Below are 54963 nucleotides of genomic sequence, written 5' to 3'. Positions count from 1 at the left end.
TCTTCGCGCTCAGCGAGGTCAAGGTCGGCCTGGTCGCCGGTGCGGGCGGGCTGGTGCGGCTGCCTCGGGCACTGCCCCAGAAGCTGGCCGGCGAAATGATCCTCACCGGCCGCCGCCTCACCGCGGCGCAAGCCCTGGAGCACGGTCTGGTGAACCGGGTGACCGAGCCGGGGCGAGCGCTGGAGGGTGCCCGCGAGCTCGCACGGGAGATCCTGGAGGGATCGCCCACCTCGATCCGGGCCTCCCTTCAGATCATGGACGAGACGCAGGCGATCCTCGATGTGATCGATGCCGTCACCCATCCGTCGCAGGCGCTCGACGAGCTGATGGTCAGCGAGGACGCCATCGAGGGCATCACCGCCTTCGCCCAGAAGCGCCGCCCTCAGTGGCGCAACCGCTGAGACGGAGAGCAGCGGCGGGTGTCAGTTTCCCGGGCCGGACATGCACTTCAGCACGTGAGATCGCCATCGGGTAACACCCGTACGTCGAACCCATCGAGGACGCTGTCCACAGCGTTCCGGAATTCCACCTCCGCGCGATAGCGCCCGAGCAGAATTCCGTAGGCGGAGGCTGCGCCGGGCCGCACCTTCGGGCGCAGGGCGCAGCTGATGAGCACACCCACGCCGGCAAGATCACGCTGGCTGAGAGTCATGAGACCGCCCTTGCACGGCTACCGCATGCGTTGCGTCCCAATGAGCGAGTGCTTCTTCTTCCCGTTGCCTGGTGTGCGTGTTTCGCAGCACACCTTCGAGCCCGACGTCCTGGTCGCGCTCAAGGGACGTGCTGGCGTCATCGAAATCGACGGGCCGCAGCACAGCAAGCGCTACGCGTTTGACAAGTCCAAGGACCATCTCTTGGAGAACGCGGGCATCGCTCTTGTCAGCCGTATCGTGCCTGAAGAGATCGGTAATCCGAAGGACCTTGACGCGTCGGGCCTCCCCTGCCAAAGCGTGCCCTCGCGCGGCCATCTGGGTGGCCATGCCGCGCACTCCGGGAGTCACCCGTCCGTCGTGCCAGCGCGCGGCTTCAGCCACCTGCTTCTCGAATCGCGCCAGGAACGCCGTGGTTGCCGGCGCAGTCCGGCCAGTCGGCGCGCATGGTCGATCACTTCTGGTAGGTCGGCAGAATCTTTCCGTTATGTACATAGGTGAGCGCCGCAGACACTTCGTAGGCGTGCACGGCTGAGACGAACGCGGGAAGCACGGGCGACAACTTCGTGACAGCATCGCTGGCGAAGCTTGCCCGAAGCGCGTCTGCATCAGTGAAGCCCAGCATCATTGAGGCGTGGAAGCGCTGGTCGGTGGGGTTGTCGTGGGCCACGTTCGGCGTGTCCCAGAGCCTTTGGCTCCAGGGCATGAACACCTGCGTACGCAGTTCCTTCAGCATGCCGGCGTTCGCGAGGCCGGCGACCATCACCTCGGTGACGAACCGGCGGAAAGCACCGGTGCCGACCCCCTGCCTTCTCCTGAGGTAGATCAGGGCCCGGGCTTCCGCCCGCTCACCGGGATCCGCGACGTCGTACCAACGAGCGGAGTTCGGCGGCCCCGCATAGAGCAGGGTGCGCCGGAACACATTCACCTCATCTTTGTAGGCGAGCTTCGTCTGCTTCCGGCCCCAGAGCGGAGAGAGGGCCGACTGGAAGGTGACCTCGGCGAGGCCGTCGATCCTGCGATCGGCGGGGATGGCCGTCTCCACTCCGCTGATGGCCGGCCACAGCCCGGGATTGGTCTCGGCCAGGTGAATCTGCCGGTACTCCTCGAATCCCGGTGTCACACTGATGATCTTGGAGTGTGGGCCCTGCCAGTGGTCCATCCCTTGCTGACGGGGCTGATCGGTGCGCATCCACAGCAGAATCGACGAAGCGAAGGGTTTCTTGACATAGGTCGGTGTCTGAGTCATTGCCCGTCTCCCTGGATTTCGTGGCGTGCCGGTCATCGCGCGAGGAACTTCACGGCGATGGGGGCGAACTTGTCGTGGAACTGGAAGATCCCGCCGTGGCCGGAGTCGGCACGGCGACACCCGCCCTTCGACCATGGCCTTGAGGCGGGCGGGTACGCGGAGATCAGGTCCCACGGCGTCGCGTCGACGATGGCCGAGGGCAGGTGCCGGTGGTAGAGAAGCGACGAGTCGCTGGAGAAGCCCTCCTCGCCCATCAGTTCCTCGTAGTAGAGGCCACCATCGGGGCGACGGTGCTGGGTGTGGCGCTTCGGTGGGACGTCACCGATCAGCCGGTAGTGCGCCATGGTCACGCTCCTCGGTCGTGGTGGGGGCGGCGGTCGCACGCCGCAGCGCCGTGCCGACAGCGGCCGGGCCCGGATCAGTGAGTACCGCGGCGACATGTGCGTCCGGCCGGATGATCCACAGCTCGTCGGGATGGGCCGCCAGGACGGTGGCGAGCGCACTGTCGTGGTCGATGTCGGTGATGCGCTCGACCCGCACCGGTGCCGAGGTTGCGCGCTGCGCGGCGGCGTGGACGGCGTCGGCGTCCACCCGCTCGCCGGCCAGCAGCAGGAATCCGTCGCGGGCGATCTGCCGTATCCGGGTGGGACGCCCGCCGATCGCGATCGGCGCGTCGGGCACGAGGATGCCAGGGCCGGCCGGCGGCACGGCGCCGCGCGGTGGGCGTCCGGTGAACGGATGGTTCGGGTTCGGCGTGGTCAGCGGCGAGTCGACGTACCAGAAGGGTTCCGCGAGCCGGCCGGAGTCGACGGCAGCGCGGGCGCCCGCGTCGGTGCCGGCCGCCTCCAGGACGGCCAGGCGGTGCTGGTGCTCGGCCTCGGTGCCGGGTACGAGGAAGCGCATGGTGGCGTCGGTGACGTCCAGGTTCTCGCGGGCGGCGGCGTGCCGTTCGGCGTGGTAGCTGTCGAGCAGCGACTCGTCGGCCCAGCCGTTGAGGACGAACGCCAGCTTCCAGGCGGCGTTCTCCGCGTCCTGTACGCCGGAGTTGAGTCCGCGGGCGCCGAACGGGGAGACCAGGTGGGCCAGATCGCCGGCGAGCAGCACCCGCCCGACCCGCATCCGGTCCACGACCCTGGAGTGGAAGCGGTACACCGAGCTCCACACCAGCTCGTAGGGCCGATCACCGATGATGGCTCGGATCCGCGCGTCCCGGCCGCCTGGGTCCACGCCGACGGCACCGTCCTCGCCGGCCGGGACCTGCCAGTCGATGCGGAACGTACTGTCCGGACAGGGGTGGATGAGGACCTGCCGTCCGGGGTTCCACGGCGGGTCGAAATAGAACCGGCGCTCGTTGGCCCAGCCGGGCAGGTCGGTGCGGATGTCGCAGATCAGGAACCGGTCGTCGAAGGAGCGCCCGTCGAACCTGACGCCGAGCATGCGCCGTATGTCGTCGCCGCGGGCTCCGGCGCATGCGACGACGTAAGACGCCTGCACCGCACGGTTCCCACAGTGCAGCGTGACGCCCTGCTCGTCTTGGGCGATGCCGGTCACGTGGTGGTCCCAGCACACGTCGATGAGCGGTTCGGCCGCGATCCGCTGGTCAAGGACTTCCTCGGTACGCGTCTGTGAGATGTTCACAAACGGCGGAAACACAGATCGGCCCGGGTCAGCGAAGGTGTAGTTGAACAGTTCCTGGTCGCGGTAGAAGGTGCGCGCCACGGTCCAGGTGAGCCCCTCGTCGGCGATGCGGCGGCCGGCGCCAACGGCCTCCCACACGTCGAGGACGTCGCGCTGCTGCACGATCGCCTTGGAACCGACCGGGTCGCGGTGCGGCCGCTGATCGAGCAGGATAACCGGGACAGCCCACCGCGCCAGCAGCAGCGCGGCAGTCTGGCCCACCGGGCCGTTGCCGAGTACCACCACCGGCGACGGGCCGCGTCCGTCGCGGGCGTCAGGCGTGTGGCCGTTCATCAGTCCTGCAATTCCTGCCACACGGCGCGGTCGCGTTCCCCGGTCCAGATGCGCGGCCGTTCGATGCCGGACATCTCGTCCCAGAGCCGGGACACGTCGAACGGCAGGCAGTGTTCGAAGATGGGCCAGCCGCCGTACTGATCGACGAGGGCGGCGTGGGTCGCCTCGAACGCCTCCTTCACCGTGCCACCTCGCTGCCGCACGGCGCCGACTTCACGCAGCATCACCTGCAGGAAGTGCCGGGTCTGCCCGATCGCCGCGTCCACCGCGTCTCGCCCGGACGCCACCGCGCCGCGCCCGCCGACGAGTGTCTCGGCGCCGAAGGCGGCGACCGCGTCCAGCGTCCCGGTCGACCAGTCCCGGTGGAACGCGTCGCCGGTGTACAACGCCGCGTGGGCCTCCACCAGGTCACCGGCGAAGAGGATCCGCTGTCGGGGCAGCCACGCCACGATGTCGCCCTCGGTGTGCCCGCGCCCGCAGTACTGCAGCACCAGATCACCCCGAGCGCCGCCGAGATCGATGGTGAACCGATCCGCGAACGTGGCAGTGGGCCAAGTCAATCCCGGAATCGAGGCGGGCTCCTTGAACAGTCGGGGCATCCGGCCGTATTCCGACTCCCAGTCCTGCTTGCCGCGTTCGGCGATCAACTCGCGTGTCCGCTCGTGCGCCACGATCACCTCGGCGTCGAAGGCGCTGGCACCGAGCACCCGCACCGCATGGTAGTGCGACAACACGAGAAACTTGACCGGTTTGTCAGTGTGCTGGCGGAGCAAGGCGAGCCATTCCCGGGCGGCCACCGGAGTGGCGAGCGCCTCGAAGCAGACCAGAAAATCCTCGCCTTCGATCGCCCCGACGTTCGGATCGCCCTCCGCCGTCAGCGCATAGACCCCGTCGGCCAACACCTCGAGGGTCTGCTGTTTGTCGGCGAGATCGGCGGACGAGGCGAAAGGCTTCTGCGCCATGACACAGCTCCCAGTCTAGTCAAAGGTTTTACTATTTCCTGGACGCTACGCCAAACCGCGTTCGCAGGGAAGCCCTGGAGAACACAGGCCATAGTCTTGGCCACATGAATGGCGCCGCCCTGCCGGAAGAACTGGACTACCTGGGGTTCATCGACTTCGCGATCGACCACACCAGGCGGGAACTGCCCGAGATCGACCCAGATGCGATGCGTCTCGTGCTCACCCTGCACAGGGTGACCAACGCCCTCGTCTACGACCTGGAGTCGTCGGTACACCGGCCGCGCGGGTTCAGCTGGGCCGGCTTCCGGGTGCTGTTCGTGCTCTGGCTCGCCGGGCCGATGGAGGCCAAGCGCGTCGCCGAATTGTCCGGCATGAGCCGCGCTGCCGTCTCGGCGCTGGTCAACACCCTCGAACGAGCCGGTCTGGCATCCCGCCGGCGGGCCGATCACGACGGGCGCGCCATCACGCTGACCCTGACCCCGGCCGGACGTGACGCCATCACCGATGCCTTCCGGGCACACAACCAGCGGGAGCAGGCCTGGGCCGCCACCCTCACCGAGGCTGAACACGTCACGTTGGTGGGCCTGCTGGAAAAGCTCATGGCTGGAGCGACCACGGCGACCACGAAACGCAGGCACTGACCGCAACGTGATGGTCGCAATCAAACGCAGAGATAGCCCCCATCCACGGGCAAGACCGCCCCGCAGATGTACGACGCGGCAGGCGAGCACAGAAACGCGATCACCTGAGCGACATCCCGGGGCTTTCCGTACCGTCCCAGCGGGATGCGCAGCAGCAGTTCCGCGGCGGCCTGCGGATCGTCGAGCAAGCCGCGGGCCAGCTGTGTCTCCACGAACCCCGGCGCAACGGCATTCACCCGGATGCCTTCCGGGGCGTACTCCGCGGCGAGCGACCGGGTCAGTTGCGAGACGCCCCCCTTGCTCGCGCTGTACGCCGGCCGATCCCTGCTGCCGAAGAAGGCGAACATCGAGGACACGTTGACGACGCAGCCGCCGGCCCTCGCGAGACCCGGGCGCGCCGCTTCGCTGGCGACCATGGTGGCGGTGAGGTTGACGTCCAGCACCACGCGCCAGGGGTCCAGGTCGTACTCCCTGCGGTCGTGGCTGACGCCCGCGCAGTTGACCAGGACACCGATCTGCGGTTCGGCCGAGATCAGCCGCGCCAGGCCGTCGTGGTCGCGGACGTCGTGCTCGATCACCCGTACCCGCGGATGCACCGGTCGCTCGCCGGCGACCCGGGGGGCGAGGCCGAGAGCCGTGACGTCGGCGCCGAGTTCGGCGAACAGCATCGCCGTCGCGGCGCCGATCCCCGACGTGCCGCCGGTGACGAACACCGGGTGCCCGGCGAACTGGTCGCTGTTGAACCCTGCCCTATCCGCCGTGGTCATGTGCTTGCCTTCCTCCACTTGGTCGAACAAGGATCTTGATCTGGTCGCTGCCGCGCAGCAGGGCTTCGAACCCGTCGTGCACGACGTCCTCCAAGGCGATGGTGGCGGTGACGATCGCGGTGAGGTCCATCCCCTTCTCCACCAACCGGATCAGATCGGGGTAGACGTCGCGATAACCCACGCTGGTGATGATCGACTGCTCCTTGTTGACCATCGCGAACGCATCGATGCTGACCGTCCCGGCCAGGCCGACCAGCATGACCCGGCCGCCGCTCCGCGTCGCGTGCATGCAGGTGCGCAGCGTCTCCTCGGAGCCGACGACTTCGAAAGCCACGTCCACGCCTTCACCGTCGGCGGCCTGCCTGATCAGGTCAACCACGGCAGCCCGATCTTCGGCGGGCACGAGGTCCGTTGCACCCAGGGCGTGGGCGACCTCGAGCCGGGCCGGGGAGAGGTCGGCCGCGATGATGCGGCCCGCGCCGTGCCGCACGGCCAGCATCACGATGAGAAGCCCGATCGGGCCGAGGCCGATCACGGCGAGTGTCTCGCCCGGGCGGAAGCCCGCCCGCCGCCAGGCGTGCAGGGCCACGGCAGCCGGCTCGAACACTGCCGCCTGCTCCAGTGAGACCGTGTCGGGTAGGCGGTGCAGCATGTAGGCGGGAACGACGGCCCGTTCGGCCATCCCGCCGTCGCCCATGAGACCGGCGAAGCCGAAGTGCCGGCAGATGTTGTACTCACCGTTCCGGCATCGGGGACACGCGCCGCAGCGGTAATGTGGCTCCACCGCGACCCGGTCGCCCGGCGCGAACCCGGACACGCCGGACCCGACTTCGACCACCGTGCCGCAAAATTCGTGGCCGACGATGATCGGCGCGGTCGTCCGCGACTCGGGATGCGGTTCGTGCACCGGGATGGCATGCGGTCCGTCAGCGTACTCATGCAGGTCGCTACCGCAGATGCCGCAGTATGCCACCGCGATCGCGACCTCCCCGGGGCCGGTGGCCCGGGACTCCACATCGACGACGCGGACATCGCGCGCTCCGTACCAGACGGCGGCCCTCGTCACGCGGCCTTTCCCATCAGCGGAAGAGCGAGTTGACGTAGTCGGCGCCGATGCCCACCTTGTCGTAGTGCTCCCGGCACATCGCGATGTAGTCGTGGACGTCGAAGATCCCGGTGACGTCGCCGTTCTCGTCCAGCCAGGCGAGCGGACCCTTGACGATGAAGAAGGTTTTCATCGGCTCGCCGCTGTCGTAGGCAACCAGCGTGTGACCCTCGCCCGGGGCTTCGTAGACGAAGTCGCCGGCGCTCGCCGTCCAGGGCCGCTCCAGGTAGCCCCACTTGCCGGAGATGGTGTAGGCGAACACCTCATGCGGGTGGTAATGCCGGTTGACCAGCCCAGCCTCCTTCGCGCGCAGGATGTCAGCCCAGCTGTTGTCCTTGACGTTGATCCACAGCGGCCGTGACCCGACGGTCTCGGTGAAAGGCACGTAGTAGCGGTCGTCATCGGTGGCGACCTTGGAGAGGTAGACCTCCGGCAGCGCATCCGGCTTCTGCGAATTCTCGATCGGCTTGAGGGTTCTCCAAAACTCCGAATTGGGCGTTTCAGGCATGCTGCCAGCTCCTTTGCTAGCTCGCGACGTTGACGCGGAGCCCTCGACCACACATGAGGGCCGGAAGCCGCATGGTCACAGGCTAGGGCCGACATGCATGACATGCAAGGGAGCATTGCATGAAGCTTCAGTACCTGCTCGGACGCAATCTAACGTGATGGTGGCGCCACAATGAGCATGAACTCCGCGACTGTCGCCCGGGGGTTGTGCAGACGATGCGGGCGACTCCGGTCGAAACGGATCGTGTCGCCCGCCGCCAACAGGAACTCCTCGTCGTCGACCACGACGGCGACGTGCCCGGTGAACGCGACGACGACCTCCTCGCCGGGGTGCGAGGAGGGACGGGTGGCCCCGCCGCCCGGTGGTATCGACCCCCAGATCACCTCGACCGCGCCGTCCAGGTCGGGAATCATGAGTTCGTACTGGATACGCGAGTCGGGCACCTTGAGCCGGCGCCGGTCGGCGTGCCGCACGACGAGCCGCCGCCCGGCCGCGTCATGTTCGTTCGCGGTTGACCGGTCCTCGCCCTCGAACAGCTCCGCGATCGGCACACCGAGGGCACGGGCGATGGTGCGCAGCGTGGGCAGCGACGGCTGCGCGACACCGCGCTCAACCCGGGAGAGCAGGCTGGCCGAGATCTGCGCGGCGTCGGCGACGCTGTCCAGGGTCAGTCCCGCCCTCTTGCGCAATTCCCGGATCCGACCGCCAAGGGCGGCGGCGTCGGCGGCGTCCGGATCTGCCGACGTGGCGGCGCTGGTCATCCAGCCCACTCCTTTCCCGGCAGCGCGTCGCCGCCGAACACTAGGACCCTACCTGCCACTTCGGCCTCGATACGGCGACGAAGAGCTACCACGCCCTGCCATGGTCACGTTGTCGGGATGTCTCGTTCGGCGGTGTCGCCGACCGGAGTCAGGCGCCTGGGTTTCTACCGGCCGCTGTATCGATGTTCGCGCGGGCTGAGGCCGAACCGCATCCTGAACACGTAGGCGAAATGAGATGGACGCCGGAATCCGAGCTGTGTGGCGATGTCAGCGACCGACAGGTGTGCCAGGCGGGGGTCGGCGAGGTCGTGGTGAGCGCGGTCGAGACGCCGCTTCATCACGTATCGGGCAACGGATGTCTGCTGCTCGTGAAAGAGGGCTTGCAGGTGGCGCGGCGAGACGAAGACGGCGCGGGCGACAGCCGCCGGTGACAAATCGGGATCCCACAGATTCTGTTCGATGTACTGTTGTGCCCGCGCGAGGGTAGCCGTGCGCAGCGGAGCGCCGGTGGGCAGCGAGGCGATCTCCGCGAGCGACGCCGCGATGAGCTCAACAGCGGCGGTCGCGTAATGCCGCTGGACCACTGGTGAGGCGGTGTCCGCCGTGGCCGAGAGGTTCTTGAGCAGCGGATGGATCAGGGCGGCGCTGCCATCCCGTCCGTTGATCGCGGTGGCGGTGGCGGCAGAAGCCCCGGGCAGTACTGCCAACATCGTCATGTGCGGAATGTGCAGGGTGAGCATCTCGAGGTCGCCCTCGACCTGCAGAACGCACGGGCGGGTGCTGTCGTACATCGCGAAGTCGCCGGCGCGCACGACAGCCGTTCGGTCGTCCTGAACGAGCGTGCCGGTGCCGGCAAGGGTCACACCGATCAAGAAATAGGGTGCGTCATCGCGGGCGATGGTGGCGCGGGCACGAGCGCCCACATGCGGCGTGGGCCGGGCCCTGACCCTGGTGAGCTGCACCGCTCCGGCGGTCATCGTGGTCACGCGGCCGGAGAAGTGATCGACAGTGGCCAGCGGGCGTACCTCCATTCCCAGATACAGCCGGCAGACGACCTCGCGCCAGAAGTCGAAGCGGTCCCGCCCATCGACCGAGTCCGTGGTGAGCAGCACACTCCCGGGCGATTGAGCGGCGCCTGCACCCGCCGGGATGTTCAGCGTCATGACGTCCGCCCTCCTGGGTAGTGCCCGGTAGCGGGATCACTCACAGGCAAATTGTGCGCTGACAGGAAACTCTCCGTGCACGAAGACGAAACTTCGGCCGCCGGCCAGCCGATAGCCTCGCGCTGCGAGGAAACGCCTGGTGACATCAACGGTTCCGCCCCATTGCCCGGACGGCCCTCCCCATGGCGAACCAGCGCCCCCCGACAAGACGCGGTCCCACACGTCGTCCGTCCCGCCTCCGGAAGGTCGCACCATGAACCTGACCAGCCATCTCATCCAACGCATGTTGCGTTTGGCCACACCGTCCACCCGACAGTTGATCGTCGACCGCGACCTTCGAGTGCCGATGCCCGACGGTGTCGATCTCCTCGCCGACCGCTGGGCACCTCGAGCCGGAGGCGACGCCCTGCCGACGGTCGTCATCCGCACCCCGTACGGCCGGCGCGGCACCTTGGGCGCGGTCCTGACCCGGCCGCTGGCCGAGCGGGGCTTCCAGGTCCTGATCCAGAGTACCCGCGGCACGTTCGGCTCCGGTGGCACCCTCGACCCGCTGCGCTGCGAGCGTGAGGACGGATTGGCCACGCTGGAATGGGTGGGGAACCAGCCGTGGTTCGCCGACACGATGGTGCTGTTCGGGCTGAGCTACCTCGGCTACGCGCAATGGGCGATGACGGACCGGCTGCCACCCTCGGTCAAGGCGATGATTCCGCAGGTGAGTGAGTCCGCCCTGACCATGGAATTCTTGCGCGCCGACGGGATCTCCCTCGAGACGCCTTTCGACTGGGGCGTCCTGGTCGCCACTCAGGAGCGGCGCTGGGCGATGTTGCGTCACCGCCTGGGTGCCAGGCGACTGCAGCGGGCGTTGCGCACCATTCCGCTCACCGGCTCGGACATCGCCGCTCTCGGTCACCGATCCGAGTACATCCAGGACATTCTCGCCCACGACCGAGACGCCGACCGGTGGGCCGGCATCGACCACAGTCACCGGGTGCCCGAGACGACCGTACCGGTCAGCTCGATCGCCGGCTGGTTCGACATCTTCCTGCCCGGCCAGCTCCGCGACTACCAGGCGTTGCGAGCGGCGGGGCGCGACGCACGCCTGACCGTCGGTCCCTGGACCCACACCGCTCCAGACGTGATCGGGACAGCGGTTCGCGAGGCCACCGACTTCGGGCTTGCCCACGCCAAGGGGGAGCAACCGGCCCAGCGCGCCCCGGTCCGCCTTTACGTGATGGGCGAGGACAGCTGGCACGACTTCGACTCCTGGCCCCCGGCGGGGTATGCGCCACACCGCTACCACCTCCAGCCCGGCGCCACTTTGTCGACCGAACCACCCGGCGTGTCCGGGCCCGACCGGTACCAGTACGACCCGGTCGACCCCACCCCCGCTGTCGGCGGGGTCCGGATGACCGGCACGACGGGCCGCGTCGACAACACCGCCCTGGAGTCCCGCCCGGACGTGCTCACCTACACCACCTCCGCCCTGGAGCACGACCTCGAGGTGATCGGCGAGGTCAGCGCCGAGATCTACTTCCGCTCGAGCCAGCCCTACGCGGACGTCTTCGTCCGCCTCTGCGACGTGGACCCGCGCGGCCGCTCGTACAACATCTGCGACGGCCTGCTGAGCCTGACGAGCGCCGACCAGATCCGCGCCGCACAGGTGCGGCTGTGGCCGACCGCGTACCTGTTCAAGCGGGGTCATCGCATTCGGATACAGGTCTCCAGCGGCGCCTTTCCCCGGTTCGCCCGCAACCCCGGCACCGGACGGCCACGGGCGACCGCGGACACGCTGCTCACCGCCCACCAGGAGGTCTACCACGACCCGGAGCACCCGTCGGCAGTGATCCTGCCCGTGCGACTGTCGACAGGCCGGAAGGGGCTCGCCGCCGACGGGTGACCGTGGTAAGCCGCGAAGCAGTCGGGACCGCCGGACTGCGATCCCGACTGCTTACTATCGGGCACTCACGGGTGCGCGCGAGCCCTGTCCTCGGCGACTACTTCGCGACGTCGGACAGCGCGGCGTCGCGAACGGCAGCCAACGCGTCGGTCCTCAACACATAGCCTTCTGCGACCAGCGGATACATGACCCTTTGCACCTTCGCGACGTAGCGGTCGTGAGTGCCGTACATCGCCTTGAGCTCGTCCTTGGTGTAGTAGCGGTGCCAGCCTGACACGTTGCAGGGGAAGGCGGTCCCGTTGAGCGCACCCTGCTCCGCGGTCGGCACAACGAACTGCGGGAGACGGATCCCGCCCTCCACCTTGCCGTCTGCATCACGAACAGGAAGACCCGGCGCGGATGGGGATATCACGAAGCTTCGCGAAGGGGCGGCGGGCGTCCCTCTCTTGAACCAGTTGCGGACAGAATCGATTGCCTTGTTGTAGACCAGGCCGACGTCCACCGTGGTGAAGGGCGGAAGCTTGACACAGACGTGGTTGAAGTCGATCCACTCAAAGAACGTTTTCGGCTGTCCGTCGGGCAGCAAAATCGATTGATCGCGCTGCGCGATCGCCTCGATGTACTGGGCGCCGTACAGCGAAGCGTGCGTCGCGCCTGCGACGTCCCACTTGCGGGTGTACGTCGACGTCGTCCATCCAGCGCCCCCGAACGAGCCCCCCAGCCCTTCGGAGTCGACACTGATCGCCGGAACGGTCAGGTCATCTCGGAGCTGGCCCGACCGGTCCCAGAACGCGAAGCCGTCGAAGACGTTGTGGAGCGGCTGGATCGTGTTGTAGTAGATGGCCAGCCGAGCGGCCGACTGGGACTGGCCGATGGCGATCGCGTCCTGCACGTGCAGGCCTGGCATCGGCGCGGTCGCGCCCCCGGCGTTGTTCATGAGTGCCCGGGTGATCTGCGCGAAGATGTCGTAGGAGATCGGGTCCCCGGTGCAGAGGGACGTGCCGTCGGGGAGGCATTTGTTCACGTCCACCGAGAGCCCGGGGTATCGCTGCGGGCTCCATGTCTTGAGCCGCTCGACACCGACACGCTGTGCCGAAACGATGGCGACCGCATAGCCCTCACGCAGGAGGTATTCCGAGGCCTCGGCCGTGGCGAACTCGAAGTCGACCCCGGTTGTGACGTTGGTCCACTCGACGGCCAGCGTCCCGTTGAACTTGTGCGGCTTGGGGTATCGCACCATCACCCGCGTGCGATACGGATTGCCGCCGTCGAGAACGGTGGCGGTCGTGAAAGTGTTGGCGTTCGCTCCGGTGTACCGGTTGGCGAGGCCTTCCGCGTAGAACTCCTTGGCGGTGTAGCCGGCAGCCTTCAGGTCGACGGCGGTGGCCGACATCGGTGATGTGCCGGGAACGTTGACCTTCGTCAGTGTCGCGGCAGGCACCGCGACGACAGCGGCCGCGTTCGCGGTCAGCGGAGATGCCGAGACCAGTGCCCCGGCGAGAGCCGCCGGGAGCAGCAGCAGGACGGCCCTGCGGGCCTTCTGCCCGGACCGCGTCTTGCGCGATGTAAACATCTGATCTTCCTCCTGTTTGTGGGAGACGCCTGGGCCGGCGTGAAACTCGGCCCAGGCGAGAAAGCGAACGCGAGGGCTGTTGTCAGCGCGACGGTGGCGTGACGACCAGGACAAACTCCGCGACCGTCGGGCGGGGGTTGAAGAGGCGGTGCGGGCGGCTGCGGTCGAAGCGGATGGTGTCCCCTCCTGCCAGTAGGAACTCCTGGTCGTCGACCACGACCGCGACGTGCCCGGCGAGCGCGACGATGACCTCCTCGCCCGGGTGGGAGGAGGGATGTGTCGTCCCACCACCCCGTGGTATCGCTCCCCAGATCACCTCGACCGCGCCGTCCAGGTCGGGGATCATGAGTTCGTACTGGATGCGGGAATCCGGCACCTTGAGCCGGCGCCGGTCGGCGTGCCGCACGACGAGTCGCCGCCCAGCCGCGTCATGCTCGCTCGCGGTTGATCGGTCCTCGCCCTCGAACAGCGCCGCGATGGGAATGCCGAGCGCCTGGGAGATGGTGCGCAGCGTCGGTAGTGACGGCTGTGCGGCGCCCCGCTCGATCCGGGAGAGCAGGCTGGCCGAGATCTGCGCGGCGTCGGCGACGCGGTCCAGTGTCAGCCCGGCGTTCTTGCGCAGTTGCCGGATCCGGCGGCCCAGGATGGCGGCGTCGTCGAGCTCGGCACCGGCCGGCGGGGCAGCGGTGGGCAGCGCCTGTATTCCTTCGCCGGGCCTCGTCCGTGCGGTGGTCATCGCGCGCCGATCGTCAGGAGATCCGGCGTCACGAATGTTGCCCGGGGCCAGTCGGTGTGCTGGTCGGCGCTGGTTCCGGTGAGCACGAGCAGACTGTCCCAGCCTGCGGCGGCGGCCAACTCGACGTCGGCTGCGACGGTGTCACCGATCATCAGCACCCTGCCCGCCACGTGCGGCCGGAGCGCGGTCAAGAACGGCAACGACGGTTTACCACAGATGATCGGATCGACGGCGACCCGGGCGGCGAGTGCGGCCAGCGCCATGCCGGTGCCGCCGGACAACCCTTCCCGCGTCGGATATGCCACCTCGGTGGTGGTGACCAGCAAGGGCAGGCCACGCTCCAGCAGCATGGCAACGCGTCCGAGCGTCCTGATGTCGGTGTCCGGGGCCAGACCCATGGCGACGGCGCGGCCCGACGGTGTGGATGACCACGACCGCCAGACCTCGTCGCCCGGCACGGCGCGCACCCCGTGCCGGGCCAACGCGTCGAACAGGCCTGCCTCACCGATCGCCGCCACCTCGTGAATGCCTAGTTCGCGGGCCTGCGCCCCGAGCGCGTCCGCGGCCGTGACCAGCACGTCACCCGGAGCTGCCAGGCCGGCCCGGGTGAGTCCGGCGCGGAGTTGCGCCGACGTGGCGACGCTGGCGTTGGTGGCCAGGCAGATCCTGGCTCCCCGGCGACGAAACGAGTCCAGCAGGCCGACGGCGCCGGGCAGGGGGGTGTCGTCTATCCACAGCGTCCCATCGAGGTCGCTCACCACCGTGTCGTAGGACGCCAGATCGGGGTGCACTCACGCCTCCGGGTGAAGGTGGACGACCTGACCGCGGGTGAAGAACTCATAGGTGCGCGGCCCTTGCTCCAAAGGGCCGGAGCCGGAGTCCTTCACCCCGCCGAACGGGACGTACGGCGGAAAGCCGGTGACCGCGTTGAGATGAACCATCCCGGCGTCGAGGCTCTGCACCAAGCGCAGCGCCAGCGCCAGGTCGCGGGTGAAGACGCCGGCGTTCAGCCCGTACGGGGTGTCGTTGGCGACCTCCATCGCGCGCCCGGCGTCCGGAACCGATATGACGGCGGCAAACGGTCCGAAGACCTCGTGCCGGGCCGTGGCGGTGCCCGGTTGCACTCCGGCGAGCACCGTGGCCGGAAGGAAGTTGCCGTACGCGAGTCGTTCCTCGGCCGGCGGGTCACCGCCGTGCAGCATCGTGCCGCCGGCTGACACCCCTTCCCGCGTCGCGCGGATCACCGCGTCGCGGGCCGCCGGTGTCATGAGCGGGCCGAGCTTCGTGGCCGGCTCGAGTCCGCTGCCCATCGTCCAGTCGGCCGCCGCGGCGGCCAACCGCTCGGCAAGTTCGTCAGCCACCGGCGCCTCGGCGACGATCCGGCCGATCGCGGTGCACTTCTGCCCGCTGCCGGAGAACGCCCCGGCGGCGAGGTGTGCGGTGACCGCGTCGAGGTCGGCATCGGCGAGGACGACGGCGACGTTGCTCCCGCCCATCTCCAACTGCACGGCGACGTCGCGCCCGGTGACAGCTCGTTGCACCGCCCGGCCCGCTGCGGTGGACCCGGTGAAGGTGACCGCTCTGGTGCGGGAATCCGCCAGTAGCGGACCGGCCAGCGTTGCGGCGGTGCCGCACAGCAGGTTCAGCACGCCGTCCGGCAGACCCGCCTCGGCGAGCGCCCGGGTGAAGTGGACGGCGGACAGCGGCACCAGTTCACTGCACTTCCACACCACGGTGTTGCCGTGCGCGAGCGCCGGCCCGATCTTCCAGGCCGGCAGCAGCATCGGGTAGTTGAACGGGGTAATGACGGTCACCACACCCAGCGGCACGCGGCGGCTCAGAATGAACGATCCGGCGGGCGCCGGCAGTACGTCGCCAGCCGGCTGCAGCGCCGCCATGGCGAAATATCGCAGCGTGTCCGCCGAGCGGGCCACCTCGCCGCTGGCGTCCTTCCAGATCTTTCCCTCCTCACGGACGAGGTCGCGCGCCATCGCCTCCCGGTCCCGGTCGAGGACCGCGGCGGCGGCCAGAAGTACGTCGTGCCGGCGTTGGGGGGCAGTGCGCGCCCAGGCCCGCGCGGCCCGGTCGGCGGCCGCGTAGGCCGCGTCCACATCCGCAGCGGAGGACACCGAGACCTCGGCGACCACTTCGCGGTTGTCGGCGGGGTCGGGCACGATCCGGCGTTCGGGACGTTCCCACCAGCGGCCGTCGACGTACGTCGTGGCGGTCATTGCGGTATTCCCTTGAACGCGTATTTGAGCGCCATGGCGGCGGCGTTCCAGGTCGGCGCGGGCTGCGCCACGGCGGTGGTGACGGGCCGGACCTGCACGAGTGTCACCGGGTCACCTGGCCGGTAGGCGCGGGGGATGACCCACTCCACGTCGGCCGGTGCGCCGAGCATCTCCTCGGCGGCGAGCACGGCATCGACGAGGGCGCCGATCTCGTCTTCGGCGAGCACGCGGAGGGTTCGCATCGGCTCCGGCATGGCGACCTCGACGACCTGGCCGGCCCGATGGTCCATCGCGGACACGGTCTGCTTGTCACCCACCGCGTAGCTGAGTATCCGCCGGTCGGCGCGGCCAACCTCCAGGTGATCCGGGGTGACCACGCCTTGCACCAGCGCCTCGCCGAAGCCGAACGTCGCCTCCACGACAACACGGTCCCGCCGTCCGGTGACCGGGTTGAGGGAGAACGCCACACCGCTCGCCCGAGCGTGCACCAACTCCACGATGCCGACGGCCATCGTCGATTCCCCATGGGATAGACCGTTGCGGATCCGGTAGCTGAGCGCTCGGGCTCCGAACAGGCTGCCCCAGCACCGCAGTATGCCGTCGAGGACGGCTGGCGCGCCGGTCAGACCGAGGTAGGTGTCGTACTGTCCGGCGCTGCTCGACGCGACGGCGTCCTCGGTCGTCGCCGAACTGCGCACCGCAACCGGCAGTAGCGCCTCCCGCGACGCCGCGCACAGTTGCTCGTAGGCGCCGGCAACGGTTTCGGTGAGATCCGGCGGCAGCGGTGCGCCGGCCAGGCGTTCCCGTAGTCGCTGCTCGGCACGGGCCAGTCCGGCCGAGTCGTCGGCACCAAGACCGGCCAGTTCCCGATCGAGCGCGGAGGGCAGATCGCACGCCGCCGCCACCGCTTGAAACGCGTCGGTGGTGACGACGAACGCGTGCGGCACGGTGAGACCGGCCCGGGCCAGATCAGCCAGCCGGGTCATCTTGCCTCCGGCCGCCGGATCATCGGTCGCGATGTCCGGGAGGTGGCGGATGTAGGTCATCGCTCGGCCCGCTTCAGGATGCGCACGGTACCTCGGGTGCCGTCCACCTCGATCTCGTCGCCGGTGCGGATCGTCGACGTCGCGATGCCCACCCCGCACACGCAGGGGATGCGGTACTCGCGGCTGACGATCGACGCGTGCGTCAGCGTGCCACCGCTGTCGCAGACGCAAGCGGCGATCTTCGCGAAGGCCGGCGTCCAGTTGGGTGAGGTCGCCTCGCACACCAGGATCTCGCCGGGTTCGATCCGGTGCAGTTCCTCGGCACCGTGCAGCACCCGCGCGACGCCGCGGGCCACGCCCGACGACGCCGCGACGCCGGACAGCGAGGTGACCTGCGACGTGTCACCGCCGAGCTGTTTCATGGCCGCGAAGAACCCGGCATTGGTCCCGAAGATCTCCCGCATCACCGGGTCACTCATGTCCTCGGGTACGGTGCCGAGCACCTTCGGCATTCTCGGCCGGCGGGCGAGCCAATGCTCGTAGTAGGCCCGCCGTTCGTCGACCAACGTGCGCATGCTGCCCCAGTCGCGGTGCCCTTCGGCGAGTCGACGCAGCTCGGGACGGAACACGAACAGTCCGTCATCGGGCCGCTCGGCGCCCAGCGCGCGGGCGATCGCCAGGCCGGCCCGCCGCATCGGGATGTGTGCGCGCAGGTCGATGTAGTAGTTATGGTCCTCGTTCCACCACGCGAAGTTAGCCGACGTGCACGCGGCCAGCCCGGCGTCGAAGACGTGCCGCTCCTCGACCGTGAGCCGGCCGCGGGCGGCGTCGATCGCCTGTTCCCGTTCGGCCACGGCGGCGGCCCGCGCGCCGGCGAAGTCGTGATCGGAGCCCTTCGACAGGTACGTCCGGACCGTGCCCAGCGGGCTGACCGGGTCGTCGATCCAGGGCGTCAGCACGACGTCCGCGATGCCCTCGGTGCGGTGCCCGTACGTCTGCAGGAACGCGTCGAAGTCGGCGACCCAGCCTTTCGCCGCCGGGTCGGCCCGGAGCGTCGTATTGAGGTCTGTCGCGTCGGTGACGGCGAAAACGTGGGCGAGCCCGGCCGCGCGTGCCTTGCGGGTGAGCTCCCACAAGCCGCGATCCGTCTCCATGATCTTGGAGTCGTAGCCTTGCAGGAACTTCGAGATCTCGGCCGCGTCGATGCCCAGTTCCAGGCACGTGCCGTGGAAGCCCACATAGGTGGCCAGCAGCGGGTACATGATCTCAAAGTGGATCGTCCAGGCGCGGCGGTGGAAGACGACCGCCTCCTCGTAGAGGCGGGCCAGGTCGGCGAGGTCCCGACCGTCGAAGGACTGCCCTTCGAAGTAGGCCAGTCCGCGGTTCAGCTCCGTCACTCGGTCGGCCCACGTCGCCTGGAACCGCTCGAGGGTCGCCGGGAGGGCGCGCTGGATGCGCTCGACCCGCTCGCCGACAGCCCACCGCGAGGTGACCGGCACCTCGCTGGTGTAGATGTGCGGTCCGGCCATCCGGACACCGAGCCCGCCGCTCGTGGGCAGCGGCAGACCCTCGGCCGCCTGCTGGGTGCAGAAGCAGATGCCATCCTCGGGAAAGACGTACCCGAGCGGCACCATGCCGCGCGGATAGTGGAAGTCCAGCAACCAGAAGCGGCCCTCGTCCTCCTTCCGGAAGGTGGACAGGGCCTCGGTGTAGACCCCGGCGTCGGTGCGCCCGGGCCTGAAGCCCGGATACCACTCGTCGGAGATGAACTCGTCAACCGGAACCACGGTGCTCATCGGGGATCTCTCTCTCGTCTGGAGGGGGTTCAGCCGCCGGCGTACTCGGACGCGAATCCGCCGTCGGGATGCAACAGCGAACCGGTGAAGTACGAACCCTCGTCGCTGGTGAGGAAAAGTGCGGTGCGGGCGATCTCCGCCGGCAGCCCGAGCCGCTGCAACGGCACCTGCTTCTCGCGCGTTTCCCGCCATATCCTCTGGGCATCGAGGTCGTCGCCGCCCGATCGCCGGGCCATGCCGTCGAGCAGGCCTGTCTCCACGTAACCCGGCCCGATCGCGTTGACCCGGATATGGCGTGGCGCCAATTCGTGCGCGAGGCAGCGGGTAAGCATCCACGCGCCGGCCTTGGACACCGAGTACGCGCCTGCGGACGGCCGCTTGGCGGCAATGCTGGCCAGCACCACGATCGAGCCGCCCGACTCCGGCATCGCGGACGCCGCGGCGCTGGCGGTGAGGAAGACACCGGTCACGTTGACGTCGAGCACGAAACGGAAATGTGCCGGATCGAGGTCGAGCAACGAGTTGAACGATCCGGTGCGGTCCGGATGGGCGCTCACGCCCGCCGAGGCGACCACTGCATCGATGCCGCCGAACCGGTCGACGCACAGCGCCACCGCGGCGTCGACCGCGGCCGGGTCAGTGACGTCGGTGGGCGCGAAGACCGCACGGCCGCCGTCCTTCTCGATACGCGCGACTACGGCGTCGGCCGCGGCGCGGTGCGAGGGCAGGTCGGCGATGACCACCGCGGCGCCCTCGGCGGCGAACAGTTCCGCGGTCGCGGCGCCGATGCCGGAGGCGCCGCCGGTCAGGAGAGCCCGGCGGCCCTGTAGTCGTGTTGTCACATCGGCTCCTTCGGGTGGATGGGCAACTCGTCCGCGGACGGTTGCCGCTCGTTCGCGCCGAGATAGGCACGGTGCAGCCGGTCGCTGTGCCGGCTGAGTTCAGCGGCGCTGTCACGCAGGACGATCCGGCCGCGGAACAGCACCATCGCCTCGGAACCCACGGACAGCGCGAGGGCCGCGTACTGCTCGACCAGCAGAACCGCCATGCCTTCCTCGGCGAGCGCGCGTACCGCAGGGAGCAGCCGGCGGACGATCACCGGCGCCAGGCCGAGGCTCATCTCGTCGATGAGCAGCACGCGGGGCCGGGCGAGCATCGCGCGGGCGAGCACGAGCATCTGCTGTTCACCGCCGCTGAGCGCGCGGGCCGGCACATCGGTGCGCCGCCGCAGCTCGGGAAACATCTCGAACGCCGGCCCGATCTCGTCATTCCCTACCGCGACGAGGAGGTTTTCCGTGACGGTCAGGTCACCGAAGACCGTGCGGCCCTGCTCGACATGGGCCAGGCCGCTTCTGGCGCGGGCCCGGCGGGACAGCGGCAGTACATCCACGCCGTCGAGCAGCGCGGCTCCTGCGGTCGCCGGGATCCGGCCGCTCAGTGCTTCCAGCAACGTCGTCTTACCGGCGCCGTTGGGTCCCAGGAGCACCGTTATCCGGCCCGGCGCGACGGTCAGGTCGACCCCCGTGACGATCGGGAAGCCCGCCCTTTGGACCTCGAGACCCCGCACGTCGAGACCACTCATGCCGGAACCTCCTCGCCGACGTACGCGGCGAGCACGACGGGGTCGCGCAGCACCTGCGCCGCCGGCCCGGACGCGATCACCCGGCCGAAGTCGAGCACGGTCACCCGGTCGCTGATGGTGGCGACCATCTCCACGTCGTGCTCGATGAGAAGCACACCGAAGCCGTACGCGGCGGGAAGCCCCGCGAGCAGCCGGCCCAGTCGCTGCGACTCCGCGGCGTCCAGGCCCGCTGCCGGCTCGTCGAGCAGCAGGATGCTCGGCCGCGACAGCACGGCGCCGGCCACCTCGACGAGCCGTCGTCGGCCGACGTCGACCGTGGACAGCAGCACGTCACCGGCCGGGCAGCCGAACTGATCGAGCAGGGTGTCAGCCTCGGCGGGTGTCGCGGTGGGCGCGACGAGCCGGAGGTAGCCGGCGACGGTGAGGTCGCCGATCGTCCGCTCGTGCTGGAAGGTGCGGCGCAGCCCGGCTCGGGCCCGGACGTGCACCGGCGCGGAGGTGTGGTCCTGGCCGTCGATGGACACGCGGCCAGCCACCGTCACGGTGCCGGCGGCCGACCGCACGAATCCCGAGACGACGTCGACGAAGGTGGACTTGCCGGCCCCGTTGGGTCCGATCAAAGCGTGCAGTTCGCCGTGGCGAACCTCGATGGACACGTCGTCCAGCGCGGTGACCGCGCCGTAACCCACGCGGAGATTCCGCGCGTCCAGCGCTGCGGGTATGTCGCTTCCGGCCGGCTTCGGTCCAGGCGTCACCGTCCCGAGGGCCGGGCCGGGTGCCTTCGCCTGGGTTGCTCCGGCCGGCCGGGCCCGCTGGCCGAGGAGCCGCCGGCCGGCCGCCCGCAGGTCCGCGGCCGCCCCGCCGGCTCCAGTGCGCAACCCGATCACTGCGCCGACCGCAAAGACGACGGCGGCCAGATCCTGCGGGAGACCGACCTGGCGCAGGACCTCGGGCAGAAACGCGGCGAGCATGCCACCCAGCGCCGCTCCCTCCGGATGGCGCGCGCCGACCATGACGGCGAGCGTGAAGATCGTCAACGACTGCAGGGACCCGAATCCGGTGGCGTTGAGTTGGCCCAGCTGACCGGCCAGCAACGAACCGGCGACACCGGCGAGAAAGGCGCTCACGGCGAACGCGGTCAGCTTCACTCGTGGGACCGCGAGGCCGGTCGCTGCGGTGGCGCGTTCGCTCGACCGCACGGCAAGCCAGGCCGCGCCGCCGCGCCGGGTGCCGTACCACGACAACGCCGCCGACGCGCCGACGAACACGACCCAGCACAACAGGAAGTAGTCGGCGTCCTCGGTGGCCCAGTCCGGGCGCGGGACGACGTCGAGCGTCTGCGCTCCGGGGAACCCGACGCTGTTGGTCACCACGTCGACCGCGACGGCGAAGCCGAGCGTCACGATCGCCAGGTTCAGCCCGCGCAGGCGCAGCGCCGGCAGGCCGATGGCGATGCCGACAGGCAGGGCGACCAGCCCGGAGACGACAAGCAGCACCGGGAACGGCAGGGCGATTCCCCAATGGTTCGCCAGGGCCGTCGTGAGCGCCCCGATGGCGGCGAAGGCCATGGGACACAGTGCGGCCATGCCGGCCCGGCCGAACACCACACCGACCGACAGGCAGAGCATCGCGGTCACCGTCGCGCTGGTGGTCAGGTAGATCCAATAGCTCGACATGCCCGTCGTGACGACCAGTGGGACCAGAACGGCGGCCGCGATGCCCAGCAGCGAGGCGGGCCTGCGCATCAGATCAACGCGTCGCATCCCATACCTCCCGCCGCTGCAACCACACCAGCGCCACAACCACCACCAGGAACGGAAGCACCTGCCGATACTCCGAGAGCTGCCGTACCGACGTACCGGCCCCCTCGATGACGCCGATCAGCACGCCACCCAGGGCAGCGCCGGCCAGGTTGCGCAGGCCACCCAACAAGGCGGCGGCCATCGCCGGCATCACGAGCAGGCTGAGGCTCAGGAAGTTGCTCGGCCGCGTGGGCGCGACGGCGGTGACCGCCACCGCGGTCACCGCCCCCATGACCGCCCACACGCCGACCGCCAGAGCCGTGACGGGCACGCCGAGCATCTCGGCGGTCACCGGTCGTTCGCTGATTGCCCGCAACCGCACGCCGAGCCGCGAGCGGTTGAGCAGCAGGCCGGCACCCACCGCGATGGCCGCCGCCAGCACGAGGGCGATCAACGCGTTCCCCGAAACCACGACGTCGGCGAGCCGGAACCCAGCACCGGGCACCAGTGAGGGAACGGTGCGCGGATCGTTGCCGAACAGCCGGAAGCCGATGGCGAGCAGGCCCACGAGTACCGCCACGGTGACAATCGTGCGCACCTGCGCCGAGCTGTCGGCGTAGAAACGCGCGATCGCCCAGCCGAGCAGGGCCGCAAGCGCTGCCGCAGTGAGCACGCCCGCCGGCAACGCGACGCCGAACCCCCACCCGCGCTCCAGCAACTGGAGCATGACCATGGTGCCGAACGCCCCGATGGCCGCCTGCGCCACGTTGAGCACACCGGTCATCTGGAACAGCAGGACGACACAGACGCCCACCATCGCGTAGGCGCCCCCGGCGAGCAGGCCCGCGACCGATGCCTGCAACATGTCAGGACCCGGCAGGCAGGGTAATCCACTCCGGCGTGACCGTGACCCACGTGCCGCCCTTGAGCTGGACGAACTTGCTGGCCCGGTTCGAGTTGTGTTTCTCGGCCGGGGCGAACGAGTACGGCGTGCCGACCAAGGGGTTGGACACCGAGGTCAGCCCCTGCAGCGCCGCGGTCACCGACTCGCGGTTGATCTCACCTTGAATGCTTTTCAGTGCCTGGACGAAGTAGGTCGCGGAGAGGTACCCGCCCTGAGCGAACGAGTTCAGCGGTATCTTGGCCGCCGTCATGGTCTGCTTCCAGTCGGCCAGTGCGGGCGCGGATCCGCCGTAGGGCTCGAACTCCGAGTTCGCGTACAGTCCCTCGCCGACGGGGCCGAGCGTCTTTGCCACCTTGTCGGTGTAGTTCGAGGTGAGAAAGACCCAATCGATGCCGGTCACCTTCTGCGCCTGGACCGCCTGCATCCAGGCCACGCCCGCGACATCCACCCCGTCGAACACGACGGCCTGGCAACCAGCCTGGCGGACCTTCAACACGAACGGCGTGGGATCCTCCGGGCCGGGCTTGTACGTGGCATCAAGCAGCGCCAACTTCTTGCCGGTCGACTTCTCCCACTGCCCGATCGCGGCGGCGTAGGCATCACCCCAGCCGGCGTAGTCGACCAGTACGGCGCAGACTTTGTCCCGCTTCAGTGTCTCGGACGCGAACTGCAGCGACACCGTGATGCCCTGAAATGGACCGGTGTTGACCGGTGAGATGTTGCTGGAGCTGAAGCAGGCCGGGTCCACCCCGGTGCCCTGCACCGAGAGGATCTTCTTCTGCTTGTACAGCGCTCCGTTGACGCTGCACTCCAGTGCGCTGGACGAGCCGACCATCGCCACAACTTGCTCGGAGTCGACGAGCTTGCGGGCCGCCTGCTGGGCCTGCTGCGGGTCGACCTTGTCGTCCTCGACCAGGTACTCGAGCTTGCGGCCGCCGATGCCGCCCTCCGCGTTGACCTTGTCGAAGACGGCTTTGACCGCCTGCGACGCCTCCGGGAAGACGACGGGACCGGAGATGGAGCTGATGGCCCCGACCTTGATCGGCGCGGTGCTGGAGCTTTCCGTCTTATCGCTGCAGCCGGGGATCGCGATCAGCAGGAGGCCGGAAACCACTGCTGCCGCCGCGGGCCTAGGACTGATCATGGGTTTCCCTTCCTTCAAGGCCGGCTGTGGCCTGAGTCACAAGGTAGGGCGCAACCTTCACGACATGCAAGAGAAACTTTCATGATACTTCATAATGGCCGAACAGTTGAGGTCCAGGTCGAAGTGGTTGAAGAAGTAGTCGGGTGTACTGCTGATGAAGATGGCGACCTGGACCTCCGGATCCTCGCCCATCTCCACCACGAGGTCACGCGACCTGGCGACGGTCTCCGGCAGCATCAGACGTCGTTGCCGGTGCATGACCTCGTTGACTTACGATCATACTGCAATGTGCGCCCGCTGAGCACAAGGGTTTGCCGGTGCACGACACGGGCGTGCTGATGGAAGGACGGCGTCGCTTTCCCCGTAGATCAGGTGGTCGCGACGGGCGACCACCCGATCGGTTCTCCGCTGACAGGGGCGGGGCGCCGCCAACGCGATTCGCGGCGGCCCTGGCCGGTGTCAGAACATCGTGTTGTCGTTGGCGGCGGTCTCGGGTACGTCCTGTTCGGCGTTCCAGTGCTCGACGATCTTTCCGTCGCGTACCCGGAAGAGGTCGATGACCGCCCGGCCGCGGTCGCCGGGTGTGTCGATGTAGTGGCTGTGCACGGCGACCAGGTCACCCTGCGCGATGACCCGTTTCGGTGTCACGCTCAGCTGCGGGAACTGCTCGAAGTACGCGCCCAGCCCGGCCTTCAGACCGGCCGCGCCGTCGGGGATGTTCGGGTTGTGCTCGTGGTACTCGGTGTCAACATAGGTGTCGATGGCGGCCAGGTCCTTGCGGACCAGCAACTCGTCGACGAACGCGGTGACCAGCTTCTTGTGGTACGCGGTGAACCACCGCTGCCCCGGCGCCTCGCTCCGCGGCTCGCTGAGCGTGGCGAACATGTCATTGCCGCTGGCGGTGGTGGCGGGCAATTCCTGCAGGACGTCCCAGTGCTCGGCGATCCTCCCGTCCTGGAAGCGGAAGAGGTCGAACACGGCCATACCCGGAGTGCCCGGCACGAGGACGTTGCGGGAGTGCAGCAGCACCAGGTCGCCGTCGGAGATGACCCGTCGAGGCTCGAAGGCGACCTGCGGGAACCGCTGGCGCGTGGTGGCGACGAAGTATTTGAGGGCGTCGGGGCCGTCGGGCGCCAGGGGGTTGTGCTGGATGTAGTCGGGCCGCAGGAGCCGGTCGACAATGGCCGTGTCGCCGCGAGTGAACAGGTCCTGCAGGAGTTGCTGGGCAAGTTGCGCCTGGCCGCCGTCTCGTACGGTCAGCACGATCTTGCCGGTGGTGCGGCCGGTCTCGCCGAGCGCGTGCGCCTTCGCCGCCTCAGCGAGCGGGAACGTGGCCTCGATGTGCGCACGCAGCGCCCCGGTCTCGACGAGGGCGGCGATGGCCCGCATACCTCCGTGGTCGGCCTCGACCAGCAGCGACTCGTAGCGGATACCCCGCTCGGCGATCGCCGCTAGTTCGGCGGGGTCGATGGGTACCGGAAGGATCGAGACGAGGGTGCCACCCGGGCGCAGCACGGCCACGGAGCGGGCCCGAGCGGCGGAGTCGAGCGAGATCGGGTCGAGGACCACGTCGATGTCGCTGAGCACCTCGGCGAAATCGACGCTGTGGTAGTCGATCACCTCGTCGGCGCCCACCGACCGCAGGAAGTCGTGCTTGGCGGCGCTGGCGGTGCCGATCACGTACGCGCCGCGGGACTTGGCGATCTGCACAGCGAGGTGACCCACGCCGCCGGCCGCCGCATGAATCAGGACCCGCTGCCCGGCCCGGACGCCGGCGGTGTCGACCAGCGCCTGGTAGGCGGTGAGCGCGGCCAGCGGCAGCGCACCGGCCTGGACGTGGTCGATACCGGCGGGCTTGTGCGTGAAGACGCGGGCCGGTGCGGTCACGTACTCGGCGTGCGCACCCACCCCGCCCGGATAGGGCAGCATCCCGAAGACTTCGTCGCCGGGCTTGAACAGGGTGACGCCCATGCCGACGGCCTCGACGACGCCGGAGACGTCCCAGCCGAGTACCAGCGGCATCTGGGCGACGGTCATGGACTGGGCCCGGTTCCACCAGTCGGTCGGGTTGACCCCGGCCGCGTGGACGGCCACAAGGATTTCACTCACCCCTGGCGCCGGTTTGGGTAGCAGGGTCTCCTGCAGCACGTCGGGGGTTCCGTAGGTGTCCTGGCTGATGGCTCGCATGGTCTCGGTGTTCGTCATGGGTCCAGCCTGTCCGCCGTCACGGCCCGCTACAATGGCATGGTCGCCAACTTCCGACGGGATCCTGCCATGGCACAGGTGCACCGCGTCGTCGTTCTCGCCCCGAACGGCGTGTACCCCTTCGATCTGGGCATCCCCAGGCGGGTCTTCGGCACCGCCGACGGCCGCTACGAAGTCCTGACGTGCACCGCCGACGGCCGCCCGGTCCGCACCAACGCGGACTTCTCGATCACCGTCGACCACGGCCCGGAGGTTTTGCGTACCGCCGACACCGTCATCATCCCGCCCTTCGGCACCACCGACTTCAGCCGTCAAACGCCGGTCGACGTGGCGCAAGCCCTCGCGTTCGTGTCCCCCGGCACCCGGATCGTGTCGATCTGCACCGGTGCCTTTGTGCTAGCCGCGGCGGGGCTGCTCGACGGACGGCGGGCCACCACGCACTGGGCCGCCGCGGAGGTCTTCCGTGAGTGGTATCCGCAGGTGGAACTGGACCCGAACGTGCTGTTCGTCGACGAGGGCGACGTGCTGACCTCGGCCGGCGCCGCCTCCGGCATCGACGTCTGCCTGCACCTCGTCCGCAAGGACCACGGCAGCGAGATCGCCAACCATGTGGCCCGCATGTGCGTCGTCCCCCCATGGCGCGACGGGGGCCAAGCGCAGTACATCGAGCGCCCGGTCCCCGACACCGTGGCGAACGACACGTCCGCCACCCGCCAATGGGCGCTGCAGAACCTGCACAAGCCGCTGACCCTGAGCGACCTTGCCGAGCAGTCAAACATGAGCCTGCGCACCTTCGCCCGCCGCTTCAACGAGGAAGTCGGCATGAGCCCAGGACGCTGGCTCATCCAGCAACGCGTCGACCGGGCCCGGCACCTGCTGGAATCCACCGACCTCGCGGTCGACGAGATCGCCGGCCAGGTCGGCTTCGCCGGCGGCACCTCGCTGCGCGAACACCTGCACGCCGCCATCGGCGTCTCGCCACTCGCCTACCGACGCACCTTCCGAGGCGTGCCGGCCCAAAACCACTGACCGAACGTCACCCCATGAAATTATGTACGTCATACCATCGGGTATGCCAGGTGCGGCATCGAGCGACCTCGTCGCCAACGTCATCGCCGACCAGTTGGGTGCCCAGGCGCAGAGTTCGCCTGGCTCCCGCGGATCCGCAGTCCGCGTACGGGAAGGCACTCGCGCTGTACACGATGGCGATCGGGACGCTGCAGTTGTCCCGCGCCGTGTCCGACCCGAAGTTCGCCGATGAGGTCCTCGAACACGGCATCCAGAACGCCCTCGTGTTCCTTCGCTGAGCAGCAGCCGAGGCCGTCCACGAGACTGCCCCCTCGACCGCGAGGGGGCAGTGCCCCTTGCGGTATTACCGCTGGAGGAATGCGAGGGACTGCTCGACGAACTGGCCGTGAAACTGGAAGATGCCGCCGTGCCCGGCGTCGGGGTAGATCACCAGGTCGCTGTCCGGCAGGCGACGGGCCAGGTCGCGCGAGTTCTGTGTCGGCACCATCCGGTCGCTCTCGCCGTTGGCGACGAGCACGGGCTGGCGGATGACAGAGAGGTCATGTGGCCGCTCCAGTCCCCAGCTGTGGATGGCGGACAACTGCGCGAAGTAGGACTTGAGCGAGATCGCCTTGTCCCGGTTCTCGGTACGCTCCTTCAGGCGCGCCAGAAACTGCTTACCCGCCTGACGGCCGTTCGGGGTCCGGGTGAAGAACAGGAACTGCTTCGGATCCTGCAGCGTGAGCAGCGCCCGGACGGTGTCGAGATGCGAGAGCTTGGTGACGTTCTTGATGCCCTCACCGCCGGCCGGCCCGGTGCCCGCGAGGATCAGCTTGCGCACGAGCTGAGGTTCGTCCTGAACGATCACCTGGGCGATCATGCCGCCCATGGAGAAGCCCAGCAGGTCGACCTGGTTCAGGCCCAGCGCCCGAATGAACGTCACGGCGTCCTTCGCCATCGCCCGAATGGTCTTCGGCGTCGCGCCGGTGGAGGCGCCCACGCCCCGGTTGTCGAACGCGATGACCCGATGTTTCGCGGCGAGGCCGTCGACCACCCGGGGATCCCAGTTGTCGAGGACCGCGGCCAGATGGGTCACCAGGACCAGCGGGACGCCGGCCTTCGGGCCCAGCTCCCGGTAGGCGAAATCCACGCCACCGGCGGATATGGTGCGGGTGGGCGCGTACTTGTACGACGTGATCGCGTTGTTTTGTGCTTCTTGGCGGTGGCTCATGACTGTTCTTCCCTTTGGGTGAGGCTCCGGCAGCTCCGTGGCGATCAAAGTATGACCATAATTTAAAGCTTCCACAAGCTCACCGGCAAACCCGAATCTTCAGGACAAGTGATGGGGCGGGCCCGTCTTGGCCGGGAGACGACCACTGGAGGAACGGGCCAGGGCGGCGGTGGTCGCGGTGCTTCCTCGCTCAGCCAGGATCGGTGCGACCTGATGCCACCTCATGCGCGTCTGGGGATAGCCGTTCAGCAGCAGGATGGGCAGCCCGAAGCCCGCACTGCGACCGGCGATGCGAGCGCCGTCGACGTCGGCCTCGAATGGTTTGAACCCTGCGAGCAGCCGGTCATACATGACGCGTTTGCCTTCCGCGCGGGGTACGCCGGGTGCGCATGGCGTACCCCGCATTCGGTTCAGTGCCGCGCGCGCCGCAGAGCCGGCCTTCTTGCCTCTCGCCGCCGCGCAGACAAGGCGATCAGAGGCTCTGGTTGATCTGGCCGAGATATTCGCCCAGCTGGTATTCGACATCCAGGCCCTTGTCGGCGGCCAGGGCGCCGAGCGCCATCGCCCGGGGCAGGAGTCCCGGGCCGGTCAGCGAGTCCACGAACGCGCCGTAGGAGGCGATCAGGTCGGCATCCGGCGGCAGGGTGGCCCGGCCGACCATCGCCTTGGCGGTCGCCAACGCCTGCCGGTCGAAGGAGGAGAGGCGAGCGACCGTCGCGTCGACGAAAGCGTCGAGTTCCGCGTCCGGCAGGGCTCGCGTGACCCATCCCCAGCGCTCGGCCAGGTCGGCGTCGTAGTCGGCGCTGCCGAGAATCGCCTCGAGCGCCCGGTCGCGGCCGATGGAGCGCGGGAGCCGCTCAGCACCGCCGCCGCCGGGGACGATGCCGATCCCGACCTCGGGCTGGCCGAAGATCGCCTTCTCCCGGCTGGCGTACCGCAAGTCACAGGCGAGGGCCAGCTCGTTGCCGGCGCCGCGGGTACGGCCCCGGATGGCCGCGATGCTGACGTACGCGGCCTTGCTCAACCGCAGGACCAGGTCGGTCCAGACCGGCGCGTCGTCCTCGTGCTCGGGCACGGGCAGGTTGCCGGCCTCAGCGCCGTCGAAGTGGTTGAAGAAGAAGTCGGGGACCTCGCTGGCGAACACGACGACCTGGATGTCGGGGTCTTCGTCGAGTCCCCGGACGATCTCGTGCAACGTCACCACGGTCTCCGGAACGACCAGGTTCATCGGCGGATTCGCGAACGTGATCCTGGCGGTCTGCGGGGTCGTGCGCTCAAGGCGGATCGTGCTGGACTGGCTCATCGGATGGCTCATTTCGTGGTCGTCGTTTCGACGGAGATCGGCGGGTAGGTGGCCTGCTCGCCGGTCCCGTCGAAGCAGCATAAGATTACGGTCATACGACCATAATTTGAGAATGAGTCCGGAGGCAAGACCCCTCGGTCATGAAATTATTCTCGTAATTTCAAGGGCGGCTCACGTCGGCGGCGAGGCCCGCCCTATCGCCCGGCCTTCAGCGTCGAGCAGCGTGAGGGCGCTCTGGATGCCCTGCTCGAGGACGACGTCGGCAAGCTGCTGGTCGACCAGTGCGCGGGAGAGTTGCAGCGTCCCGACCATCAGGGCGTAGATGGTGAGCGATCGCACGCGCGCCGACTGCGGGTCGTCGGGTGCCACCCGGGCGGCGACGTCGTCGATGACGGCCAGCACGCCGTCGGTGTACGCGCGCCTGGCGGCATCCGCGCTGCGGGCGATCTCGTCGAGCAGGGCGGCGGACGGGCAGCCGTCCTCGGGGCTGTCGCGATGCCGGATCGAGAGGTACTCCCGCAGGAACTGCTCGGCTCCGGCCGGTCCGGGTGCCGCCGCGCTCAGGCCCTCGCGCTGTTCGCGGAGTTGGTCGGCGACCGCGGCGACGACCAGGTCGTCCTTGGAGTCGAAGTGGGCGTAGAACGCACCGTTCGTCAATCCCGCGTCGGCCATCAGTGCGGCGATCCCCGAGCCGTCGATGCCGTCGGTCTTGAAGCGGCGCCCGGCCGCCTCGATGATCCGCCGCCGCGTCACCTGCTTGTGTTCTCTCCCGTACCGCACCACACGCCCCTTCACCCGCAGGCAGGCCGCTTCGTCCGCCGCCCAGATAAGATTGAGAGTACGACCATAATTTAATTTCACCTAGCGGCTTGCCCCCGACCGCTCTCCCACCCTATGGTCGTATGACTGTAATCAGATTGCTTGTTCCTCCGCGCCGTCGGCCGCGTACCCGAGGTCGCTCCAAGCGATCCAGCAGATGGGCCCCCGCGTGTCTGCGAAACAACCCCGTACGGCGGCGTATTCGTCACTCAGCGCCCGACCGAGCGCACTGACTCCTGGAGAATGACATGACTCAGCTCGCCGACCAGACCGTTCTCGTCACCGGTGCCAACCGCGGCATGGGCCGGGAGTTCGTCCGTCAGCTCCTCGACCGCGGCGTCGCGAAGGTCTATGCCGCCGCCCGCGACCCGCAGACGATCGTCACCGACGACCCCCGCATAGTCCCGCTGCAGCTCGACGTCACCGACGCCGGCTCGGTGGCCCGCGCCGCCGAGACCGCACAGGACGTGAGCGTCGTGGTGAACAACGCCGGCATCGCCCGCGGCGTTTCGGTCCTCGACGCCGACACCTCCACCCTGCGCAGCGAACTGGAGACGAACCTGTTCGGCACGCTCGCGGTGACTTCGGCCTTCGCCGACCGACTGGCGCAGCGTTCCGGCATCGTGATCAACATGGCCTCGGTGGCCTCCTGGCTCCCCACGGGCGGCACCTACGGGGTATCCAAGGCGGCCGTGTGGAGCGCGACCGACTCCATGCGCCTGGAGTTCGGGCCCCGAGGCGTGCAGGTCGTCGGAGTCCACGTCGGGTACGTCGACACCGACATGGCCGCCAGCATCGACGCCGCCAAGTCGAAGCCCGCGGACGTGGTCCGGCAGGTCCTCGACGGTGTCGAGAAGGGCGATGTGGAGATCCTGGCCGACGACTTCACCCGCGCGGTCCGTGCCGGCCTGCACCAGCCGATCGAAACCCGGCTCACCTCGATCCTGGGCTAGCAGTCAGGGCAGCCGGAGCAGGTCCGATCGGCGGCGAACCCGCGCCATCTGTTCGGCCGGTGCTAGCGGCCTGCGCTGGTCGCGGCACCGGCTGGCCGCTGCGGGCGAACCCCGTAAGCACCGAGCACGTCACCGGTCCGCTTCTCGGAAGCCCGGGCGAGTGTTCAGCCTGAGACGAGACTTGCGACTACGCCGCGCTGACCGAGCGATCTTTGTACTGCTGTGAGCAGCGCACACCAGAGACGGAGACAACGATGAAGGCATTTGTGGTCGAGCGCTACGGCGACGCCGACACCGTGCGCGCCAGCGATGTGCCGGATCCGAAGGCGGGCGCTCATGACGTCCTCGTCCGGATTCATGCGGCGAGCGTCAATCCGGTCGACCTCAAGATCCGCGACGGCGACCTCAAGGCGATCCTGCCGTTGCGGGCGCCGTTCGTCCTCGGCAACGACCTCGCCGGCACGGTCGTCGCCGTCGGTGCCCGCGTCACACGGTTCGCCGTCGGCGACGAGGTCTACGCACACCCGGACCAGAACCGGATGGGCACGTTCGCGGAGCTCATCGCGATCCACGAGGACGACGTGGCGACCAAACCGGCCACGCTCACCATGGCGGAGGCCGCCTCCATCCCCCTGGTTGGATTGACCGCCTGGCAGGCGCTGGTCGAGCGGGCCGACCTGCGACCCGGCCAGAAGGTCCTCATCCACGCCGGTGCCGGCGGCGTCGGCACCATCGCCATCCAGCTGGCGAAACATCTGGGAGCGAGCGTGGCCACGACCGCGAGCGCGTCGAAGACCGACGTGGTGAAGAGCCTCGGCGCGGACGTCGTCATCGACTACCAGAAACAGGCATTCGAGGCGATCCTGCACGACTACGACGTGGTTCTCGACACCGTCGGCGGCGAGACACTCGACAAGTCTCTGCGGGTGCTCAAGCCGGGCGGGAAAGTCGTCAGCGTCGCCGGGCCACCCGACCCCGCCTTCGCCCGGGAGATCGGCGCCAATCCCGTCATCCGGCTGGCGATAGCGGCGTTGAGTTTCCGCATCCGCCGGCGTGTCAGGCGACGCCAGGTGACGTACTCGTACCTGTTCATGAAGGCCAGCGGCGACCAGCTCCGCGAACTCGCCGCCCTCATCGACGCCGGGATCATCCGGCCGGTCGTGGACTCCGTCTTCGACTTCGACCAGACCCGCGAAGCCCTGGCCCACCTCGAGCAAGGACGCACCAAGGCCGGCAAGGTCGTCGTCCGCATGAAATGACCGCACCCGCCGCCCCGGGCCGCCGGGCCGGCACGCCCCCGCGTACAGAATGCGTCGCCGTTTCACGCGGGAGCGTGACCCGCGCGAGCGCCCGAAATCGTCGACCACAGCCGACTCACCGGAGGATCACATGGACACGTCACGAAGTAGCTCGCAGCCCGCAGGACACATTGCCGTCGAGGGCCACGCCGGGGTGCTCGTCGCTCGTATCGACGGAGGCCCGCATGCGTTGTTCGATCCCGAGATCGCCAAGCAGCTGAAAGAGTTGGTCGATCGTGCAGACCGCGATCCGGACATCCGCGCGGTCGTCTTCACCGGTACGCATCCTGACCGCTTCTTGAGTCATTCTGATGTGCGCTGGCTACAAGAGGGTGGCACTGGATTCCCGCCGATCAACACGCGTATCGCCAAGCTCGTAGCGCGCACGGCGAGACTCATCAACAGAGTGCCGGTTGTCAGAACGTTCGCGGGGATGACCCGGCTCAAGACACTTCTGCAGCTCGACAGCTTCCATGCCACCTTCCTGAAGATGAATGCAAGCGGCACCATCTTCGTTGCAGCACTCAACGGTTCGGCACTTGCCGTCGGCGCGGAACTGGCATTTGCCTGTGATCTGCGCATCATGGCAGACGGGGAGCATGTCATCGGCCTGACAGAAGTCCTGCTCGCACTGACACCGGGTGGCGGCGGCTCTCAGCGACTGCCTCGTCTGATCGGTACTCAGCAGACGTTGGTCGCCGTTCTCGAAGGCAGGCCGTTCACGCCTGCAGAGGCTCTCTCGCTCGGTGCGGTCGACGAAGTGGTGCCACAGGACAAGGTCCTCGCACGGTCGATCGAGCGCGCAGAGTATCTGAGCCTACGCTCGAAGAAATCTCTCGGAGCCATCAAGCGATCCATCTACTTCGGCAGCTCTCTGTCGCTCGAACAGGGCTTGCAGTTCGAGCACGCCGAGTTCCTGGTCAGGGATCAATCAAAGGAAGCTCAGCGGCGGATGCTTGAATACATCGCCACCACGGACGCCACTGGCGAGCTCCCTCTGCTGGATCGGGAGACGTACGCGCGAGCACTCAACGCCGGTCGTATCGGAGGTAGTTCAAGCGAGTAGATTTCTCTGAACTTCAAGATCACTGAGAACCAGGCTTTGCCGACGAACAGCGCGCCGATGTCACGGTAGGTCGGCGAAGAAACGTGCGACGTCATAGTTGGCGATCAATCGGGCGAGGCCGAGCGGGGTCTGACCGCTATTGTTCGCCTTGAGCGGGTCGGCTCCCCACCGGCGCAGTAATTCGATCATTCGGCCATCTCCGCGTGAGTTGAACACGGCAGTACTCAGCGCCGTATTGCCGTAGTGGTCAGCCTGGTCAACCGACGCGTGCCGCTGCAGGAGCAGCTGGGCGACCGCGACCGAGCCTTCCTGGGCTGCGAAGTGCAATGGCGTCAGTCCCCTTTGATCTGACGCGCTCGGATCTGCTCCGGTGTCCAAGAGCGCCTCGGCTGTACTGACGTCGTTGGACGCCGCTGCGTAGTGCAGCGGCGACCTGCCAGCGCGATCAAGACTCATGGCACGCATTCCTTTGTGGAGGGTGTCAACGTGGAGCTGTGACCGGTGTAGCCGCGCCGTTTATGACGGGCCGTCACCCTTAGCGGAGCCCGCTGCCAGCGACTTTACCGATTCCGGGAAGGCCAAGATGGTCGGTAGTCGCGTGGGAGCGTCGATCAACTTGGGCAAGCTTGTCTTCGGCACCAGCGAGGCTGACGTGGAGTCCTTCGACCTCGCCGAGCCAGCCTTCCCGTTCAGCTTCGGCGATCCGCGCGAGGAGGTTGTCGCGGATCTCGGCCAAGCGGTCGCGATGGGCGGGATCGGGCCAGAGCATCGGGCAGCGGATGCAGGCTTCTCTGAACTAAGAAACCCGGTTCCGAACGGACGATAGGTGGCGACCGTCGGACCATCGATCATGGACGGGCCGGAGGTCATCGACACGTTGTCGTCACCGCTCACCCTGCGGCTTGCGCCAGATCATGATCTCGGTTGGCGGAAGCTGTTCCACGAAGCGGTTGTCGGGTGACGCCCGCTGCAACTCCTGGCGCAGGTCCCGCTCGAAGTCCTCCAGCCTGTCGCCGAACAGGTGAGGGGCGGAGTCGGACCGGGAGAACACCCACGCCACGATGTCGTCCGCGGTGCGGTTGACCACCTCGCCGGCCGGAACGACATGCGGTTCGAAGTTCCCGAACCCGGCCCGTGCCAGAACGAGGTCCTCCCGGTCCGGCGTGCCGTTGACGAGCGTTCCCTGCCCCGCGCGGCGTACCGGGCCCAAGTACCGACGCACCAGGTCCGTGATCTGCGCGTAGGGGGGGAGCGGGCAACGGCAGCGGCGTCGGGTCGGCAGGCGGATTCTTGAAGTCGCTGATGTGGACGAAGGCGCCCCCGGGCTTCAGCATCCGCAGCACGGTAGCGGCGACACGATCGCGATCCGTCCAGTGGAAGGACTGGGCGAACAGCACAATTCTGAACTCAGCCAGACCGGCCGGCAGGTCTTCGGCGAGGGCGTTCACCCACCGGGCGTTGGTCACCCCGCGATGCTTGGCCTGTCGCTCGGCCTCGGCCAGCATGTCTTCGTCTGGGTCAAGGCCGACCACCTCGGCGAAGAACCGCGCCATGGCGAGCGTCACGGTGCCCGGCCCGCAGCCAACGTCGAGGCAGCCGACCGCGCTTGTAGTAGGCCGCACTTCCCTGAAACAGCGTGCTGTCCCACTGCCATCCATCAGGCATATCAATTCCACTCCACTCTTGTTCTATGTTCAGCCATGGTGCGATCAGGGTCGCCGAACAGGGGTTGGCATGCCGAGATCCACTGGCTGAGAGGCCGGATGCCGCCGCTCAATCTGGGCGAGTTTGTCCTCTGCCCCGGCAAGGCTGACCTTGAGCCCTTCGACCTCGCCGAGCCGGCCTTCGCGTTCGGCTTCGGCGATCCGGGCGATCCGGGCGATGAGGTTGTCGCGGATCTCGGCGATGCGTGCGCGTTGGGCTGGGTCAGGCCAGTGCATGCTGCATCGCAGGAGGGTGGAACGGTGACCGACGCCGAGTACGTGAACATCTGGATGCGACCCGAGCGCCCGGCCTACGGGCCGAAGCCGGCCTACAGCCGCGCGCAGATCACCGAGGCGGCGATCCGGATCGCCGACGCCGAAGGGCTGGAGGCCGCCACCATGCGGCGCATCGCTGCCGAGATCGGCGCCGGCGCGATGTCCCTCTACCGGTACGTCCCGAGCCGCGACGACCTCGTCGAGCTCATCGCCGATCGGCTGCAGGGTGAGATCGACGTCAAGGGCATGCCCTCGGGCGACTGGCGCGCGGATCTGACGCGCTACGCCGACGGGCTGCGGGCGATGTGGCTGCGGCACCCGTGGATCGCCACCGTGCAGCGGTCACTGCCCAGCTTCGGCCCCAACCAGCTGCTCGTGATCGAACGGGTGATGGGTGCCCTCGACGCCCACGTCTCCATCGACGAGAACCTCGCCCTCATGGCCATGCTGAACGGCTATGTCGAGGGCGCCGTCCGCGAGGAAATCGGCTGGGTCGAGGAGGTCCGCCGCAGCGGGCTCAGCGAGTCGGAGTGGATGGTGCGGAGCGGCCCGCGCGTCGAGCAGCTGCTGGAGAGCGGGGAGTACCCGATCTTCAGCAAGATCGTGATGGAGGCGCGCCGGCTGCACCTGAGCCGCGACGACCAGTTCCGGCACGGGCTGGAGCGCGTCCTCGACTGCATCGCCGCGGCCCTCCCGTCAACGGCCGAGTCTCCGATGTCGGCGCACCGAGAGGGGCGGGAAGAACAGGACGGGCCAGGGCAGGCTCGTAGGCGACCATCCGAGAGGGCAGCAAGACCGAAATAGACGCACAAGCCATGCCTAAATGGGTAAGCAACAGTTCTTGAGTTGAGGGCGCTGAATCCTCCTCACCGTGCACGCTCACTGCATGCGAACTGCGTCTTCTCCCGTTTGCCAGATTGATCACCGCACCCCGAAGTAGCTTCACTCTCCGTGAAGCTTTTGTCACGGGAGTGATGAGTTTGGCGGCGCTTGTGAAGTCGGGAGGTGTGAGTTGACGCTGGGAGTCGTGCGGGATCTGCGCGAGCACCGGGCCCCTACCGGCGAAGAAGATCTTGCCGCCTTCGAGACCGACATCCTGGCGGGGTTCGTGCTGGCCCGGGCGTCGCCAGCGTCCGCCGCCACGTCTCAGGGCCGGCCTCGACAACGGCTTCGACGGGAGAGATTCCCGGGCAATGCACCAGCAGGAAGAGCGTCCTCTCCACGACGGCGATGTAGCCGTAGCAGGGCGGGCCGTGCCGGTAGCCGTTGGCGGCATGCTGCCGCTGGCCGCGCATCGACTGCAGGAAGTACGGCTGCCGCGCGGCAATCAACGCGGTGAGTTCCCCGGACGGGGCCGCCAGGTTCAGGCTCTGAAACTGTAGGCGCGCTCGACATGGGCGATCCGAATGTCGTAGTACTCGTACCAGCGCTCGCGTCCGAGCCGTTGCGCCTCCAGGTGCTCGACGTCGGCCTTCCAACTGGCGATCGACTCGGCGTCGGCGTAGTAGATCACCGTCAGTTCGTGGCCATCGGCTCTGGCGACGGACTCGCGGCCCAGGTAGCCCGGCCACTTGGTGCCGAGCTCGACCATCCGGGCCGCCATCTCGTCATATCCCTCTAGGCCCGTGTCCTTCAGCTTCTGAGTGATGATTACCGCATAGTAGGGGGGTGTAATAGGCGTCATGCACATATGCTACTGACGGTTCCTCCCTCGGCGCTCGCGTCGCACTCGCTCCCGGCACGCTTTGCGTTCAGTCGAGATGACCAGGGCGCCGCCGACTGGGGTCACTGGCACTGCTGAACTGAGCCTTGCGATCATCGACCGTGATCATCCCCATCAAGTGCGCCATACCCCGGTATCTGGCCTGGTTCTTGTGGCGCTATTCGGCCCGCCGAACAGCTGGGAAACGATCAGTTGTGCTGCGGGAAGCGATCACCACCATCCCCGACTCGGTGCAGGCCACGCCTATCGTGAACACCCCCACCCGTGGCGGGAGAGCTGGCAGGCGGCCAACCGTACATCACCTCGGGTATTCACGGGGTCGCCGCACCAGCTGGTTGCGCGGATCCGGGTGATTACCTTCGTGGCGTCGCCTCCACCAGGGCGGCGAGCTGGGCTCGGCGGGAGATGCCGAGCTTGGCGTAGACGCGCGCCAGGGTGTTGTTGACGGTGGCGACCGACAAGCCGAGCTGCTGGGCGACGATGCGGCTGCTGTGCCGGGCCGCCAACAGCGCCACCCCGGCGCCTCGTCGTTCCCACCACCCGGCCGACGCCGTGACAATCCCGGAACGAGACATTTGCGAATGCGGTCAGCGGCGTCGCAGTGACGGGTCGAGTCCGGGGGTTCCGGTGTGCCAGTGTGCGGGGAGCCTGCTAGAACCTCGGTGTGTTCCAGTAGGTGTTCCCGCCTAGATGGTCGTGGATCCTCGAGGACACTTGCATCCGCACGCGCTTGATTTCGGCGCCACCCTTCGCGTAGACGTGCATCGTTCCCGTGCGGATCCGGCAGATCGTGGCCTTGTTGCAGGTCTGCTTGAGCTTGAAGACCGCCGTGCCGCGACGGAACGTGCAGGTGCCGACGACCCTCCCTGACCGGCGAGCGTGAGGGTATCGCAAGAAAACCTGCTGCCCTTGACGTAGAGCGCACTCGACAAGACGACCTTGCGAGCCTTGACGCCGCCAGAGCCGTGTCGGCAGGTCTGGAAGTCCGATACCCGGGCGAACGAGTAGTTGATGGTCACCCGCTTGCGCGAGGCCACCTTGTGCGGACCTGCCCTCGCCCCCGAGAGCCGGCCCTGGATACCCTGATTGCCATCCCTTGTGCAGTTGCTCCAGTGCCAGCCCGATTCGTGATGGGGGCCGGCAGCCGGCTGAGCGCTCGCCGACCGGGCGGACCCAGTGAACCCCAGCGATCCGAGCAGGAGCGAGCCGCCGCCAGCGTGGAAGGCGGCCGTGTTGGCGCGCCAGGAGTACACGGGCGAGACCGCTGAGGATGCTGCGGCCAGTTGGCTCGCGCTGGTCGTCGGGCCGGCGGCCATCGTGGCGCTCGGGGCCGCTGCGGCCGCACCGCTCATGACTCCGGTGGTCAGGGCAGCGCCTGCCCCGAAGGCGGCCATTTTCCTAGTGATGGGGAGAACGGAGTTGTTGCTCATGGTGTGACGGCGGGCCTGCTTGTCCGATTGGCGTAACCCGGCCCGTTGTCCCGCCTATGGGCATCCGCCGTTTCACTGTCCACCCTCTGGCCGTCCGCCTCGAAAGTCTGTGACGAAATGCACGCTGAGCTATTTTCTCGCTCAAAGCGCGGTGCTGCGCTGGCGCGCCCGAGCACAAGATCGCTAGGAACTCACGGCATCGCGTATTGAACTGTCGCGAGTACACGTGTTCGGGCGGACTTTCGGCATGTCTCCGACGGCGTACCGGGCGAGGTATGCGCCGGCCCTCCACCGGGCGCGCGTTCCAGGTTGCGTGCTGCGCGCCTGGGGACGGCCGGTGAGTTCCAGGGGAGAGCCTGAGCGATGCACCTATGGCTCACACGCGAACCTGTGGGTGCCCGACCAGGACGAGGCGCTGGCGTTCTATATCGGCAAGCTCGGCATGGAGGTCCGCGAGGACGTCACGATGCCCGAGATGGGCGGCTATCGGTGGCTCACAGTGGGGCCGCCCGGACAGCGGCGGTTTCCTTGGCGCCGGCTTCGTCCAGGTCGAGGATGGCGAGGTTCCAGCCGGTGGCGGCGAGGGCGTGTGCGGTGGCGCGGCCGATGCCGCGCCTGGAGCCCGCGCCGGTGACGATGGCGGTCAGGTCGGAGATTGACATGAGCGCTCCCCCGAGGGATCAGGAACGGGCCAGTTCGGTCCGGATCGCGGCGATGATGGCGTCGGTGGACAGCCCGTAGCGGTCGTGCAGGGTGGGCAGAGCGCCCGCGGCCAGGAACGCGTCGGGCAGAGCGATCGGGACGACGCGCGCGCCCACGCCGGCGAAGGTGAGGGCGGTCACGGCGACTACCACCCGGACCGGGCTGCGCGTCCACGCCGCACTCGATACCGGCACCGATCAGGCCAGGCTGAAGGAACTTACTCGTCTTTGCGCCAGCGGGCGCGCAGGTGGAAGGCGGCGGTCTTGGGACGGCGGTCGCGCGTGAAAACACCCTTCTTGTTGCCGTCGACGCGGAAGACGCCCGCGGTGGTGGCGAAGTCGGCGAAGTTCCAGACCTGTTCGCCCACCACCGCGTCGACCCGGTCGAAGACCCGGTGGTACACATCGAGCAGGTCGGCCTGGTACTCCTCGGTCCACGGGGTGGGCACGATGCTGCGCAGGCCGGGGTAGGTGTCGGCGCCGTACTCGGTGATGACGATGGGCTTGTCGTGCATCTCCGCCCACTGCCGCAGTTCGGCCTCCAGTGCGGTCTCGGCCGCTTCCAGGTCGCCGGGGCCGAAGTACCAGCCGTAGTAACGGTTGAGCAGGACGACGTCGAACAGGCCGGTGACCACGCATTGGTCCGGCGGCGCGAGCAGCGCGTTGGCGTAGGCCACGGGCCGGGTGGGGTCGAGGCGGCGGGTCTCTGCGGCGAGTGGGGCGAAGTAGTCGCGCGCTTCGGGCTGGACGTTGTCGGGTTCGTTGGCCACGGACCACAGCACGACGCTGGGATGGTTCTTGTCGCGGGCCACCAGTTCCCGGATCGCCTGCAGGTGGGTGCGCTGGGTGTCTTCGCCGATCGTGTCCGGGGAGTATGTGGACACGCGTTTGCCGGAGTTGAAGACACCTCCGCCGATGTTGAGGTTGAGCCCGACGGCCGCAGTCTCGCTGATGACGACCACGCCGTGCCGGTCGGCGTAGTCGAGGACCTCCTCCGCGTAGGGGTAGTGCGAGGTGCGGAAGGAGTTCGCACCGATCCAGTCCAGCAGGGCGAAGTCATGCACCATCAGCGCGTCGTCGTGGCCCTTGCCGCGCACCGCCGCGTCCTCGTGCTTGCCGAACCCCCGGAAGTAGAAGGGAGTTCCGTTGATCAGGAACTGCCTCCCGCGTACCTCCACCGTGCGCACACCCACCGGCTGGCGGTAGCCGTCGACGACCTCCCCGGACGCGCTGAGCAGTGAGACCTCGAGTTCGTAGAGGTAGCCGTCGCCGGGCGCCCAGGGATGTACGTCAGGCACGCGCAACGTGGCGACCGCGCCGGCGGCAGCGGCTACCTCGGCGCCGGAGGCGTCGCGCAGCGACACACGGATTGAGTCCGCCTCCCCGGTGCTGTCCACCTGGTAGCCGATCACGCCGGTGGTGTCGTCGAACGCCGTGGTCACGGTGATGTCGCTGATGTGCGCCGGCGGCGTGGTGTAGAGCCAGACCGGCCGGTGCAGGCCCGCGTAGTTGAAGAAGTCGTGAAGGTAGCGCTGCACCCGGCGGCCGCCGGGACGCTCCTCGATGGTGCCCGGCGGGATCGACACCCAGCTCAGTTCGTTGTTGACCACGACGGTGACGCGGTTCTCGGCTCCCGGTCGCACGTGTGCGGTGACATCCGCTTCGAACGGGGTGTAGCCGCCTTCGTGTTCGGCGACCTCGGTGTCATTGACCCAGACGGTCGCGCGGTGGGTCGCGGCGTCGAACCGCAGGACGATGCGCTGCCCTGCCCACCGGGCAGGCACCCACATATCCGTCTGGTACCACGCGTCGCCCACGTGGTCCCGGACTGTCGCCTCGGGGTAGATGTCGTTGTAGCTGGCCGGTACCGGGATGTCCACGGCCCCCGCGAGGGGCGAGCGCCACCAGCCTTCGGTGCGGCCGGCTCCCTCCGCGTCCAGCCGGAACCTCCACAAGCCGGCCAGAGAGCGGCGTTCGCGGGTGGGGCCGTCCTGCGGGCGAAGCATGGCCGGTTCTCCTTTTCTCCGCGCGGTGGTCACGCGGTGGTCGAGTCGTCGGTGGTGTCGAGCAGCGGTGGGGCGGATCAGTCGAGCCGTTGGACGTTCGGCCGCTCGCCGTGACGGATGTTCTGTCCTATTTGAGGCCGGTGTTGGCGATGCCCTGGATGAACTGTTTCTGGAGGAACAGAAAGAGCAGCACGATCGGGGTGACGACGGTGACCGCGCCGGCGAGCAGCAGACCGTAGTTGGTGCCGTTGGCGCCCACCGAGAACAGGGCGAGCGCGACCGGCAGCGTGTAGCGATCTTCGGTCTGCGCGATCACCAGCGGCCACAGGAAGTTGTTCCACTGCCCGAGGAAGGTCAGGATCGCCAGTGTCGCCAGCGGGGGCCGGCAGAGCGGGACGATGACCGTGAGAAAGATGCGTCTTTCACCGGCGCCGTCAAGGCGGGCCGCCTCGACAAGAGAATCCGGGATGTCCTGGATGAACTGGCGCATGAGAAACACGCCGAGCGGTGTCACGAGGAAGGGCAGAATCAACCCGAGATAGGAGTTGCTCAGTCCCATGTTGCTGACCAGGACGAACAGCGGCACGAACGTAGTGACGCCGGGGACGATCAGCATCGTGAGGACGAGGCCGAACAGGAGGCGTTTCCCGGCGAATTCCATCTTCGCGAAGGCGTAGCCCGCCATGGAGCAGAAGAGCAGATTTCCCGCGACACATGTCACGGCGACCAGCGTGCTGTTGAAGAAGTACACCGCGAAGTTCTGCTTCGACAGCAACTGTTCGAAGTTGCCGAGCGTCGGAGAACGGGGCAGCCAGACGCTCGGATGCGCGACGATTTCCCCTGTCGGCTTGATCGACCCCAGGAACATCCACGCGAACGGTGCCAGCGTCGCGAGCAGGCCCAACGTGAGGGCGCCGTAGAGCATGATGCGGGCGGGCCGGAGGGGCCGGTGTGCGCTCAGGCCGGACGCGGCCGCAGCGGTGCTCGCGGTCGTGGTGGTCATGTCATGCCTTCGCTCGGAAGATGCGGAACTGAAGGAGGCTGAGCAGCGCGATCGCGGCCACCAGCACGTACGAGGCGGCGGAGGCCATACCGTAATTGCCGAAGCCGAATTGCTCGTAGGCGTAGTAACTGATCGATGTGGTGCTGTCCAGCGGGCCACCACTCGTCATCACGAACGGCTCCTCGAAGAACTGCAGGTAACCGATGCTCAGCAGCACGGCGACCACCAGCGTGGTCGGCCTGAGCAGCGGCAGGGTGATACTGCGGAAGGCGCGCCGGCGGGTGGCGCCGTCAACGCGAGCCGCCTCGAGCAGGTCCTCGGGGATGGACTGCAGTCCGGCCAGGAAGATCACCATAGGGATGCCGAAGTGGCGCCAGACCGCCATCAGGATGAGCGCGGGCATGGACCAGTTCGGGTCGTTCAGCCAGTCCGGCCCGTGGATTCCCACGACGGCAAGGACGGAGTTAATCATTCCGTCCGGCTCGTAGAGGTACCTCCACACCACCGCTATCGCCACGATGCTGGTCACCACGGGCGCGAAGTAGGCGACCCGGAAGAATCCCTTCGCGCGCTGGATCCCGGAATTGAGCGCCACGGCGAGGGCCAGGGCGATGATCATCGTCAGCGGGATTCCCACGGCGACGAAGTAGAGCGTGTTGAGACCCGCCCGCAGGAAGGTCGGATCCCCGAAGAGCGCGGTGTAGTGCGCAAGGCCCACGAAGTCGACGCTGAAGGGGGTCCGTATGTCCCGGGCCGTGATGTCCGTGACGCTCATCGACAGCGAGGAGAGGACCGGCCATACGCCGAAGATGGCGAACAGCGCGACGAAGGGTGCGCAGAAGGCCCAGGCGATCAGTGTGCGCCGGGCACGTTCTGACCCGGCCCCCGGTGGCCCCGTCCGCCGTGGGCCGGCAGCCAGGCTCGGTGCGGATTTCACGGAGGCGAGAGAGGTCATCCCTACGCTCCGGTTCCGATCGCCGACGCCTTTTTCTGGATCTCCCGCAGAGCCGCTTGCGGCGAGGAGACGCCCTTGGCGACCTTTTCGAACTCGGCATCCAGGACTGCGGTGACCTGCCGCCATGTCGTGGTGTTCGGTCCAGGCTGTGCCGTCTTCAGCTGGGTACGGAACACGGCCAGAGTCGCGTCGCTCGCGAGCTTCCCCTCGTTCCAGGCCGACTCGATGGCGGGCAGGTCTCCGGACAGGTCGTACCAGGTCCTCTGGACGTCAGGACCGGCCATCCACCGGATGAACTTCCATGCGCCCTCGCGGTTCTCGGCGTCCTTGAACACCGCCCACTGTCCACCGCCGATGTAGCCGGCGTTGGACTTCGGTCCCGACGGGAGCGGCGCGATGCCCACCTTGTCGTCGACGAAGGACGCACCGCCGGCGGACTTCAGCAGGTTCACCTCCCAGGGGCCGGAGATGAGCGCGGCAGTGGACCCGGCGACGAACTGCGGCTCGATCTCTCCCAGGCTCACCGGGCCGTTCGGGCTGGAGATCTTCGACGCGATGAACGACCGGTAGAACTCCAGTCCCTTGAGCGCCTCCGGCGTGTCGAAGGTGAACGTGGTCCCGTCCTCGTTCATGACCTGGGCTCCGGCCTGCCACATGAACGGCACGACGCCCTGCCAGGTCCCCGTGGCGCCGGTGGGCAGGGACAGCCCCCACTTGGCCCCTTGCTTCTGCAGGGCCTTGAGGAACGGGCCGTACTCGTCCCAGGTCTTGGGTGCGGAGACTCCGGCGGCCTGCGCCATGTCCTTGCGGTAGAACAGGGAGCGGGTTTCCACGTACCAGGGGACGCCGTACCCGGCTCCCTCGAAGGTGGTGCTCTGGACGGCGCCGCGGTAGAAGACGCTGAAGTCAACGAGGCCGGGCGGGACCTTGTCCAGCCCGCCCGTGGACGCGAACGCCGCGAGGTCCACCGCACCCACCATGGTGGCGTCAGGAGTGTCTCCTGAGGCGATCGCCGTCTGCACCTTCTTGGCATAGTCCTGCCAGGGAACCGCTGTCACCTCCACCTTCACGCCGGGGTTCGCCTGGCTGAACCGGGCAGCCAGCTTGGGCAGAAGCTCGCCCTCCGTTCCCATCGCCCACACGGTGATGGTGCCGGCGGCGGGTTTGGTGTCAATGGAGGCGCCCGCCGCGGCCTGCGTCGGCCGGGCTTCTGACCGGCCGCAGCCGGTCATAAGCAGTGCGACGGCCAGCCCGCCGACGAGTGTCTTCTCAACAGTTGAGGTGAACATCGATGTCCCGTTCCTCTCCACCCGAGGGAAGCGTCACCGCTTCTTCCGTACGTCGTGGTGTGGGTGAGCGAGACGCTACCTCAAAAACCGAACAGTTGCTACATTTTCTTTGCCGTGAATTCACCGGCGTAACCGCAAGGACCCATAGGGTTGGTGCCATGACCGATGAGACGGCGAGTCGACCAGGCACTCGGCGGGGCCCCTACGCCAAGAGCGCACGCCGCCGAGCCGAGATCGTCGCCTCCGCGACATCCGTCTTCTCGGCACGCGGTTACCGAGGCGGGTCGCTGCGGGAGATCGCGAAGCAGCTCGACCTCAGCCTGACCAGCGTCGTCCATCACTTCCCCAGCAAGAGCGCGCTGCTCGTGGCCGTCCTCGAGAACGCCGACTCCGCGCACGCCGACTCCTTCGAAGCGGACAGCCAGAAGGAGGGCGTGGCGTATGCCGTGCTGCAGTACGTTCGCCGGAACCTCGAACGGCCCGAGATGCTGAGGCTGCTCGCCCTCATGGCCGCAGAGTCGTCGGCTCCGGACCATCCGGCGCATGAGTGGTTCCGCAACAGATACGAGAGGACGATCGGCCTACTCGCGATCGCCGTTCGCCGGGACCAGAACGAGGGCCGTATCTCCAACGCCAGGGACCCCAGGGGCATCGCCGAATCTCTCGTGGCCCTATGGGACGGGCTCCAGCTCCAGTGGCTCATCGACCCGCACCGCGACCTCGTCGCGGCGATGACGGCCGCGTTGAAGGACCTGCTGGGGCCACACGCCCCCCTCGGCATGTAGACACCTGGTCCGTCCCGACGTGGAGCCAAGCCGGGGGCTCAGCTGTGCTGTGGCGGGCGTTGCTGGTGCACCCGAGAGGGCCGACAGCTCACCGGCCTGGTAGACGCCGCCGCGTACCGGATCCGGCGGGACCGCCGCGCCGGCGGTGGCGGCGATCCACGCAAGCGAACTCCAGCGCCACGACCCGTGACGCTAAACGCATTTTAGATCACTTGCAGTCAGTACGCGTAACTTGAGATCCGCTCACAAGAAAGGGTGCGGGTCGCTCATCGCTTAGTGTCGACTGCGTAAGTCTCTCGGGGGTTATGCGGCAGGCTCGAGACGGCAGGCGGATGGTCGCAGTCATCGTGCTGCTGGAGGTTGTGCTCCTTCTGTTCGTACCGCTCGATCCGGCCAGTAGGTCCTCGAGGTCGGCAGGGGTGAACTTCCATCGGAAGGGCCGGGCGGTCTCGTTGTAACGTCGCTCGAAAACGATAAGCCGCTATTGATGTCGGCGCCTTGGTAGTGCCCGGGTAAGGTGCGCAAGTCGAGGATCGAGTTCCCACGCCCATCTTGACCTGCGGTCAAGGAGAGGTACCCGCACCGCATCCGGTTACAGATGCAAGAAGATTTGGTCCCCAAAACCAATGAGGCCGTGCCCGATCTTCTCGGACACGGCCTGTGACCTGCGATTTCGCGAGTCGGGACGACAGGATTTGAACCTGCGACCCCTTGACCCCCAGAACGCAGGAGTAGGGGTTTCCGCACGTCAAATGCCCAGTACGGGTATGGCAGCACGTTCGCTCACCAGCGGGTTGTTCAAGCGCGCGTACTACGTGTGGTCCCAAACTGGTCCCAAGAATCGTGGGCGACTGGCAATCGATGGGCTGGTGGGTGTCCATGTCGATCAGCACGGTGGCGTAAGAGTGCCCGCGTTTCTTGGAGAAATCGTCGACCCCGAGCACGGTGACCTGGCCGATCTCGGGATCGGGCAGGGCGCGGACCAGACCGATCAGCGTGTCCCGGCCGACGCGTACGCCGAGTCGCTCCAGCAGCCGGGAGGCGGCGCGCCCAGCCAGTGCCAGCGCCATCAGCTCCAGCAGCCGGCGCAGCAGTTTTGTGCGGCGGGCGTAGCGCCGGGTGAGACCGGGCACCGGTTCGGCGAACGTCCGGACCGGGCACGCCGGGTTCTGGCAGGTCAGGCGGCGGACCGTGAGCGCGATCAGGACCGGGCGGCCCGCAGCGGGCAGATCATGCAGCAGCCGGCGGTAGCGGCCATGCACCCGCGAGGAGAATGTGCCGCACGCCCGGCAGGGCGCCGGCCCGCCCTCGGTATGCGCCGTGACCAGCACGTAGTCCCCGTGATCGGTCACCTCCTCGACGAGGAGTTCGGCCAGGTGGGGGAAGAACATCCGCAGGCAGCAGGCATCGCCCGCCACCGCATGCTGCGCACAGGGCACAATGAACCTCGCGGCCGCTCAGGTGATGATCAAATTCTTGGTCGAACAAGATCCTCACGGAGCGGCCGCACCTATACACGGCCAGTTACACGATTGCGATCAGCCCCTGCATCAACGTCCCGGCCACCGTCTGTGACGGCACCACACAAAGATCGCCAGAGCCAGGATCACAGAGCGCCATCACGGCCTCGCCGACGTGCTCGGCGGCACCGCGCTCCCGACAGACTTCACCAATCCGGACGCGCTCGCCTTCACCGTGAAGACCTTGCCGAACGACCCGGGCGCAAGGGCCGAGTTGCGCACCGCCGACCTCGCCAACGCCCGCCACTTTCCCATCAGCACCACCGCCAAGGCCCTCACCCACCTGGGCAATGAGATCGCCTGACATGGATTCCGCGCGGCTGATCGGCCGCAACCGGAGCCGTCACTAGGCTGGCAACCGCAGCCACCGCGCCGAAAGGGGAACCATGACGCCCCACTGGGACCGCATCGAGCATCTGCTGCAACAGGGCGTACAACAGAAGGTCTATCCCGGCGCAGTATGGGCAATTGGTGATGCCGACGGCATCCGAACCACCGGCTCCTGCGGACTGCTCGATCCCCGCAACGCGGACCATCCCATGACCCGGGACACCGTATCCGACATCGCCAGCCTCACCAAGATCGTCGCAGTCTGGTCGATCATCGGAACGCTATGGGACCAGGAGCGCCTGAATCTGGACGACCCCCTTGGCGCGCTCATTCCCGACCTGGACGGCTACCAGATGGCCCACGTCACCGTACGACATCTCCTCACCCACACCGCAGGCGTCCCGCTACGAGCCAACCTCAGGAACCTCTACGGCACCGACCCGAGCCGGATCCGCACAGGCGTTCTCCGTGAGCCATTGCACCGGCCGCCCGGCCAGGCCGTCGAATACACCGACCGCGCCGCACTCATCCTGGGCTTCGTCGCCGAGCACCTCACCCACATGCCACTGGACCAGCTCGCTCGGACACACATTTGGCAGCCGCTCGGCATGACCATCACCAGCTTTGGCCCACTCACTGCCAAACTCGTCGACCGCTGCGCTCCCACCGAATACGACGAGAAGACAGGTCGCCATCTCAAGGGCACCGCGCATGACTTCTCCGCGCGCCTACTCGGCGGCGCATGTGGAATCGCCGGCGCCTTCTCCACCATGGCCGATCTGGCGACGTTCCAGCGGCACCTCCTGGAGCCCGGCATCGGAACGGCGTTCAGCGCCGCCTGGGTCCAGGAGTCTCTCCAAGTCCACACCGGCGACCTCCAGCCGGCGCGGGGCCTGTTCTGGCATCCCGCCCCCGGCACCGACCCCGTCGACGACATCCACGTGCACTACGGCTTCACCGGCACCGGCATGTGGATCTCACCCAAGCAAGGGCGCTGGGCTGTCCTGCTGACCAACAAGCTCTACTACGGTCGCGATCGCCAACCGCTGGCCGAGATCCGCAACCGCTTCCGCGTTCTGGTGTTTGCATGAAAGCATCCGCTGAGACTGAGCTTGATGCTGGTCACGGTGCCGTATTTCAATGCTGCCGTATTCTCTCCCCTTTGCCAGCACGAGAATTCGTGCCGTGGGTTTTCCGTGCTTGACCCAGTTGCATCGAGTGGTCGGCACCGAGAGTATTACGTCCCGGTCCGGGCCCGGCGACTCTTCCGTTGCTGTCGAGTTCCGTCCAGGGGCTGATCATCGGCAAACCGGTCGACGAGGTGGTCGCGGGATCGGTCGGGCTTGAGGTACGGGATGGCGCTGAGCTGCGGTGCCCTCAGATTGGATGAGACGCCGGAAACCGCTGGCGTCTCGCCGATCATGAGGCAGATCCTCGTTTCGCTCTCGTCGCCTGCCGGTCGAACCTGGCCAGGGGCCTGCCGTCTCGCGCATCTGAGGCATCCGAGCGAACGCGTCATGATCGGCAGGACATGCCTCGGGTCCGGATGAGACCGAACACTGAGGGATCGATCCTGGCGCGATCCCCACTGTGATCGTGGTCTTCGCCTTCCAGCGATCTCGTGTCCGGCTTGTGGTGACAGGTGCCGGCAAGGGATGCCCGGGACATCATGTGTAGGGTCGTGGCCAACGTTGGCCACGACCCTACACATGGTCGATCTTGCTGTTACTTGATGGGCGTGCCAGTGACCAGCGGCAGCGACACCGACGTGCGGGCCAGGTCGACGGTGACCTTGGCCCCGGTGCCGGGTTCGACGTCGGTCTCGGAGCCGTTGCCGGTCACGTCGAGGTTGAAGTCGTCGTTGGTTCCGGTCAGCACCAGGCCCAGCCGGTGCCCGGCCTTGAACTCGTAGTCCAGCGGCAGCATCTTCCAGGTGATCTGGTAGGACTTGCCCGGCGTCAGCGGTGCCTGGCGGCTGAGCGACTTGTGGTTCTGCGCGTCCAGGATTGCCCGGGTGACCACGTGGAAGCCGGAGGTCGCCGTGTTGTCGCCGGCCTTGAGGTAGCAGCCGTCGTCATCGGCCGTGCTCTGGCCGACGCAAGATTCGCCGCCGATGAACTTGAGGCCTTGCGAGGCCGTCGTGGTGGTCTCGCGGTAGTTGATGCGGGTGTCGGTGCCGTAGTCGACGAGCAGGACGCCCAGGTTGGCGGTCGGCTTGTCCAGCGTGAGGCGCAGGCTCACCGACGGCGTTCCGGACAGCCGCATCGCGGTCTTCAGCGGCGGGGTCAGGAAGGCCAGCCGGTGGGGGTTGGTGGTGGCGGGGTCGGCGGCCATCGCGATCTCGGTCTGGGCTTTGTCGAGGTAGCTGCCGGTGCCGGCTGAGGGCGTGCGGCCCAGGGAGCCGTCCTGCCGCGGCCGCAGGATCGTCGCCCGCGCCGCGGGTGCGGGCCAGTCGGCCTGGATGATCCAGCGGTCCGGGCCGAGCTGCACGTCGACGGGTGGCCGGCGCATGATGTCGTTGGAGACGCCCATCAGTTCGTGGTCGAACCACTTGTTGAGGGTGGTGAGCCACACGTCGCGGCGGGCCCAGAACGGGTCGAGGTGCCCGTACTGTGTCACCCACGCCTTGCGCTGCACGTTGCGGGGCAGCTTGGCCCACCACTGGGAGAACTGGCTGCCCACCACGTTACGGTCCTGCATGCCCATCACCGAGAAGACACTGGCGCGGACGTTGCGCGCCTTCGAGATCGGCCCGGTCCGGTAGTTGCGTTCGTCCCAGTAGGCGTTGTAATTGCCGGTCTCATCGCCGGATTCGGCGTCCATCCGCTGGCGCACCGCCTCACACTTGTCCGCCGGATCCTTGTCGACATGCTCGGACTGCCACCTCGCCCCGCCCGTGAACCAGGTGAAGACGCCGTTGGCGTGCCCGTTCTCATATCCGCTGGTGTAGGCCGCGAGCGGCACGATCGTCTCCAGCCCTTCCACGCCGGTGCCGGCGACGCCGACGCCGAGCGCTCCCTCATAGGAGTGGCCGATCATCCCGGTACGCCCGGTGGTCCAGGTGGCTTTGACCGGATCGCCCTTGTCGTCATAGGCGGTCGCCCGGCCGTTCAGCCAGTCGACGACCGCCTTGCCGCCCAGCACGTCAGAGGCGCCGTAGGAGGTCGGGCAGCCGTCGGACAGCCTGGTGCCGATCATGTCGACGGACACGAACGCGTACCCGCGGGGCACGAAGTAGTTGTCGTAATACATCGGGAATTTCGTCACGTTCCCGTTCGCGTCGTAGGTCTTCTTCTCAATCTCGAAACCGACGCCGGGGTTGTCGTAATACGGGCTCTCCTGCATGATCACCGGGACCTTGAGCCCGGAACCGCTCTCTTTCGGCCGGATGATGTCCACCCGGAGCAGGTCCTTCTTGCCGTCGCCGTCGCTGTCGACCGACGACTGCACCCGGACGTGCTCGCGGATGGCGTCCTGGTAGGAGAAGACCGGCTGGGTGAGCCCGCCGGAGATTTTGATTTCCGGCTTCGCCGTCGCGGATGCGGCGGGAGCGCCGGCGATCACGAGCGTGGTTGCGAGTGTGACTGCGGCGAGGAACCCTCGCCGCTGCGACTTGAACATGTGCATCCCTTCTAGAGTCGGCTGCCGCCTTAGTGACGCCATTTTGGCGTCACTAAGGCGCGCCATACCAAGGTCATGGTGACGCCAGGCTGTGTTTTGGTTTGCCGGTGCGGACCGGCTCGTCAGCGGGATCGGCGGCGGTTGGCGAAGCATGCGGAGGCGGCGAGTGCACCGACCGGGGCGGCGGCAAGCTCCTGTGGTGCCTGCGAATGGCGAGCAGGCCGTCGCCGGCCAGGTCCTGGCGCACTGACGAAGCTGTCCCCAGCGTCGCGCCGACGGCCACTGCCGCCGATGCGATCCAGGGTCTACGGAATGAGCAGGAAGAACGGTTGGTCGGCGGCGGTGCCGTCGTTAACGACAGGCAGTAGCACGGCGGCGCGCCCGCACCACGCGCGAGATGACAGCGCCCGGACACCGCGGTATCCGGGCCCCGGCCGCGTCACCGGCGCGGCGCCTGCCACCGGGTGTCGAGCCGGCCGTGCCGCATTCGGCCTACCAAGCGGACGTGCAGCGTCTCCGGGGTGTTGTCGCCCGCGTCCCTGCTGATCGCCACCGTGCTGTGCCGTACCGACAGCTCGTTGGCGTTCACCACCATGCCCGGCGCGAGGATCAACTCCACGTTGCCGCCGTTCACCCGCAGCTCGATGACCAACTCGGGCGCGCTGCGCACCGCGCTGGTCAGGTCCAGCATCACCTCGCACCACGCGGTGCGCAGCGCCAGCCGGTACGGCAGTGTCCATCGGCCGTCACGGCGCACCGTGCCGTGCCGCTCCTTGATGGTGAGCAGTTCGGCGGCCGGCTCGGCCGGCGTCCCGGCGAGCGGCAGCGGGAGTGCGCCGTCGCTGCCTGGCCCCGCGATCAGATCGGTGATGAGCGGGGTCAGGGCGTCGATGGTGCGGGCGGACAGCGCCGCGTCCAGCCGCTCGTCGAACTCGACCGGGTCGAGCCGGCCGTCGGCGACGGCGACGCGCAGCACTTCGGTGACCCGGTCACGGTCCTCGTCGGACGCGCGCAGCGCGGGTGAGCAGGACTTCTCAAGACCCTGCACGTGGACCTCCTGTGTCGTCATCGGGGTCTCTCTTCGTAGAGCCCGGGCGGTGTCACTCGCAGAACACCCGCACCTTTTGTCGGACACGTCGACGACGGCCGCGCCAAGCTGCTCGACGAGCTCCTCGATGTGCTGCGCTGACGCTTTCCGGCACGGCCGTTCGGCCCTGCTCGATCTCGACCCCGAGCCGGGGAGCGCCCACAGCAGTTGCCCAGTGCCCCACACAGCGCGCCTCCCGGGTTCACCCGGCCGGCGGGGCATGCGACCGATCCGGTCGGCATGACGAGCAGCAGTAGCGGCGCCGGCACGACAGGGACCTTCAGCCGCAGCCAGCGGCCGTTCCGACGGCGATCGCGTACCGTCACCAGGCGCGGGATCACCAGGACCTCTCCAGCTCTGCCGACGCCTTCTGGAGTTTCCCCCACGGGAGGACTGTCGTCATCCGAGGCAGGCCCGGACGGCCTTGACCAGGTTCGCCGCGCGCGGGTCGTCGGGCCGGAAGTTCCAGAGGTTCGTGACGTAGCCGAAGCCGACACCGGCATCGGGGTCGGCGAAGCCGCCCGATCCGCCGGAGCCCGGGTGGCCGAACGACCCCGGCCCCACCAACGGCATCGGCGGGCAGGCTCGCCAAAACCCGAGCGACATGTTGAAGGAGCGGTCAGCCGGGAGGTTCAGCCCCGGCGGCAGCCCGTGCATCGGCGTCTTGTCGGTCTGGACGACTGTCATTTTCTCGACTGTTGACGGATCGAGCAGCCGCACCCCGTCCACGTCGCTGACCGTGGCGGCATACATCCGCGCCACCGATCGGGCGTCCGCGAGCATGTTCGCGGCCGGGAACTCAGCCGCGCGCCAGGCACGCGTCGAGGGATAGTCGGAGGTGTTGTCCAAGGCGCCGCCGAGCTCGCCGGCGCGGGCCTGGACCGACCCCGGAGCCCACACGGCGTTCACCCATGCGGCGACCGTATCCGCATCGAGCCCGGTAATCGCGATCAGCCCGGCCTTCAGCTCCTCCAGGCTGAACGGAGCGGCGTAGTGGATCCGAGCCACCCGTCGCTCCTCTTTCCCGGGCAGCCCGATCCAGGCGCTCAGCCCGAGAGGGGCGGCCACCTCCTCGGCGAAGAACGTGCCCAGTGACTTGCCGGTGATCCGGCGCACGACCTCCCCGACCAGGAACCCGAACGTGACGCTGTGGTAGACGTGCTCGGTGCCCGGCTGCCACAGCGGCTTCTGCGCCTCGAGCGCGCGGATGACCGGGTGCCATGCGCACGCCTGCTCGAACGTCAGCGGCCCGTCGACGATCGGCAGACCGGCCTGGTGCGACAGCAGCCAGCGCACCGGGATCTGCTCCTTGCCGGCCGCGGCGAACTCCGGCCAGTACTGCGCCACCGGGGCGTCCAGATCCAGTTCACCGCGCTGGACCAGCATGTGGGCACAGATCGCGGTGGCGCCTTTCGTCGTGGATGCGACCTGGACGATGGTGTTCCTGCGCCACGGTCGCTTCGCTTCGCGATCGGCCAGGCCGCCCCACAGGTTGACGACGGGGCGGCCGCCCACGTAGACGCTGCACGCCGCGCCGACCTCGCCAGGGTTCCTGAAGTTCGCGCGGAACACGTCGGCGACCTTTCCCCAGCCGTGCTCGACACCGTGCTCGGCATCGTCACCACCACCGCTCACGGAGGCGTTGGCACGGCCGGCGAGGGCGGCGTGCGTGCCGGCAAGCGCACCGGTACCAAGCACACCCCTCAACACGGTCCGGCGCCCGACGTGTCCCTGTTCGGGTGTCCCGCTTGTCGTGTCCACCAGGCTGTATTCCTTTCTAGAGATCTGAAAATGTAGGGATTTGAGACTTCTGGCGTCGACGTACGCTCCGATCGACTGGGGCGGTCCGTGTTAGTGGATCGGTGCGGCAAGAGTGGTGTGCGAGGAGCACGAGCAGTTTTCGTCGAAGGCGGACACGGCCGGCCGTCGATTTCATGCCGTCGTGTCGCTCCGGCTCACACTTGGTGGTCTTGTCGCGGAACGCGAGCCGCCCTCGTCAGGAGCCACCGGAATACGGGCACAAACGGACCGCGGACGCGGTCGCCGCAGGCGAGCAGCCACAGCGGCGGCGGGCGGCCCGTGCGCGCCCTCGCCTGTCATCGGTTCGTGGTTACGCGTCCCAGGTGACGGGGAGGCTCTTGACGCCGTAGATGTCGGCGGTCTCCGGGCGCAGGGGGACCTCTTCGGCCGGCACGGCCAGGCGCAGTGTGGGGAAGCGGTTGAGCAGTGCGGGGAGCGCGGCGCGCATTTCGACGCGGGCGAGCTGCTGGCCCAGGCACTGGT

53 protein-coding genes and 6 pseudogenes (1 of these 59 only partly in view) are annotated in these 54963 nt (G+C 68.0%); 15 read left to right on the top strand and 44 right to left on the bottom strand.

From position 1 onward, the window contains the following. Positions 1 to 401: the 3' end of an acetyl-CoA acetyltransferase gene (locus EJK15_RS12825; protein WP_138710618.1), read on the top strand. It extends 1972 nt beyond the left edge of the window; only the last 401 of its 2373 coding nucleotides appear in the window; the start codon falls outside the window, past its left edge; its stop codon occupies positions 399 to 401. Positions 402 to 448: 47 nt separating this feature from the next. Here the strand turns inward: EJK15_RS12825 and EJK15_RS70475 are convergent, their stop codons facing one another. Then, entirely contained in the window at positions 449 to 652 is a 204-nt protein-coding gene (locus tag EJK15_RS70475) for a hypothetical protein (protein WP_171074265.1), read from the bottom strand. 40 nt (positions 653 to 692) lie between these two features. Between EJK15_RS70475 and EJK15_RS70470 the strand changes: the two genes are divergently transcribed. Then, positions 693 to 1151 carry a PDDEXK family nuclease gene (locus EJK15_RS70470; protein WP_171074264.1) on the top strand — a complete coding sequence of 153 codons (459 nt, stop codon included), beginning with the start codon at positions 693 to 695 and terminating at the stop codon, positions 1149 to 1151. Here EJK15_RS70470 and EJK15_RS12815 read toward each other — a convergent pair. The 4 genes and pseudogenes from EJK15_RS12815 to EJK15_RS12800 all read right to left on the bottom strand — a co-directional run bounded on the left by EJK15_RS12815 (position 1105) and on the right by EJK15_RS12800 (position 4832). Further along, positions 1105 to 1899, bottom strand: coding sequence for a strictosidine synthase (locus tag EJK15_RS12815; protein ID WP_138710616.1), 795 nt, complete (start codon positions 1897 to 1899; stop codon positions 1105 to 1107). The genes EJK15_RS70470 and EJK15_RS12815 overlap by 47 nt on opposite strands. A gap of 164 nt (positions 1900 to 2063) precedes the next feature. Next, a pseudogene (locus EJK15_RS12810) lies at positions 2064 to 2243 on the bottom strand (homogentisate 1,2-dioxygenase); the annotation flags it as partial. After that, the gene (locus tag EJK15_RS12805) at positions 2218 to 3870 is read right to left on the bottom strand and encodes an FAD-dependent monooxygenase (RefSeq protein ID WP_138710615.1); all 1653 of its coding nucleotides are present in this window, start codon (positions 3868 to 3870) and stop codon (positions 2218 to 2220) included. The pseudogene EJK15_RS12810 and the gene EJK15_RS12805, both read right to left, overlap by 26 nt. Next, positions 3870 to 4832 (bottom strand): MBL fold metallo-hydrolase, encoded by a 963-nt coding sequence (locus tag EJK15_RS12800; RefSeq protein ID WP_138710614.1) that lies wholly within the window; start codon positions 4830 to 4832, stop codon positions 3870 to 3872. Before EJK15_RS12800 ends, EJK15_RS12805 begins: the two co-directional genes overlap by 1 nt. Positions 4833 to 4936: 104 nt before the next feature. Between EJK15_RS12800 and EJK15_RS12795 the strand changes: the two genes are divergently transcribed. Next, the gene (locus tag EJK15_RS12795) at positions 4937 to 5473 is read left to right on the top strand and encodes a MarR family winged helix-turn-helix transcriptional regulator (protein ID WP_138710613.1); all 537 of its coding nucleotides are present in this window, start codon (positions 4937 to 4939) and stop codon (positions 5471 to 5473) included. 20 nt (positions 5474 to 5493) lie between these two features. Here EJK15_RS12795 and EJK15_RS12790 read toward each other — a convergent pair whose 3' ends face one another. From EJK15_RS12790 to EJK15_RS12770, 5 genes are all read right to left on the bottom strand, one after another. Continuing rightward, complete coding sequence (locus tag EJK15_RS12790) at positions 5494 to 6240, bottom strand: SDR family NAD(P)-dependent oxidoreductase (protein ID WP_138710612.1); 747 nt, start codon at positions 6238 to 6240, stop codon at positions 5494 to 5496. Then, complete coding sequence (locus tag EJK15_RS12785) at positions 6224 to 7306, bottom strand: 2,3-butanediol dehydrogenase (RefSeq protein WP_138710611.1); 1083 nt, start codon at positions 7304 to 7306, stop codon at positions 6224 to 6226. Before EJK15_RS12785 ends, EJK15_RS12790 begins: the two co-directional genes overlap by 17 nt. A 13-nt stretch (positions 7307 to 7319) precedes the next feature. Further along, positions 7320 to 7853 carry a 2,4'-dihydroxyacetophenone dioxygenase family protein gene (locus tag EJK15_RS12780; RefSeq protein WP_138710610.1) on the bottom strand — a complete coding sequence of 178 codons (534 nt, stop codon included), beginning with the start codon at positions 7851 to 7853 and terminating at the stop codon, positions 7320 to 7322. Between the two features lie 149 nt (positions 7854 to 8002). After that, positions 8003 to 8614 carry a helix-turn-helix domain-containing protein gene (locus tag EJK15_RS12775; RefSeq protein ID WP_138710609.1) on the bottom strand — a complete coding sequence of 204 codons (612 nt, stop codon included), beginning with the start codon at positions 8612 to 8614 and terminating at the stop codon, positions 8003 to 8005. Between the two features lie 164 nt (positions 8615 to 8778). Next, entirely contained in the window at positions 8779 to 9777 is a 999-nt protein-coding gene (locus EJK15_RS12770; RefSeq protein WP_138710608.1) for an AraC-like ligand-binding domain-containing protein, read from the bottom strand. 283 nt (positions 9778 to 10060) lie between these two features. Between EJK15_RS12770 and EJK15_RS12765 the strand changes: the two genes are divergently transcribed. After that, entirely contained in the window at positions 10061 to 11674 is a 1614-nt protein-coding gene (locus EJK15_RS12765; protein WP_240776931.1) for a CocE/NonD family hydrolase, read from the top strand. 97 nt (positions 11675 to 11771) lie between these two features. On the opposite strand, the gene EJK15_RS12760 is transcribed toward EJK15_RS12765, so the two are convergent. The 14 genes and pseudogenes from EJK15_RS12760 to EJK15_RS74425 form a co-directional block, all read right to left on the bottom strand. After that, on the bottom strand, positions 11772 to 13067 hold the full coding sequence (locus tag EJK15_RS12760) for an alpha/beta hydrolase domain-containing protein (protein ID WP_138710606.1): 1296 nt from the start codon (positions 13065 to 13067) through the stop codon (positions 11772 to 11774). Between the two features lie 262 nt (positions 13068 to 13329). Continuing rightward, positions 13330 to 13983, bottom strand: a complete 654-nt coding sequence (locus tag EJK15_RS12755) for a helix-turn-helix domain-containing protein (RefSeq protein WP_138710605.1) — start codon at positions 13981 to 13983, stop codon at positions 13330 to 13332. Next, positions 13980 to 14774, bottom strand: a complete 795-nt coding sequence (locus EJK15_RS12750; protein ID WP_138710604.1) for an HAD-IIA family hydrolase — start codon at positions 14772 to 14774, stop codon at positions 13980 to 13982. The genes EJK15_RS12755 and EJK15_RS12750 overlap by 4 nt, the downstream gene beginning before the upstream one ends. Continuing rightward, positions 14775 to 16214 (bottom strand): aldehyde dehydrogenase family protein, encoded by a 1440-nt coding sequence (locus EJK15_RS12745; RefSeq protein ID WP_138710603.1) that lies wholly within the window; start codon positions 16212 to 16214, stop codon positions 14775 to 14777. It lies immediately after the preceding gene. Further along, complete coding sequence (locus tag EJK15_RS12740; RefSeq protein ID WP_138710602.1) at positions 16211 to 17260, bottom strand: PEP/pyruvate-binding domain-containing protein; 1050 nt, start codon at positions 17258 to 17260, stop codon at positions 16211 to 16213. The genes EJK15_RS12745 and EJK15_RS12740 overlap by 4 nt, the downstream gene beginning before the upstream one ends. Further along, positions 17257 to 18996, bottom strand: coding sequence for a PEP-utilizing enzyme (locus tag EJK15_RS12735; protein ID WP_138710601.1), 1740 nt, complete (start codon positions 18994 to 18996; stop codon positions 17257 to 17259). Before EJK15_RS12735 ends, EJK15_RS12740 begins: the two co-directional genes overlap by 4 nt. Positions 18997 to 19025: 29 nt before the next feature. After that, complete coding sequence (locus EJK15_RS12730; RefSeq protein WP_138710600.1) at positions 19026 to 19838, bottom strand: SDR family NAD(P)-dependent oxidoreductase; 813 nt, start codon at positions 19836 to 19838, stop codon at positions 19026 to 19028. Next, positions 19835 to 20578, bottom strand: coding sequence for an ABC transporter ATP-binding protein (locus EJK15_RS12725; RefSeq protein WP_138710599.1), 744 nt, complete (start codon positions 20576 to 20578; stop codon positions 19835 to 19837). Before EJK15_RS12725 ends, EJK15_RS12730 begins: the two co-directional genes overlap by 4 nt. Further along, positions 20575 to 22341, bottom strand: a complete 1767-nt coding sequence (locus EJK15_RS12720) for a branched-chain amino acid ABC transporter ATP-binding protein/permease (protein ID WP_138710598.1) — start codon at positions 22339 to 22341, stop codon at positions 20575 to 20577. The genes EJK15_RS12725 and EJK15_RS12720 overlap by 4 nt, the downstream gene beginning before the upstream one ends. Further along, on the bottom strand, positions 22328 to 23185 hold the full coding sequence (locus tag EJK15_RS12715; protein ID WP_138710597.1) for a branched-chain amino acid ABC transporter permease: 858 nt from the start codon (positions 23183 to 23185) through the stop codon (positions 22328 to 22330). Before EJK15_RS12715 ends, EJK15_RS12720 begins: the two co-directional genes overlap by 14 nt. A gap of 1 nt (position 23186) precedes the next feature. Beyond that, positions 23187 to 24368 carry an ABC transporter substrate-binding protein gene (locus EJK15_RS12710; RefSeq protein ID WP_138710596.1) on the bottom strand — a complete coding sequence of 394 codons (1182 nt, stop codon included), beginning with the start codon at positions 24366 to 24368 and terminating at the stop codon, positions 23187 to 23189. Positions 24369 to 24425: 57 nt separating this feature from the next. After that, on the bottom strand, positions 24426 to 24605 hold the full coding sequence (locus tag EJK15_RS12705; protein ID WP_138710595.1) for a hypothetical protein: 180 nt from the start codon (positions 24603 to 24605) through the stop codon (positions 24426 to 24428). A 222-nt stretch (positions 24606 to 24827) separates the two neighbouring features. Continuing rightward, a pseudogene (locus EJK15_RS74430) lies at positions 24828 to 25586 on the bottom strand (nuclear transport factor 2 family protein); the annotation flags it as partial. Between the two features lie 27 nt (positions 25587 to 25613). Further along, positions 25614 to 26555: pseudogene (locus EJK15_RS74425) on the bottom strand (NADP-dependent oxidoreductase); the annotation flags it as partial. Positions 26556 to 26642: 87 nt separating this feature from the next. Between EJK15_RS74425 and EJK15_RS12695 the strand changes: the two are divergent. After that, entirely contained in the window at positions 26643 to 27602 is a 960-nt protein-coding gene (locus EJK15_RS12695; RefSeq protein ID WP_138710593.1) for a GlxA family transcriptional regulator, read from the top strand. 98 nt (positions 27603 to 27700) lie between these two features. After that, positions 27701 to 27880, top strand: coding sequence for a hypothetical protein (locus EJK15_RS12690; RefSeq protein ID WP_206060816.1), 180 nt, complete (start codon positions 27701 to 27703; stop codon positions 27878 to 27880). A 65-nt stretch (positions 27881 to 27945) separates the two neighbouring features. On the opposite strand, the gene EJK15_RS12685 is transcribed toward EJK15_RS12690, so the two are convergent. From EJK15_RS12685 to EJK15_RS12670, 4 genes are all read right to left on the bottom strand, one after another. After that, positions 27946 to 28812, bottom strand: coding sequence for an alpha/beta fold hydrolase (locus EJK15_RS12685; RefSeq protein ID WP_138710592.1), 867 nt, complete (start codon positions 28810 to 28812; stop codon positions 27946 to 27948). 99 nt (positions 28813 to 28911) lie between these two features. Next, a complete protein-coding gene (locus EJK15_RS12680; protein WP_138710591.1) occupies positions 28912 to 29163 on the bottom strand; it encodes a hypothetical protein in 252 nt (83 codons plus the stop codon). A 121-nt stretch (positions 29164 to 29284) separates the two neighbouring features. Further along, positions 29285 to 30115, bottom strand: a complete 831-nt coding sequence (locus tag EJK15_RS12675; RefSeq protein ID WP_138710590.1) for an enoyl-CoA hydratase/isomerase family protein — start codon at positions 30113 to 30115, stop codon at positions 29285 to 29287. A 171-nt stretch (positions 30116 to 30286) separates the two neighbouring features. Next, positions 30287 to 30895, bottom strand: a complete 609-nt coding sequence (locus EJK15_RS12670; protein WP_206060815.1) for a TetR/AcrR family transcriptional regulator — start codon at positions 30893 to 30895, stop codon at positions 30287 to 30289. Positions 30896 to 31182: 287 nt separating this feature from the next. On the opposite strand from EJK15_RS12670, the gene EJK15_RS12665 reads away from it, so the two are divergent. The 3 genes from EJK15_RS12665 to EJK15_RS12655 all read left to right on the top strand — a co-directional run bounded on the left by EJK15_RS12665 (position 31183) and on the right by EJK15_RS12655 (position 34251). Further along, positions 31183 to 31887 (top strand): SDR family oxidoreductase, encoded by a 705-nt coding sequence (locus tag EJK15_RS12665; RefSeq protein ID WP_138710589.1) that lies wholly within the window; start codon positions 31183 to 31185, stop codon positions 31885 to 31887. A gap of 254 nt (positions 31888 to 32141) precedes the next feature. After that, the gene (locus EJK15_RS12660; RefSeq protein ID WP_138710588.1) at positions 32142 to 33146 is read left to right on the top strand and encodes an NADP-dependent oxidoreductase; all 1005 of its coding nucleotides are present in this window, start codon (positions 32142 to 32144) and stop codon (positions 33144 to 33146) included. A gap of 130 nt (positions 33147 to 33276) precedes the next feature. Next, entirely contained in the window at positions 33277 to 34251 is a 975-nt protein-coding gene (locus EJK15_RS12655; protein ID WP_138710587.1) for an enoyl-CoA hydratase/isomerase family protein, read from the top strand. A gap of 60 nt (positions 34252 to 34311) precedes the next feature. Here EJK15_RS12655 and EJK15_RS12650 read toward each other — a convergent pair whose 3' ends face one another. Then, positions 34312 to 34707 carry an ankyrin repeat domain-containing protein gene (locus tag EJK15_RS12650; RefSeq protein ID WP_206060814.1) on the bottom strand — a complete coding sequence of 132 codons (396 nt, stop codon included), beginning with the start codon at positions 34705 to 34707 and terminating at the stop codon, positions 34312 to 34314. Positions 34708 to 34867: 160 nt separating this feature from the next. Between EJK15_RS12650 and EJK15_RS70460 the strand changes: the two genes are divergently transcribed. Continuing rightward, complete coding sequence (locus EJK15_RS70460; RefSeq protein ID WP_171074263.1) at positions 34868 to 35077, top strand: hypothetical protein; 210 nt, start codon at positions 34868 to 34870, stop codon at positions 35075 to 35077. A gap of 57 nt (positions 35078 to 35134) precedes the next feature. Here EJK15_RS70460 and EJK15_RS74420 read toward each other — a convergent pair whose 3' ends face one another. Both EJK15_RS74420 and EJK15_RS74415 read right to left on the bottom strand, forming a co-directional pair. Continuing rightward, on the bottom strand, positions 35135 to 35473 hold the full coding sequence (locus EJK15_RS74420) for a hypothetical protein (protein WP_240776935.1): 339 nt from the start codon (positions 35471 to 35473) through the stop codon (positions 35135 to 35137). Positions 35474 to 35612: 139 nt separating this feature from the next. Next, positions 35613 to 35804 (bottom strand): annotated as a pseudogene (locus tag EJK15_RS74415) (class I SAM-dependent methyltransferase); the annotation flags it as partial. Here EJK15_RS74415 and EJK15_RS77155 point away from each other — a divergent pair. Next, positions 35724 to 37034, top strand: a complete 1311-nt coding sequence (locus EJK15_RS77155) for a TetR/AcrR family transcriptional regulator (RefSeq protein ID WP_338089864.1) — start codon at positions 35724 to 35726, stop codon at positions 37032 to 37034. The pseudogene EJK15_RS74415 and the gene EJK15_RS77155 sit on opposite strands and share 81 nt — an antisense overlap. Before the next feature lie 559 nt (positions 37035 to 37593). Here the strand turns inward: EJK15_RS77155 and EJK15_RS12620 are convergent. Both EJK15_RS12620 and EJK15_RS12615 read right to left on the bottom strand, forming a co-directional pair. Beyond that, complete coding sequence (locus EJK15_RS12620; protein WP_206060813.1) at positions 37594 to 37914, bottom strand: antibiotic biosynthesis monooxygenase family protein; 321 nt, start codon at positions 37912 to 37914, stop codon at positions 37594 to 37596. A 392-nt stretch (positions 37915 to 38306) separates the two neighbouring features. Further along, positions 38307 to 38468, bottom strand: coding sequence for a LuxR C-terminal-related transcriptional regulator (locus tag EJK15_RS12615; protein WP_171074262.1), 162 nt, complete (start codon positions 38466 to 38468; stop codon positions 38307 to 38309). A 1162-nt stretch (positions 38469 to 39630) separates the two neighbouring features. Between EJK15_RS12615 and EJK15_RS77150 the strand changes: the two are divergent. Beyond that, positions 39631 to 39861, top strand: a pseudogene (locus EJK15_RS77150) (VOC family protein); the annotation flags it as partial. A gap of 16 nt (positions 39862 to 39877) precedes the next feature. On the opposite strand, the gene EJK15_RS12605 reads toward EJK15_RS77150, so the two are convergent. The 6 genes from EJK15_RS12605 to EJK15_RS12580 all read right to left on the bottom strand — a co-directional run bounded on the left by EJK15_RS12605 (position 39878) and on the right by EJK15_RS12580 (position 45337). Next, entirely contained in the window at positions 39878 to 40045 is a 168-nt protein-coding gene (locus EJK15_RS12605) for an SDR family oxidoreductase (protein ID WP_206060812.1), read from the bottom strand. Positions 40046 to 40063: 18 nt separating this feature from the next. Further along, the gene (locus tag EJK15_RS12600) at positions 40064 to 40225 is read right to left on the bottom strand and encodes a hypothetical protein (protein ID WP_206060811.1); all 162 of its coding nucleotides are present in this window, start codon (positions 40223 to 40225) and stop codon (positions 40064 to 40066) included. 77 nt (positions 40226 to 40302) lie between these two features. Beyond that, the gene (uidA, locus tag EJK15_RS12595) at positions 40303 to 42090 is read right to left on the bottom strand and encodes a beta-glucuronidase (protein ID WP_138710580.1); all 1788 of its coding nucleotides are present in this window, start codon (positions 42088 to 42090) and stop codon (positions 40303 to 40305) included. Positions 42091 to 42217: 127 nt separating this feature from the next. Beyond that, the gene (locus tag EJK15_RS12590) at positions 42218 to 43093 is read right to left on the bottom strand and encodes a carbohydrate ABC transporter permease (protein ID WP_138710579.1); all 876 of its coding nucleotides are present in this window, start codon (positions 43091 to 43093) and stop codon (positions 42218 to 42220) included. Position 43094: 1 nt separating this feature from the next. Next, a complete protein-coding gene (locus EJK15_RS12585) occupies positions 43095 to 44048 on the bottom strand; it encodes a carbohydrate ABC transporter permease (RefSeq protein ID WP_138710578.1) in 954 nt (317 codons plus the stop codon). 2 nt (positions 44049 to 44050) lie between these two features. Then, positions 44051 to 45337, bottom strand: a complete 1287-nt coding sequence (locus EJK15_RS12580) for a sugar ABC transporter substrate-binding protein (protein ID WP_138710577.1) — start codon at positions 45335 to 45337, stop codon at positions 44051 to 44053. A 158-nt stretch (positions 45338 to 45495) separates the two neighbouring features. Here EJK15_RS12580 and EJK15_RS12575 point away from each other — a divergent pair, with 158 nt between their 5' ends. Then, positions 45496 to 46122: a TetR/AcrR family transcriptional regulator gene (locus EJK15_RS12575; RefSeq protein WP_138710576.1), complete on the top strand. Its 627-nt coding sequence runs from the start codon at positions 45496 to 45498 to the stop codon at positions 46120 to 46122. Positions 46123 to 46685: 563 nt separating this feature from the next. Here EJK15_RS12575 and EJK15_RS12570 read toward each other — a convergent pair. Continuing rightward, entirely contained in the window at positions 46686 to 47540 is an 855-nt protein-coding gene (locus EJK15_RS12570) for a transposase family protein (RefSeq protein ID WP_138710575.1), read from the bottom strand. 217 nt (positions 47541 to 47757) lie between these two features. Here EJK15_RS12570 and EJK15_RS12565 point away from each other — a divergent pair, with 217 nt between their 5' ends. Together EJK15_RS12565 and EJK15_RS12560 are read left to right on the top strand one after the other, a co-directional pair. Beyond that, on the top strand, positions 47758 to 47946 hold the full coding sequence (locus EJK15_RS12565; RefSeq protein ID WP_138710574.1) for a hypothetical protein: 189 nt from the start codon (positions 47758 to 47760) through the stop codon (positions 47944 to 47946). An 82-nt stretch (positions 47947 to 48028) separates the two neighbouring features. Beyond that, the gene (locus EJK15_RS12560) at positions 48029 to 49063 is read left to right on the top strand and encodes a serine hydrolase domain-containing protein (protein WP_138710573.1); all 1035 of its coding nucleotides are present in this window, start codon (positions 48029 to 48031) and stop codon (positions 49061 to 49063) included. Between the two features lie 634 nt (positions 49064 to 49697). On the opposite strand, the gene EJK15_RS12555 is transcribed toward EJK15_RS12560, so the two are convergent. From EJK15_RS12555 to EJK15_RS74410, 4 genes and pseudogenes are all read right to left on the bottom strand, one after another. Further along, positions 49698 to 51593, bottom strand: coding sequence for a CocE/NonD family hydrolase (locus EJK15_RS12555; RefSeq protein ID WP_138710572.1), 1896 nt, complete (start codon positions 51591 to 51593; stop codon positions 49698 to 49700). A 439-nt stretch (positions 51594 to 52032) separates the two neighbouring features. Next, positions 52033 to 52662, bottom strand: coding sequence for a DUF1707 SHOCT-like domain-containing protein (locus EJK15_RS12550; RefSeq protein ID WP_138710571.1), 630 nt, complete (start codon positions 52660 to 52662; stop codon positions 52033 to 52035). 417 nt (positions 52663 to 53079) lie between these two features. Continuing rightward, a complete protein-coding gene (locus tag EJK15_RS12540) occupies positions 53080 to 54378 on the bottom strand; it encodes a serine hydrolase domain-containing protein (protein WP_171074261.1) in 1299 nt (432 codons plus the stop codon). 412 nt (positions 54379 to 54790) lie between these two features. After that, positions 54791 to 54963: pseudogene (locus EJK15_RS74410) on the bottom strand (cytochrome P450); the annotation flags it as partial.

This window comes from Nonomuraea basaltis (genome assembly GCF_005893125.1).
GTDB classification, from domain to species: Bacteria; Actinomycetota; Actinomycetes; order Streptosporangiales; family Streptosporangiaceae; genus Nonomuraea; species Nonomuraea basaltis.
Note: the sequence above shows the minus strand (reverse complement) of the source record. Positions and strands in the feature narration are given on the sequence as shown.

What these genes read in the sequence shown, in the direction of transcription:
- EJK15_RS12590 (WP_138710579.1), bottom strand. Translation starts at nt 43,093, where the DNA reads ATGACCACCACGACCGCGAGCACCGCTGCGGCCGCGTCCGGCCTGAGC.
- EJK15_RS70470 (WP_171074264.1), top strand. Translation starts at nt 693, where the DNA reads ATGAGCGAGTGCTTCTTCTTCCCGTTGCCTGGTGTGCGTGTTTCGCAG.
- EJK15_RS12695 (WP_138710593.1), top strand. Translation starts at nt 26,643, where the DNA reads ATGGCACAGGTGCACCGCGTCGTCGTTCTCGCCCCGAACGGCGTGTAC.
- EJK15_RS12800 (WP_138710614.1), bottom strand. Translation starts at nt 4,832, where the DNA reads ATGGCGCAGAAGCCTTTCGCCTCGTCCGCCGATCTCGCCGACAAACAG.
- EJK15_RS12795 (WP_138710613.1), top strand. Translation starts at nt 4,937, where the DNA reads ATGAATGGCGCCGCCCTGCCGGAAGAACTGGACTACCTGGGGTTCATC.
- EJK15_RS12680 (WP_138710591.1), bottom strand. Translation starts at nt 29,163, where the DNA reads ATGTATGACCGGCTGCTCGCAGGGTTCAAACCATTCGAGGCCGACGTC.
- EJK15_RS12555 (WP_138710572.1), bottom strand. Translation starts at nt 51,593, where the DNA reads ATGTTCAAGTCGCAGCGGCGAGGGTTCCTCGCCGCAGTCACACTCGCA.
- EJK15_RS12765 (WP_240776931.1), top strand. Translation starts at nt 10,061, where the DNA reads ATGTTGCGTTTGGCCACACCGTCCACCCGACAGTTGATCGTCGACCGC.
- EJK15_RS12580 (WP_138710577.1), bottom strand. Translation starts at nt 45,337, where the DNA reads ATGTTCACCTCAACTGTTGAGAAGACACTCGTCGGCGGGCTGGCCGTC.
- EJK15_RS12715 (WP_138710597.1), bottom strand. Translation starts at nt 23,185, where the DNA reads ATGTTGCAGGCATCGGTCGCGGGCCTGCTCGCCGGGGGCGCCTACGCG.
- EJK15_RS12660 (WP_138710588.1), top strand. Translation starts at nt 32,142, where the DNA reads ATGAAGGCATTTGTGGTCGAGCGCTACGGCGACGCCGACACCGTGCGC.
- EJK15_RS12575 (WP_138710576.1), top strand. Translation starts at nt 45,496, where the DNA reads ATGACCGATGAGACGGCGAGTCGACCAGGCACTCGGCGGGGCCCCTAC.
- EJK15_RS12665 (WP_138710589.1), top strand. Translation starts at nt 31,183, where the DNA reads ATGACTCAGCTCGCCGACCAGACCGTTCTCGTCACCGGTGCCAACCGC.
- EJK15_RS12755 (WP_138710605.1), bottom strand. Translation starts at nt 13,983, where the DNA reads ATGACCACCGCACGGACGAGGCCCGGCGAAGGAATACAGGCGCTGCCC.
- EJK15_RS12735 (WP_138710601.1), bottom strand. Translation starts at nt 18,996, where the DNA reads ATGAGCACCGTGGTTCCGGTTGACGAGTTCATCTCCGACGAGTGGTAT.
- EJK15_RS12685 (WP_138710592.1), bottom strand. Translation starts at nt 28,812, where the DNA reads ATGAGCCACCGCCAAGAAGCACAAAACAACGCGATCACGTCGTACAAG.
- EJK15_RS12745 (WP_138710603.1), bottom strand. Translation starts at nt 16,214, where the DNA reads ATGACCGCCACGACGTACGTCGACGGCCGCTGGTGGGAACGTCCCGAA.
- EJK15_RS12725 (WP_138710599.1), bottom strand. Translation starts at nt 20,578, where the DNA reads ATGAGTGGTCTCGACGTGCGGGGTCTCGAGGTCCAAAGGGCGGGCTTC.
- EJK15_RS12585 (WP_138710578.1), bottom strand. Translation starts at nt 44,048, where the DNA reads ATGACCTCTCTCGCCTCCGTGAAATCCGCACCGAGCCTGGCTGCCGGC.
- EJK15_RS12815 (WP_138710616.1), bottom strand. Translation starts at nt 1,899, where the DNA reads ATGACTCAGACACCGACCTATGTCAAGAAACCCTTCGCTTCGTCGATT.
- EJK15_RS12740 (WP_138710602.1), bottom strand. Translation starts at nt 17,260, where the DNA reads ATGACCTACATCCGCCACCTCCCGGACATCGCGACCGATGATCCGGCG.
- EJK15_RS12770 (WP_138710608.1), bottom strand. Translation starts at nt 9,777, where the DNA reads ATGACGCTGAACATCCCGGCGGGTGCAGGCGCCGCTCAATCGCCCGGG.
- EJK15_RS12760 (WP_138710606.1), bottom strand. Translation starts at nt 13,067, where the DNA reads ATGTCGGCCACCGCCGTCGACCTGAAGGCTGCCGGCTACACCGCCAAG.
- EJK15_RS12775 (WP_138710609.1), bottom strand. Translation starts at nt 8,614, where the DNA reads ATGACCAGCGCCGCCACGTCGGCAGATCCGGACGCCGCCGACGCCGCC.
- EJK15_RS12780 (WP_138710610.1), bottom strand. Translation starts at nt 7,853, where the DNA reads ATGCCTGAAACGCCCAATTCGGAGTTTTGGAGAACCCTCAAGCCGATC.
- uidA (WP_138710580.1), bottom strand. Translation starts at nt 42,090, where the DNA reads ATGCTTCGCCCGCAGGACGGCCCCACCCGCGAACGCCGCTCTCTGGCC.
- EJK15_RS12605 (WP_206060812.1), bottom strand. Translation starts at nt 40,045, where the DNA reads ATGTCAATCTCCGACCTGACCGCCATCGTCACCGGCGCGGGCTCCAGG.
- EJK15_RS12550 (WP_138710571.1), bottom strand. Translation starts at nt 52,662, where the DNA reads ATGACGACACAGGAGGTCCACGTGCAGGGTCTTGAGAAGTCCTGCTCA.
- EJK15_RS77155 (WP_338089864.1), top strand. Translation starts at nt 35,724, where the DNA reads ATGCTTGGCCTGTCGCTCGGCCTCGGCCAGCATGTCTTCGTCTGGGTC.
- EJK15_RS12710 (WP_138710596.1), bottom strand. Translation starts at nt 24,368, where the DNA reads ATGATCAGTCCTAGGCCCGCGGCGGCAGCAGTGGTTTCCGGCCTCCTG.
- EJK15_RS70475 (WP_171074265.1), bottom strand. Translation starts at nt 652, where the DNA reads ATGACTCTCAGCCAGCGTGATCTTGCCGGCGTGGGTGTGCTCATCAGC.
- EJK15_RS12705 (WP_138710595.1), bottom strand. Translation starts at nt 24,605, where the DNA reads ATGCTGCCGGAGACCGTCGCCAGGTCGCGTGACCTCGTGGTGGAGATG.
- EJK15_RS12805 (WP_138710615.1), bottom strand. Translation starts at nt 3,870, where the DNA reads ATGAACGGCCACACGCCTGACGCCCGCGACGGACGCGGCCCGTCGCCG.
- EJK15_RS12620 (WP_206060813.1), bottom strand. Translation starts at nt 37,914, where the DNA reads ATGACGCCTATTACACCCCCCTACTATGCGGTAATCATCACTCAGAAG.
- EJK15_RS12655 (WP_138710587.1), top strand. Translation starts at nt 33,277, where the DNA reads ATGGACACGTCACGAAGTAGCTCGCAGCCCGCAGGACACATTGCCGTC.
- EJK15_RS12675 (WP_138710590.1), bottom strand. Translation starts at nt 30,115, where the DNA reads ATGAGCCAGTCCAGCACGATCCGCCTTGAGCGCACGACCCCGCAGACC.
- EJK15_RS12790 (WP_138710612.1), bottom strand. Translation starts at nt 6,240, where the DNA reads ATGACCACGGCGGATAGGGCAGGGTTCAACAGCGACCAGTTCGCCGGG.
- EJK15_RS12720 (WP_138710598.1), bottom strand. Translation starts at nt 22,341, where the DNA reads ATGCGACGCGTTGATCTGATGCGCAGGCCCGCCTCGCTGCTGGGCATC.
- EJK15_RS12650 (WP_206060814.1), bottom strand. Translation starts at nt 34,707, where the DNA reads ATGAGTCTTGATCGCGCTGGCAGGTCGCCGCTGCACTACGCAGCGGCG.
- EJK15_RS12560 (WP_138710573.1), top strand. Translation starts at nt 48,029, where the DNA reads ATGACGCCCCACTGGGACCGCATCGAGCATCTGCTGCAACAGGGCGTA.